Annotated in this window: 52 protein-coding genes, 2 tRNA genes and 1 riboswitch (2 of these 55 running past the window's edge); of the genes, 20 read left to right on the top strand and 34 right to left on the bottom strand. The window is 61.6% G+C overall.

Annotated elements, in window-relative coordinates; genetic code table 11:
* The 16 genes from AACW87_RS07595 to moaA form a co-directional block, all read right to left on the bottom strand.
* Positions 1–414, bottom strand: partial view of an alpha/beta fold hydrolase gene (locus AACW87_RS07595; RefSeq protein ID WP_181003641.1) — the 5' portion only. The gene continues 366 nt to the left of window position 1, outside the view; 414 of the gene's 780 nt are visible here — the first part of the coding sequence; it begins with the start codon at positions 412–414; its stop codon lies off the left edge, out of view.
* Between the two features lie 128 nt (positions 415–542).
* Positions 543–1,643 carry a molybdenum ABC transporter ATP-binding protein gene (modC, locus tag AACW87_RS07590; RefSeq protein WP_241324626.1) on the bottom strand — a complete coding sequence of 367 codons (1,101 nt, stop codon included), beginning with the start codon at positions 1,641–1,643 and terminating at the stop codon, positions 543–545.
* Positions 1,640–2,320, bottom strand: coding sequence for a molybdate ABC transporter permease subunit (gene modB, locus AACW87_RS07585; RefSeq protein ID WP_043138440.1), 681 nt, complete (start codon positions 2,318–2,320; stop codon positions 1,640–1,642). The genes modC and modB overlap by 4 nt, the downstream gene beginning before the upstream one ends.
* Before the next feature lie 220 nt (positions 2,321–2,540).
* Positions 2,541–3,269: a molybdate ABC transporter substrate-binding protein gene (modA, locus tag AACW87_RS07580; protein ID WP_241324625.1), complete on the bottom strand. Its 729-nt coding sequence runs from the start codon at positions 3,267–3,269 to the stop codon at positions 2,541–2,543.
* Positions 3,270–3,357: 88 nt separating this feature from the next.
* Positions 3,358–3,837, bottom strand: coding sequence for a molybdopterin synthase catalytic subunit MoaE (gene moaE, locus AACW87_RS07575; RefSeq protein WP_098984468.1), 480 nt, complete (start codon positions 3,835–3,837; stop codon positions 3,358–3,360).
* 101 nt (positions 3,838–3,938) lie between these two features.
* Positions 3,939–4,184, bottom strand: a complete 246-nt coding sequence (gene moaD, locus AACW87_RS07570; protein ID WP_241324624.1) for a molybdopterin synthase sulfur carrier subunit — start codon at positions 4,182–4,184, stop codon at positions 3,939–3,941.
* The gene (gene moaC, locus AACW87_RS07565; protein ID WP_241324623.1) at positions 4,181–4,675 is read right to left on the bottom strand and encodes a cyclic pyranopterin monophosphate synthase MoaC; all 495 of its coding nucleotides are present in this window, start codon (positions 4,673–4,675) and stop codon (positions 4,181–4,183) included. The genes moaD and moaC overlap by 4 nt, the downstream gene beginning before the upstream one ends.
* A gap of 49 nt (positions 4,676–4,724) precedes the next feature.
* A complete protein-coding gene (moaB, locus tag AACW87_RS07560; protein WP_241324622.1) occupies positions 4,725–5,231 on the bottom strand; it encodes a molybdenum cofactor biosynthesis protein B in 507 nt (168 codons plus the stop codon).
* A 262-nt stretch (positions 5,232–5,493) separates the two neighbouring features.
* On the bottom strand, positions 5,494–6,084 hold the full coding sequence (locus tag AACW87_RS07555) for a cytochrome c3 family protein (protein ID WP_043138459.1): 591 nt from the start codon (positions 6,082–6,084) through the stop codon (positions 5,494–5,496).
* An 11-nt stretch (positions 6,085–6,095) separates the two neighbouring features.
* Entirely contained in the window at positions 6,096–6,554 is a 459-nt protein-coding gene (locus AACW87_RS07550) for a nitrate reductase cytochrome c-type subunit (RefSeq protein WP_043138461.1), read from the bottom strand.
* Complete coding sequence (gene napH / locus AACW87_RS07545; protein ID WP_241324621.1) at positions 6,554–7,429, bottom strand: quinol dehydrogenase ferredoxin subunit NapH; 876 nt, start codon at positions 7,427–7,429, stop codon at positions 6,554–6,556. Before napH ends, AACW87_RS07550 begins: the two co-directional genes overlap by 1 nt.
* Positions 7,426–8,160, bottom strand: a complete 735-nt coding sequence (napG, locus tag AACW87_RS07540; protein ID WP_241324620.1) for a ferredoxin-type protein NapG — start codon at positions 8,158–8,160, stop codon at positions 7,426–7,428. Before napG ends, napH begins: the two co-directional genes overlap by 4 nt.
* Positions 8,161–8,176: 16 nt before the next feature.
* A complete protein-coding gene (napA, locus tag AACW87_RS07535) occupies positions 8,177–10,666 on the bottom strand; it encodes a nitrate reductase catalytic subunit NapA (RefSeq protein WP_241324619.1) in 2,490 nt (829 codons plus the stop codon).
* A 129-nt stretch (positions 10,667–10,795) separates the two neighbouring features.
* Positions 10,796–11,059, bottom strand: coding sequence for a chaperone NapD (locus tag AACW87_RS07530; RefSeq protein ID WP_043138469.1), 264 nt, complete (start codon positions 11,057–11,059; stop codon positions 10,796–10,798).
* A gap of 29 nt (positions 11,060–11,088) precedes the next feature.
* The gene (gene napF, locus AACW87_RS07525; protein ID WP_043557196.1) at positions 11,089–11,598 is read right to left on the bottom strand and encodes a ferredoxin-type protein NapF; all 510 of its coding nucleotides are present in this window, start codon (positions 11,596–11,598) and stop codon (positions 11,089–11,091) included.
* 252 nt (positions 11,599–11,850) lie between these two features.
* Positions 11,851–12,846: a GTP 3',8-cyclase MoaA gene (gene moaA / locus AACW87_RS07520; protein ID WP_241324618.1), complete on the bottom strand. Its 996-nt coding sequence runs from the start codon at positions 12,844–12,846 to the stop codon at positions 11,851–11,853.
* Positions 12,834–12,973, bottom strand: a riboswitch (molybdenum cofactor riboswitch). It overlaps the preceding gene by 13 nt.
* Positions 12,974–13,052: 79 nt before the next feature.
* On the opposite strand from moaA, the gene narQ reads away from it, so the two are divergent.
* From narQ to AACW87_RS07505, 3 genes are all read left to right on the top strand, one after another.
* Positions 13,053–14,765 carry a nitrate/nitrite two-component system sensor histidine kinase NarQ gene (narQ, locus tag AACW87_RS07515; protein ID WP_043138475.1) on the top strand — a complete coding sequence of 571 codons (1,713 nt, stop codon included), beginning with the start codon at positions 13,053–13,055 and terminating at the stop codon, positions 14,763–14,765.
* Positions 14,765–15,403 carry a two-component system response regulator NarL gene (gene narL / locus AACW87_RS07510; protein WP_011705476.1) on the top strand — a complete coding sequence of 213 codons (639 nt, stop codon included), beginning with the start codon at positions 14,765–14,767 and terminating at the stop codon, positions 15,401–15,403. Before narQ ends, narL begins: the two co-directional genes overlap by 1 nt.
* Before the next feature lie 597 nt (positions 15,404–16,000).
* A complete protein-coding gene (locus AACW87_RS07505) occupies positions 16,001–16,576 on the top strand; it encodes an LON peptidase substrate-binding domain-containing protein (protein ID WP_042872396.1) in 576 nt (191 codons plus the stop codon).
* 228 nt (positions 16,577–16,804) lie between these two features.
* On the opposite strand, the gene AACW87_RS07500 is transcribed toward AACW87_RS07505, so the two are convergent.
* Together AACW87_RS07500 and AACW87_RS07495 are read right to left on the bottom strand one after the other, a co-directional pair.
* A complete protein-coding gene (locus AACW87_RS07500) occupies positions 16,805–18,901 on the bottom strand; it encodes a hybrid sensor histidine kinase/response regulator (RefSeq protein ID WP_043138478.1) in 2,097 nt (698 codons plus the stop codon).
* Positions 18,902–18,921: 20 nt separating this feature from the next.
* On the bottom strand, positions 18,922–20,106 hold the full coding sequence (locus AACW87_RS07495) for an FIST signal transduction protein (protein ID WP_241324617.1): 1,185 nt from the start codon (positions 20,104–20,106) through the stop codon (positions 18,922–18,924).
* Between the two features lie 113 nt (positions 20,107–20,219).
* Between AACW87_RS07495 and AACW87_RS07490 the strand changes: the two genes are divergently transcribed.
* A complete protein-coding gene (locus AACW87_RS07490; RefSeq protein WP_043138482.1) occupies positions 20,220–21,131 on the top strand; it encodes a gluconeogenesis factor YvcK family protein in 912 nt (303 codons plus the stop codon).
* Positions 21,132–21,182: 51 nt separating this feature from the next.
* Here the strand turns inward: AACW87_RS07490 and AACW87_RS07485 are convergent, their stop codons facing one another.
* The 3 genes from AACW87_RS07485 to lpcA all read right to left on the bottom strand — a co-directional run bounded on the left by AACW87_RS07485 (position 21,183) and on the right by lpcA (position 23,352).
* The gene (locus AACW87_RS07485; RefSeq protein ID WP_043138484.1) at positions 21,183–21,518 is read right to left on the bottom strand and encodes an Hpt domain-containing protein; all 336 of its coding nucleotides are present in this window, start codon (positions 21,516–21,518) and stop codon (positions 21,183–21,185) included.
* Positions 21,519–21,839: 321 nt separating this feature from the next.
* The gene (locus AACW87_RS07480) at positions 21,840–22,622 is read right to left on the bottom strand and encodes a class II glutamine amidotransferase (RefSeq protein WP_042872409.1); all 783 of its coding nucleotides are present in this window, start codon (positions 22,620–22,622) and stop codon (positions 21,840–21,842) included.
* Positions 22,623–22,773: 151 nt separating this feature from the next.
* A complete protein-coding gene (gene lpcA / locus AACW87_RS07475) occupies positions 22,774–23,352 on the bottom strand; it encodes a D-sedoheptulose 7-phosphate isomerase (RefSeq protein ID WP_042872411.1) in 579 nt (192 codons plus the stop codon).
* A 246-nt stretch (positions 23,353–23,598) separates the two neighbouring features.
* Between lpcA and fadE the strand changes: the two genes are divergently transcribed.
* Together fadE and AACW87_RS07465 are read left to right on the top strand one after the other, a co-directional pair.
* Positions 23,599–26,055 carry an acyl-CoA dehydrogenase FadE gene (fadE, locus tag AACW87_RS07470; protein WP_241324616.1) on the top strand — a complete coding sequence of 819 codons (2,457 nt, stop codon included), beginning with the start codon at positions 23,599–23,601 and terminating at the stop codon, positions 26,053–26,055.
* Between the two features lie 165 nt (positions 26,056–26,220).
* Positions 26,221–27,738 carry an HD domain-containing phosphohydrolase gene (locus AACW87_RS07465; protein ID WP_241324615.1) on the top strand — a complete coding sequence of 506 codons (1,518 nt, stop codon included), beginning with the start codon at positions 26,221–26,223 and terminating at the stop codon, positions 27,736–27,738.
* 81 nt (positions 27,739–27,819) lie between these two features.
* Here the strand turns inward: AACW87_RS07465 and AACW87_RS07460 are convergent, their stop codons facing one another.
* Together AACW87_RS07460 and dnaQ are read right to left on the bottom strand one after the other, a co-directional pair.
* A complete protein-coding gene (locus AACW87_RS07460) occupies positions 27,820–29,076 on the bottom strand; it encodes a TIGR03503 family protein (protein ID WP_043138491.1) in 1,257 nt (418 codons plus the stop codon).
* Positions 29,073–29,807 (bottom strand): DNA polymerase III subunit epsilon, encoded by a 735-nt coding sequence (dnaQ, locus tag AACW87_RS07455; protein ID WP_042034628.1) that lies wholly within the window; start codon positions 29,805–29,807, stop codon positions 29,073–29,075. Before dnaQ ends, AACW87_RS07460 begins: the two co-directional genes overlap by 4 nt.
* Positions 29,808–29,882: 75 nt before the next feature.
* Between dnaQ and rnhA the strand changes: the two genes are divergently transcribed.
* The gene (gene rnhA, locus AACW87_RS07450; protein ID WP_042872419.1) at positions 29,883–30,347 is read left to right on the top strand and encodes a ribonuclease HI; all 465 of its coding nucleotides are present in this window, start codon (positions 29,883–29,885) and stop codon (positions 30,345–30,347) included.
* A 69-nt stretch (positions 30,348–30,416) separates the two neighbouring features.
* On the opposite strand, the gene AACW87_RS07445 is transcribed toward rnhA, so the two are convergent.
* Positions 30,417–31,139 carry a class I SAM-dependent methyltransferase gene (locus AACW87_RS07445; protein WP_043138495.1) on the bottom strand — a complete coding sequence of 241 codons (723 nt, stop codon included), beginning with the start codon at positions 31,137–31,139 and terminating at the stop codon, positions 30,417–30,419.
* Positions 31,140–31,210: 71 nt separating this feature from the next.
* On the opposite strand from AACW87_RS07445, the gene gloB reads away from it, so the two are divergent.
* Together gloB and AACW87_RS07435 are read left to right on the top strand one after the other, a co-directional pair.
* Positions 31,211–31,975, top strand: a complete 765-nt coding sequence (gene gloB, locus AACW87_RS07440) for a hydroxyacylglutathione hydrolase (RefSeq protein ID WP_241324614.1) — start codon at positions 31,211–31,213, stop codon at positions 31,973–31,975.
* Between the two features lie 69 nt (positions 31,976–32,044).
* Entirely contained in the window at positions 32,045–33,592 is a 1,548-nt protein-coding gene (locus AACW87_RS07435; protein WP_103471912.1) for a lytic transglycosylase, read from the top strand.
* Positions 33,593–33,676: 84 nt separating this feature from the next.
* Here the strand turns inward: AACW87_RS07435 and AACW87_RS07430 are convergent, their stop codons facing one another.
* Positions 33,677–34,522 (bottom strand): endonuclease/exonuclease/phosphatase family protein, encoded by an 846-nt coding sequence (locus AACW87_RS07430; RefSeq protein ID WP_042872428.1) that lies wholly within the window; start codon positions 34,520–34,522, stop codon positions 33,677–33,679.
* Positions 34,523–34,633: 111 nt separating this feature from the next.
* Between AACW87_RS07430 and AACW87_RS07425 the strand changes: the two genes are divergently transcribed.
* Complete coding sequence (locus AACW87_RS07425; protein ID WP_042872430.1) at positions 34,634–34,858, top strand: hypothetical protein; 225 nt, start codon at positions 34,634–34,636, stop codon at positions 34,856–34,858.
* 6 nt (positions 34,859–34,864) lie between these two features.
* Here AACW87_RS07425 and yciA read toward each other — a convergent pair whose 3' ends face one another.
* The 5 genes from yciA to AACW87_RS07400 form a co-directional block, all read right to left on the bottom strand.
* Complete coding sequence (gene yciA, locus AACW87_RS07420; protein ID WP_241324613.1) at positions 34,865–35,263, bottom strand: acyl-CoA thioester hydrolase YciA; 399 nt, start codon at positions 35,261–35,263, stop codon at positions 34,865–34,867.
* Positions 35,264–35,401: 138 nt separating this feature from the next.
* A complete protein-coding gene (locus AACW87_RS07415) occupies positions 35,402–36,214 on the bottom strand; it encodes an NAD-dependent epimerase/dehydratase family protein (RefSeq protein WP_241324612.1) in 813 nt (270 codons plus the stop codon).
* A 260-nt stretch (positions 36,215–36,474) separates the two neighbouring features.
* Positions 36,475–37,473, bottom strand: coding sequence for a LacI family DNA-binding transcriptional regulator (locus AACW87_RS07410; protein ID WP_241324611.1), 999 nt, complete (start codon positions 37,471–37,473; stop codon positions 36,475–36,477).
* Between the two features lie 179 nt (positions 37,474–37,652).
* Positions 37,653–39,569 carry a transglycosylase SLT domain-containing protein gene (locus AACW87_RS07405; protein WP_241324610.1) on the bottom strand — a complete coding sequence of 639 codons (1,917 nt, stop codon included), beginning with the start codon at positions 39,567–39,569 and terminating at the stop codon, positions 37,653–37,655.
* A gap of 84 nt (positions 39,570–39,653) precedes the next feature.
* Positions 39,654–42,170 carry a putative bifunctional diguanylate cyclase/phosphodiesterase gene (locus tag AACW87_RS07400; RefSeq protein WP_043138511.1) on the bottom strand — a complete coding sequence of 839 codons (2,517 nt, stop codon included), beginning with the start codon at positions 42,168–42,170 and terminating at the stop codon, positions 39,654–39,656.
* 371 nt (positions 42,171–42,541) lie between these two features.
* Between AACW87_RS07400 and hpf the strand changes: the two genes are divergently transcribed.
* The gene (gene hpf / locus AACW87_RS07395) at positions 42,542–42,883 is read left to right on the top strand and encodes a ribosome hibernation-promoting factor, HPF/YfiA family (protein ID WP_043138515.1); all 342 of its coding nucleotides are present in this window, start codon (positions 42,542–42,544) and stop codon (positions 42,881–42,883) included.
* Positions 42,884–42,985: 102 nt separating this feature from the next.
* Here hpf and AACW87_RS07390 read toward each other — a convergent pair whose 3' ends face one another.
* Positions 42,986–43,495, bottom strand: a complete 510-nt coding sequence (locus tag AACW87_RS07390) for a VC2046/SO_2500 family protein (RefSeq protein WP_241324609.1) — start codon at positions 43,493–43,495, stop codon at positions 42,986–42,988.
* Positions 43,496–43,620: 125 nt separating this feature from the next.
* Between AACW87_RS07390 and AACW87_RS07385 the strand changes: the two genes are divergently transcribed.
* Both AACW87_RS07385 and AACW87_RS07380 read left to right on the top strand, forming a co-directional pair.
* A tRNA-Tyr gene (locus AACW87_RS07385) sits at positions 43,621–43,705 on the top strand.
* Between the two features lie 52 nt (positions 43,706–43,757).
* Positions 43,758–43,842: transfer RNA gene (locus AACW87_RS07380), tRNA-Tyr, on the top strand.
* Between the two features lie 127 nt (positions 43,843–43,969).
* On the opposite strand, the gene tamB is transcribed toward AACW87_RS07380, so the two are convergent.
* Together tamB and tamA are read right to left on the bottom strand one after the other, a co-directional pair.
* Positions 43,970–47,755 (bottom strand): autotransporter assembly complex protein TamB, encoded by a 3,786-nt coding sequence (gene tamB / locus AACW87_RS07375; RefSeq protein WP_241324608.1) that lies wholly within the window; start codon positions 47,753–47,755, stop codon positions 43,970–43,972.
* Positions 47,756–47,831: 76 nt separating this feature from the next.
* Complete coding sequence (tamA, locus tag AACW87_RS07370) at positions 47,832–49,607, bottom strand: autotransporter assembly complex protein TamA (RefSeq protein WP_098984485.1); 1,776 nt, start codon at positions 49,605–49,607, stop codon at positions 47,832–47,834.
* Between the two features lie 592 nt (positions 49,608–50,199).
* Here tamA and AACW87_RS07365 point away from each other — a divergent pair.
* On the top strand, positions 50,200–50,574 hold the full coding sequence (locus tag AACW87_RS07365; protein ID WP_241324607.1) for a hypothetical protein: 375 nt from the start codon (positions 50,200–50,202) through the stop codon (positions 50,572–50,574).
* Positions 50,575–50,656: 82 nt separating this feature from the next.
* The gene (locus tag AACW87_RS07360) at positions 50,657–50,935 is read left to right on the top strand and encodes a peptidylprolyl isomerase (RefSeq protein WP_043138524.1); all 279 of its coding nucleotides are present in this window, start codon (positions 50,657–50,659) and stop codon (positions 50,933–50,935) included.
* Positions 50,936–50,939: 4 nt separating this feature from the next.
* On the opposite strand, the gene AACW87_RS07355 is transcribed toward AACW87_RS07360, so the two are convergent.
* Positions 50,940–51,497 carry a peptide-methionine (S)-S-oxide reductase gene (locus AACW87_RS07355; RefSeq protein ID WP_241324606.1) on the bottom strand — a complete coding sequence of 186 codons (558 nt, stop codon included), beginning with the start codon at positions 51,495–51,497 and terminating at the stop codon, positions 50,940–50,942.
* Between the two features lie 51 nt (positions 51,498–51,548).
* Between AACW87_RS07355 and AACW87_RS07350 the strand changes: the two genes are divergently transcribed.
* The 5 genes in view from AACW87_RS07350 to AACW87_RS07330 are tightly spaced (at most 22 nt apart) and all read left to right on the top strand, a layout consistent with a single transcriptional unit that may run on beyond the window.
* Entirely contained in the window at positions 51,549–52,223 is a 675-nt protein-coding gene (locus AACW87_RS07350; protein ID WP_241324605.1) for a DUF1499 domain-containing protein, read from the top strand.
* 10 nt (positions 52,224–52,233) lie between these two features.
* Complete coding sequence (locus AACW87_RS07345) at positions 52,234–52,827, top strand: carboxymuconolactone decarboxylase family protein (RefSeq protein WP_103471919.1); 594 nt, start codon at positions 52,234–52,236, stop codon at positions 52,825–52,827.
* On the top strand, positions 52,827–55,010 hold the full coding sequence (locus tag AACW87_RS07340; RefSeq protein ID WP_241324604.1) for an FAD-dependent oxidoreductase: 2,184 nt from the start codon (positions 52,827–52,829) through the stop codon (positions 55,008–55,010). Before AACW87_RS07345 ends, AACW87_RS07340 begins: the two co-directional genes overlap by 1 nt.
* Positions 55,011–55,032: 22 nt before the next feature.
* Positions 55,033–56,223, top strand: a complete 1,191-nt coding sequence (locus tag AACW87_RS07335) for an ABC transporter substrate-binding protein (RefSeq protein WP_241324603.1) — start codon at positions 55,033–55,035, stop codon at positions 56,221–56,223.
* Positions 56,223–56,494, top strand: the 5' portion of a protein-coding gene (locus tag AACW87_RS07330) for an ABC transporter permease (protein ID WP_241324602.1). 1,414 nt of this gene lie beyond the right edge of the window; only the first 272 of its 1,686 coding nucleotides appear in the window; it begins with the start codon at positions 56,223–56,225; the stop codon falls past the right edge of the window. Before AACW87_RS07335 ends, AACW87_RS07330 begins: the two co-directional genes overlap by 1 nt.

Raw genomic sequence — 56,494 nt, 5'->3', positions numbered from 1 at the left:
CCACTTGAGGCGCTGGGCGTAACGCTCCTGCTCCTTCGGCGTCTCCAGCAGAAACTCGCTAACACCGTTGACCAGCACCAGACCTCGTACCTTGTGAGGAAGTTGCAGGGCCAGCTCCAGTGCCACCATGGCCCCCAGAGAGAGACCCACGACCCAGGCGGGCTCTGGTTGCTCGTCGAGCCAGCGCACCACGTCGGCAGCCAGAGTGACCACGTCGAACGGTCCCTCCTGCATGCTCTGACCATGGCCGCGCAGGTCGAGCGCCACCACCCGATAGTGTTCGGAGAAGCGCTCTATCTGTGCCTGCCAGTCGAGACTGGATGAGCCCAGCCCGTGCAGCAGCAACAGCAAGGGGCCCTCCCCCGCACTGCGCAGGGCAAGACCGTTGGATTTCATCACCTGATTGCGACGCATCAGCTCATTGCCTCTCGACTCATCGCCTGAACCATGCCTTGTTTATCCCGATAGTCATCCGCCAGCGTGCGGCCATCCCCAGCACCCACCGGGCATGCCGCACCATAATGTACCAGAACGACGCCGACTCAGCCTTCGCTGACCAGACTGACCGCCTTGATATAGGCGTATATCTGCTGCTCCGGCACCAGCGCCAGCCGGGTGGCGGAACGGCTGGTGATCCGAGCCAGCAGTATCTGCTCCCCCAGCGCCAACTGCAACAGAGTCTGGCCGGGGCGCACCTCGCGTACCGCCAGCAAGCGAGTGACGAGGCAGTTGGAGAGGCTGGAGTGCTCTATGGGGGCGGTGGCGATCACCACGTCCCGCCCCGCCACCTTGATCTGCAAGGGGCCGCGCTCGTCCGGCACATGATTCATGGTGACCCGCAGGCGCTGCTCGCCGAGCTGCAGGGTCGCCATCTGCTCGTCGTCATCGTAGTGGGCCAGGGTGGCATCCAGCATCACACCGGCATCGTCGCGACTGGCGAGCGAGAGATCGGTGCGGGCGAAGATCTCGCTCGGCCGCCCCTGCGCCTCCACCCAGCCACCCTCCAGCAACACCAGCTGATCACACAAGAGGCTCACCTCCTCCATGGCGTGGCTGACGAAGATCATGGGGATGCCGCTCTCCTGCTGCAACCCCTTGAGCACGTGGGCCTGATGGATGCGGCTACGCCGATCCAGCGCCGAAAAGGGTTCATCCAGCAGCAGCAGATCAGGCTCCGCCAGCAGGGCCCGCCCCAGTGCCACCCGCTGGCGCTGGCCGCCGGAGAGACCATGAGCCGGCTGCGCCAGCAACTCGGCAAAGCCGAGTCGCGCCGCCAGCGCCTCTGGCTGCCAGCGCCCTCGCCCCTTGCGGGCCGCCAGCTGCAGATTGCCCAGCACGCTCAGATGGGGGAAGAGCCGCGAATCCTGAAACACCAGTCCGATGCGACGCGCTTCGGGCAGCAGATCGGCCAGTTCACGCCCTCGCCACCACAGGCGATCGCCGCTCTGGCGATCCAGCCCGGCCATGATGCGCAACAGTGTGCTCTTGCCGCAGCCGGAGGGGCCGAACAGGCCGAGAATACCCCCCGGCTCGAGGGTCAGTTCACAGTCGAGGGTAAAGGCGCCAAACTCGCGCCTGGCATTAAGTTGCAAGGACTGGCGGTGCAGGGCGTGGCCCTGCGGAATATTGGCTGGCGGGTTCATCCGAACAGCCTCCGTTGCCGGCGCTGCAATACGCCATAGACCAGCACCAGCATCACCAGCGAGAAGCCCATCAGGCCGCCCGCCAGAATATGGGCGTTTTGGTAATCCATCGCCTCCACATGATCAAACAGGGCAATGGAGAGCACCTGGGTCTCCCCCGGGATGTTGCCGCCGATCATCAGCACAACGCCAAACTCCCCCAGGGTGTGGGCAAAGCCGAGCGCCGCCGCCATCACGAAGCTGGGCAGCGTCATCGGCAAAATGATGTGAAAGAAGCGCTCCAGCGGCCCGAGCCCCAGGGTGGCAGCGGCTTCCAGCTCCTTGTTGCCCATGTTGACGAAGGCGGAGGTGAGCGGCTGCACCACGAAGGGGAGCGAGTAGAGGATGGAGGCCAGCAGCAGACCGAGAAAGCTGAAGGCAAGCGGTGCACCGAAGGTGTCACGCCACCAGGCACCTAGGCCGTATGAGGGTGAGAAGGCGAGCAGCAGATAGAAACCGAGTACCGTGGGGGGCAGCACCAGAGGCAGGGCCACCAGCGCCTCCACCAAGGGCCGCAGCTTGTTCTGGCTGCGGGACAGCCACCAGGCCAGCGGCGGCGACAGCAGCAATAGGATGCCGGTAGTGCTGGCCGCCAGCTTCAGGGTGAGCCAGATGGCCTGCAGATCCCCTTCACTCATCGAACTCACTCCCAACGCCAAGTTCAGCACCAGACACCGCGAATGAGCAGATCCCCCGATAGACCTGATCCTGAGTCAGGCAGGTCATCGCCAGCAGATCCCTTTTATTCATCGCCAAGCTCCCGGTTGGGATCAGCCAACGACATGGTGTGCATCCTCATGACAAAGCGTGATCGACCCCAAGGCCGACCACTCATGGTTGCGCATCAGGCTCATGCCCTTATTGGGGCAGGGCATAGCCTGCAGCCTTGATCTGCGCCTGACCCGGTCCCTTGAGCCAGGCGACCAGCGCCTCGACGGCGGCGCCCTTCTTCAGCACCAGCCCCTGCTGTTCGATGGCCGGATACAGCGTGTTCGGCACAGCCCAGGCTTCGCCTGTTTTGCCCGCCTCCACCAGGTTGGCCCAGGCGACGAAGCCCAGCTCGGCGTTGCCGCTATCGACGAACTGCCAGGTCTGGCCTATGTTGGCGCCGGTCAGCAGACGGTACTGTTTGGGATCGATCTTGAGGCTCTCCAGGGTCGCCATGGCGGCGGCACCATAGGGAGCGGTACGGGCATTGGCGATGGCGAGGTTGCCTTTCCAGCTGCGCAGGCTCGCCTCGTCGGGGGCCGGACCGCCCTTCTTCCACAAGCCCAGCTGGCCGATGGCATAGGTGAAACGATCGCTGCCCTTGCCCTCTTTCTCCAGCTTCTCGGGGGTGGCCACATCGGCGGAGAGGAAGAGGTCGAACGGCGCGCCGTGACTGATCTGGGTGTAGAGCACACCGGTGGCGGCAGAGCTGATGATGACGCTGTGGCCGGTCTTGGCGGTGAACTCCTTGCCGATGCGCTCTATGGTGCCCTTGAAGTTGGCGGCCACGGCCACCTTCACCTCGTCGGCTTGTACGGCAATGGGGTTCAGCGCAGCGGCACAGACACCTGCAATGACAACAGATAACAACGGTTTCATTCCCTTCCTCCTGATGTGGGCCTGGTCTCACCAGGCCCGAAAACAGGGGCAAGGTTCCCGTTGAACCTGAGCCCCTACGATGAACAGGTCAAATCTTCCAGCGGGCGGCGGCAGCGCTGTCGCTCTCCTTGGCCTCGACCCAGCGTTGAATCCCCTCGGCGGTCAGCTCTTTTTTCCAGAACGGTGCCCGGGTTTTCAGAAAATCCATGATGAAGTGACAGGCATCAAACGCGGCATCGCGGTGGGCACTGCTCACCGCCACCAGCACTATCTGATCGCCGAGCAGCAACTCGCCGATGCGGTGAATGAGGGTGCACTCCTGCAGCGACCAGCGGCGGCGTGCCTCCTGCACTATGTCGGCCAGCGCCTTCTCGGTCATGCCGGGATAGTGCTCGAGGGCCAGCCCCTTCACCTCCTCCCCCTGATTGAAGTCGCGCACCTTGCCGACGAAGGTGACGATGGCGCCACTGTCGGCGCGGGTGGCGAGACGGGCATACTCATCGGCCAGTGAGAAGTCTTCCCGCTGCACCAGGATGCGATCTACGGGCGTCGTGGTTGCTTGAGACATGGCTCAGCCTCCGGTCGTTACTGAAGGGAGAGGGAAGAAGGCCACTTCGTCGCCACCGCACAGCTCAGCGGTGCGATCCACTGTCGTTATCTCGCTCATCCTCAGCCTCCGGTCACGGGGGGGAAGAAGGCCACTTCATCACCATCATTGATGGGGGTATCGAGGGGCACCAGGGTCTGGTTGACCGCCACCAGCAGCTTGCCCGCCTCCAGCGCCAGTGCCCACTTGTCACCGCGCTCACACAGGGCCGCCTGCAGTTGCTCGGCGGTAGCATAGTCGCAGGGCAGGCTCAATTCGTCACAGGCCACCAGCTCTCTTACTTGCGCAAAAAACAGTACCTTGATCATGCCTGCTCTCCTACATTCGCGCCCAGCTGAAAGTGGCCGGACTTGCCGCCCTTTTTCTCCACCAGTCGTACCTGTTCGATCACCATATCCTTTTGCACCGCCTTGCACATGTCGTAAATGGTCAGCGCCGACACCGAGGCCGCGGTCAGCGCCTCCATCTCCACCCCTGTCTTGCCGGAGAGCTTGCAGAGGGTGCGAATATGGACCCTATTGTGCGCCGGCAGAGGTTCTATCTCTACCTCCACCCGGGTAAGGGCCAGGGGGTGGCAGAGGGGGATGAGATCCGCCGTTTTCTTGGCCGCCATGATGCCGGCGATGCGGGCGGTGGCGAACACGTCCCCCTTGTGGTGCTGACCGCTCAGGATCAGCGCCAGGGTTTCCGGTGCCATGGCGACGAAAGCCTCGGCGCGGGCCTCACGTTCGGTGACCTGCTTGTCGGTCACGTCCACCATGTGGGCTTCGCCGCTTTGGTTGAGATGGGTCAGGTTCATCAGGTTCCCCTTGAAGGCTGAAAGAGTGCTGGGATCCCTGGCTCATAGCTCAGAGATGGGTCACGAAGTTGCAGGGCTGGGTGCGGGCATCGAGCTGATCCCGGATGAGCTGCTCCCAGCCCAGCTGGCAGGCGCCGGGAGAACCTGGCAGACAGCAGACCAGGGTGCGGTTGGCGAGCCCGGCCAGGGCACGGCTCTGCATGGCAGAGCCTTCGATCTCGGCAAACGAGAGCTGACGGAACAGCTCGCCAAAGCCCTTGACGGTGCGGTCGAACAAGACGCCGACCGCCTCCGGCACCCAGTTCTGATCGGTGAAACCCGTGCCGCCATTGATCAGCACCACCTGGATGTCCTCATCGGCGATCCACTGGCTGACCCGGGAGCGAACTTGATAGAGGTTGTCGGCGAGCAGAGCCCGATCGGCCAGCTGGTGACCGGCGTCGGTCACGGCCGAGACCAGATAGTCGCCCGAGCTGTCATTGGCGCTGGTACGACTGTCGGAGACCGTCAACACGGCGATCTTGAGGGGAATGAATGCGGTCATGTTCTGTCCCATGGGCAGCTCCTGATAACAAAGGGCCGTGAGCAAAGAGAAGAAGAGAGTAGCCAGGATCCTGGTGTGCAGCGCTTGATCCGGGAGGGATCCATACCTGCGCAGGCATGACCCTTACCACATGATCACTCGCTGCGACTCACGGCGGCCCGATTCTACCAAAACTCGTGCCAGAGGGGGGATTTAAAGGGCACACAAATGCCGTTTTGGCGCGGTTGGCTGCAATATGAACAGGCCGGGCAAGCCCGGCCTGGATCTGGCTGTCTTAGAAGCCCTTCACCCCTGTCATGTCAGGCAGCTGGTGAGCTATGCCCTTGTGACAGTCGATGCAAGTGCTCTCGCCACTGGCCAGACTGGTGGAGTGCATCTGGGCCCCACGCTTGCCTTGCAGGGAGAAGTCCATGTACTCGAAGTTGTGGCAGTTGCGACACTCCCTCGAATCCGTGTCCTTCATGCGCTTCCACTCCCGCTCGGCCATCTCGCGGCGGTGGCTCTCGAACTTCTCGCGGGTATCCACCTTGCCGGTCAGCATGCCCCACAGCTCCTTGGACGCCTGCACCTTGCGAATGATCTTGTAGGTCCATTCGTGGGGCACGTGGCAATCCGGGCAGCTGGCGCGCACGCCGGAACGGTTGGCGTAGTGGATGGTGTCGCGGTACTCCACGAACACGTTGTCCTTCATCTCGTGACAACCGGTACAAAACTTCTCGGTGTTGGAGGCTTCCATGGCGGTGTTGAAACCGCCCCAGAAGATGACCCCGCCAAAGAAGCCCATCATCAGCAACACCCAGAGGGCGGCCTTGGAGGGAGACTTGAAGGTGGTCCACAGTCGTTGCACAAAACCAGGTAATTTCATCTATGGGTTCCTCAGTTCAGCGCTTCAACCGGTTTAAACGTATTTTCCACCAGCGGCTTGGCATCCGTTTGTGGCACGTGGCACTGCAGGCAGAAGTAGCGACGGGGCGAGACCTCCCCTAAGGTCATGCCGTCACGGGTCTCGAAGTGAGTCGGGCTAATCTTGGGGGCCTTCATCTTGCTGGCATTCTTGAAGCTGTGACAGGCCAGGCACTTGTTGACCTTGTTGTCCACTTCATAGTTGCGGGTGTCGTGGGGGATCAGCGGTGGCTGATGCATGTACTGGCGATCGTAGAGGTCGCCATCCTTGCGAAAGTTCTTCATGGGGGCGGCTTCGGCCTCGGTCCCGAGATCCGTGGTGCCCCGTTCAGACTTGATGCCACCGGTCTCCGTCGTGATTTCGGGATTCTGTGCTGCCATCAAGGACCCCGCCACCAGGCAGGCCAGCATTGCTCCAATCAGCTTTTTCATTATCTGTTCTCCGACGTTTTATCAGCCTTGACGGCAAAACCTACAGTGATTTCAAAAACTTGCTCCGCGCAGACATCAATGCAACGGCCGCAGTTGGTACACTCTTGAGCCACAATCAAGGGCCCGTGACCACGCTTGGCACCGTGAACGGGGCCGCGCAGAATGGGGCGCTCGGGGCAGACCGCATAACAATCCATGCAGTTGCTGCACCGCTCACGCCCCCTGGCAGAAATCTTGATGAACCCGACCCGGTTGACCAGGGCATAGAAGGCCCCCACAGGGCAGAGATGACCACACCAGCCCCGCTCCACCACAAACAGGTCGAACAGGAAGAGCACCGCCAGCAAGGCCCACCCAGTCCCCATGCCAAACAGCAGACCGCGCAGGGCGAGCGAGACCGGATTGACCAGCTCCCACACCAGCACGCCCGCGATGGCCGGGGCCACCAGCACCATGGCCAGCAGCCAGTAACGCGTATTGCGGTTGAACTGACCGCTGCCCTTGAGGCCAAGCCGGGCCCTGACCCAGGCGGCGGCATCCGTGATGAGGTTGACCGGACAGACCCAGGAGCAGAACACCCGCCCCCCGACCAGCCAGTACCCCAGCAGCACCAGGGCCGCCCCCAGCCAGAGGGTGGTGATGGGCCAATGGCCCGCCGCCACCGACTGCAGCAGGGTGAGGGGATCCGTGAGCGGGACCGTCTCCAGCAAGAGTGAGCTGGAGAGGTTGCCCTTGAGGATCCAGACGCCCGCCAGCGGCCCCAGCAGAAACAGCCCCAGCACGCAGCACTGGGTCAGTCGCCGCAGCAGCAGGAAGCGATGTGACCGCCACCAGCCGAGCCGCGCACGAGCCTCGGCCCCCGGATAACGACTCATAGCCCCTCCGGTTTGCGGGTAGGCAGGCTGAGCCGCTCACCGATGAGCGACTTGCCCGCCTTGCGCTTCTCTTCCCAGCCGAGCCGGTAGTGATGGCCCAACTCCCCCTTGGCGAGCTGACGGGGTACCACCTTGATGGCAGACTCCTCCAGCACACAGGCGTGCTCGCACTTGCCGCAGCCGGTACAGATGTCGCTGTGCACTGTGGGCAGAAACATGGCGTGCTTGCCGGTGCGCTGATTGTGCTGCAGCTCCAGAGTGATCGCCTTGTCAATCAAGGGGCAGACCCGGTAGCAGACATCGCAGCGCAGCCCCAGATAATTGAGGCAGGTCTCGTGATCGATGAGCACTGCCACCCCCATCCGAGCCTGATCGATGTCGGTCATCCCCTGATCCAGCGCCCCGCTCGGGCAGGCCACCACGCAGGGGATGTCGTCACACATCTCGCACGGCACGGCCCGCGCATCAAAATAGGGGGTGCCGGTGGTCACGGGTTCAAACAGCCGGGCAAGCTTGAGAGTGTCGTAGGGGCAGGCCTCGACGCAGAGCCCGCAGCGCACGCAGGCGCTGAGGAACTCGGCCTCGTCGAGGGCGGCTGGCGGGCGCAGCGCCTGGGCAGGCACGGCTTGCACCTGCTGGCGCGCCATGCCGCCGAGCCCCACACCAAGCAGGCCCACACCGCAGGCCCCCTTGGCCATGTCGGCCAGAAACTGGCGCCGACTACGACTCATCTCGCGCTCCCCCGCCTTATGCCTTGACGACCTTGACGGCGCACTTCTTGTAATCCGTCTCTTTGGAGAGCGGATCCGTCGCGTCCAGGGTCAGCTTGTTGACCAGCTGGCTCGCGTCGAAGAAGGGCATGAACACCAGGCCTTTGGGCGGACGGTTGCGGCCGCGGGTCTCGACCCGGGTCTTCACCTCGCCACGACGGGAGGAGACGATCACCTCTTCGCCACGACGCACGCCACGGGCCTTGGCATCTTCCGGGTGCATGAAGAGCACCGCATCCGGGAAGGCGCGATAGAGCTCGGGCACGCGACGGGTCATGGTGCCTGTGTGCCAGTGTTCCAGCACGCGGCCGGTAGAGAGCCACATGTCATACTCTTTATCCGGCGCCTCGGCGGCCGGCTCGTAGGGCAGCGCGAAGATCACCGCCTTGCCATCGGGCTTGCCGTAGAAACGCACCCCCTCGCCCGCCTTCACATAGGGGTCGAACCCTTCACGGTAGCGCCACAGGGTCTCCTTGCCATCCACCACTGGCCAGCGCAGACCGCGCGCCTCGTGATACTGATCGAAGGGGGCCAGATCGTGACCATGACCGCGGCCGAAGCTGGCGTACTCTTCGAACAGCCCCTTCTGGACGTAGAAACCGAAGTGTTCAGCCTCGTCGTTGAGCACACCCTTGCTCTGCTCTTTCGGGAACTGATCGACCTGACCGTTCTTGTAGAGCACCTCATACAGGGTCTTGCCCTTCACTTCCGGCATCTTGGCGATAAGCTCGGCCGGCCACACCTCTTCCACCGTGAAGCGCTTGGCGAACTCCATCAGCTGCCACAAGTCGGACTTGGCCCCTTCCGGCGGCTTGACCTGCTGGTGCCAGAACTGGGTGCGGCGCTCGGCGTTGCCATAGGCCCCCTCTTTCTCCACCCACATGGCGGTGGGCAGGATGAGATCCGCAGCCTGGGCGGTCACGGTCGGGTAAGGGTCGGACACCACGATGAAGTTGGCCGGGTTGCGGTAACCGGGCAGCCCCTCCTCGTTCATGTTCGGGCCGGCCTGCATGTTGTTGTTGCACATCACCCAATAGGCGTTGAGCTTGCCGTCTTTGAGCATGCGGCTCTGAAGCACGGCGTGATAACCCACCTTGTCCGGGATGGTGCCTTCCGGCAGCTTCCAGATCTTCTCGGCGATGGCGCGGTGCTTGGGCTCGGTCACCACCATGTCGGCGGGCAGACGATGAGCGAAGGTGCCCACTTCCCGGGCGGTGCCACAGGCGGACGGTTGGCCGGTCAGGGAGAAGGGACCGCTGCCCGGGGTGGAGATCTTGCCGGTCAGCAGGTGAATGTTGTAGCAGAGGTTGTTGGCCCAGACGCCACGAGTGTGCTGGTTGAAACCCATGGTCCAGTAAGAGACCACCTTCTTGCTCGGATCGGCATAGAGCTGCGCCAGTTTTTCCAGCTTGTCCTTGGAGACGCCGGAGAGCTTGGAAACCGAATCCACGTCGTAATCTGCCACGAATTTCGCGAAGTCATCGAAGCTCATGGGGGTGGAGTCGCCGCTGTCCGGGTTCTTCGCCTGCTGCTGCAGCGGGTTGGTCGGACGCAGGCCGTAGCCGATGTCGGTGACGCCCAGGCGGAACTGGGTGTGCTTGTTGACGAACTCCCAGTTCACCTTGTCGTTCTGGATGATGTAGTTGGCGACGTAGTTCAGGATCGCCAAGTCAGTCTGCGGCGTGAACACCATGCCGTTGTCGGCGAGCTCGAAGCTGCGATGCTCGAAGGTGGAGAGCACATGCACCTGCACGTCCGGATTGGAGAGGCGGCGATCGGACATCCGTGACCAGAGGATGGGGTGCATCTCGGCCATGTTGGAGCCCCACAACACGAAGGCATCGGCCTGCTCTATGTCGTCGTAGCAGCCCATGGGTTCATCCATGCCGAAGGTGCGCATGAAACCGACCACGGCCGAGGCCATGCAGTGACGGGCGTTGGGATCTAGGTTGTTGGAGCGGAAACCGGCCTTCATCAACTTGGAGGCGGCGTAGCCTTCCCACACTGTCCACTGGCCGGAGCCGAACATGCCGACGGCGGTCGGGCCCTTCTCTTTGAGGGTGGCCTTGAACTTCTCGGCCATGATGTCGAACGCCTGATCCCAGCTGATGGGGGCGAAGTCACCGTTTTTGTCGAACTTGCCGTTGGTCATGCGCAGCATCGGCTGGGTCAGCCGGTCCTGGCCGTACATGATCTTCGACAGGAAGTAACCCTTGATGCAGTTGAGGCCACGGTTGACCGGGGCATCGGGATCGCCTTGGGTCGCAACGACGCGGCCACCCTGAGAGCCCACCAGCACGGAGCAACCGGTACCGCAGAAACGGCACGGCGCCTTGTCCCAGGTGATGGCGGTCTTGTCGGTACTGGTGATCAGGTTCGCCGCCAGGGTGGGGGCACTGACACCGGCCACGGCGGCGGCTGCCGCCACCGCATTGGCCTTCATAAAGTCGCGTCGACTCAGCTTCATGGCATATCCTCACATTGCTTAATCACATCAATGACAGCCATAGTGACGAGCCGCGCTGGCTCAGCTTCATGGCGCTTTATTGCTTTTATCGGGCATCGCGAACCTCGCGGCCCCGCCCTCACGGCGTTTCTATTCCTTGCATTCGACATCGAGCTCATCGAACTGATGGTAGATCAGGGCGGCGGACAACACGCCCGGCATGGCATTTATCGCATCTATGGCATCCATGATGGGGCGCTGGCTTGGCCCTTCCAGGGTCACCACCAGCTTGCCGATCTCACTGACGGCGTGGACCTCGGCCCCCTCAAGGGATGCTATCTGTTCTGCGAGCTGGTGACGCAGGGAGGGCTGGGTCAGCACCACCAGGCTCGATACATGGAACTCTTGGTTCATTGTGGCTCCTGCTTCACACACATCCTGACTCATGTTGGATCCTCGGATTTGGGTGCGCCGACCCGGATGCTGCCCACCGGACAGTCCATCACGCAGGCGCCACAGCCGGTACACGAGGCGGCATCTATGCTGGGGGTCGGTACCCGGCCCAGCACGGGAGAAAAGCGGATCGCGCGGGTTTCGCAGCTATCCTGGCAACGCTGGCAGAAGACCTGGGTACTGGCCAGACAGCTGGCTTCAATATGGGCTATGTATCGCCAGGGCGCCTCCGTCATGGGACGAAATACCGGCGCCTTGCAGGCCGTGACACAATCACCGCAGAAGGTGCACTCGCCACGCAGGAAATCCACCGCAGGATAACCACCGTCACCCTTGATAAGGATCTGCTCCGGGCAGGCCGCCAGGCAATCGCCACAGCGGGTGCAATCGGCCACGAACTCGGGCCAGGAGACTGACCAGGGCAACTGAACCTGAGGGTCGCTCGATGTCAGGCGACCTCGAAACAGACCACGACGCGACAGGTTGACCCCATCCGGCATATCGACTCCTTTCTGGTGGTTGATAGCGCACGAGCGAGTCCCATGACAGGCATTTTCAATACCTATTATAAGAGTGGGTGTATATTGCGGCCCTGACAAGGTCAGGGATATACCACTAGGGAGATAAACAGGGGGGATTCTTGCGCTGGATCAAACCCTTGGCGTCAAGAGAGAGAAGGGGGGCCGGTGAAAATACCCCCATTTGAGGATTGCTTATTAATCGATGGCTATTTTTTCAAGCCCACCTGAGGGTTAGCCGCCGATGGAGGCCAGATGCGGGGTCATGCCGGCATTGCCCTCGTGCAAGCGGTGAGATGCAGCCTTGCCGGTGAGGGCGGCACGAATGCGCTGTTGCAGTGCATCCTGCTGGTTGTCTGCCGCCAGCAGGTCACGCAGCTCCACCCCGTTATCACCGAACAGACACAGGTGCAGCTTGCCCACGGAGGAAACCCGCAGCCGGTTGCAACCGGCACAGAAATCCTTGCTGTAGGGCATGATGAGCCCCACGCCCCCCATTGACTCAGGATGCATGAACACCTGGGCCGGACCATCGTCCGCACCACGCAACTGCTGGACCCAGCCACTCTCGAGCAGCCGCTGCTTGATGAGGTCACCGCTGGCGTGATGGTTCTGAAACAGGGTATCCATCTCGCCGGTCTGCATCAGCTCGATGAAACGCAGCTCGATGGGCTTGTGCCTGATCCAGGCCAGAAACACATCCAGTTGATGGTCATTGAGCCCCTTGAGCAGCACCGCATTGATCTTCACCGATTTGAAGCCGGCGGCCAGCGCCGCTTCGATCCCGTCCATCACCTCCGCCAGTTTGTTCTCACCGGTGATCTGGTGAAACTGACGGGGATCCAGACTGTCGACGCTGACGTTGAGGGCGGTGAGGCCCGCATCGAACCACTCCTGGGCGCGCTCTTTCAAGCGGTAGCCATTGGTGGTCATGGCCACCTTCTCTATGCCAGGGGTATTGGCCACCGTCTCTATGATGGCGGTGAAGTCCCGGCGCAGGGAGGGCTCGCCTCCGGTCAGGCGCACCTTGCGGGTGCCCATGGCGGCGAAGCCCGAGACAATGCGGCGGATCTCGTCCAGCGAGAGAAACGACTTGCGCCCCTCTTTGTTCCCGTCCGGAGGACGATAGCCGTCGGGCAAACAGTAGGTACAACGAAAATTGCACACATCGGTAACCGACAGGCGCAAATAATAAAAACGACGGGAAAAACCATCTTGCAGTGGCGACATAAACACCTTTCCAAATACGGGAGGCCAGGGCATTTCTTTCCTGACCCTTACAGCTCGAACATCGGCTGACGGCGGTTTTCCCTTATCGCAAGGACTTAGGCAAAACAGCTCGGAGTTCATCTAGTTTTTCGATGCTAGCACAAGTTGGAGTACACTCCCATGCTACTTTGTGGGGTTATTGTCTGATGCGAAGGAAGACGATCAGCATGGGAAAGTGGTTCAAAGTGCATTCGGTCAGCAGCGCCATCGGGCGCTCCATGGTGCTCATTCTGTTCATGGCGAGCCTGATCGCCGTGGTGGCCATGGTGACCCTGTTCTACTCGGTGCCCGATGCCAAGGCGATCAACCTCTCGGGTTCGCTGCGAATGCAGGCCTACCGCATGGCCTACGAGATAGAGCAGGGCCAACCCGTGCTGGGACGACTCGATCAGTTTGAACAGACGCTGCATGCGGCCGAGTTGCAGGAGACCCAGCGCTGGATCACCCCTGCCTCCCTGCGCCGCACCTATGGCGAGGTGTTGCTGCAATGGCAGGTGATGCGCGAGCACATCGAGAATGCCACCCCCAGACGCTACACAGACAACACTGAGCAGTTTGTGGCGGCCATCGACGACTTCGTCAACCAGATGCAGTACCACGTGGAGTTCAAGGTGCGCATGCTGGCGCTGGCGGAGGGGCTGGGACTGCTCTCCATCATCACCATCGCCTGGTTTACCGTGCGGTTTACCCGCCAGCAGGTGGTGGCACCACTCAACCAGCTGGTCTATTGTGCCCGCCAGATCCAGCGCCAGGAGTTCGATCTCACCCTGCCCCCCCATTGCGAGAACGAGCTGGGGGAGTTGTCGGGTGCCTTCGTCACCATGGCCGACGAGCTGGGCAAGCTTTATCGGGAGCTGGAGAGCAAGGTGGAAGAGAAGACCGCCAAGCTGCAGCAGGCCAACGACACCCTCTCCTTCCTCTACAGCACAGCCCAGAAGCTGCATGCGGCGCCGCTGAGCCGGCGCACCCTGCTCAAGCTGCTGGAGCGGGCCGCGGCCCATCAGCACATAGACCACATACGGCTGACCCGCTTCGAACACAACGCCATGCCGGACTACATCACGGGGCGCAAGGGCTGGCCCGGCGATCTCGACTCAGTGGTGAGCTTTCATCTGCAGATGGATGAGCAGGAGTACGGCCGGCTTGACGTGATCAGCAGCCACCCCATAGACGAGCGGCTGATGAAGAACTTCTCCATGCTGCTGGCCCAGGTGCTGCACAAGGATCAGACCCTGCTGCAACATCAGCGGCTGTTGCTGATGGAAGAGAGAGCCGTCATCGCCCGCGAGCTGCACGACTCGCTGGCCCAGGCGCTCTCCTATCTCAAGATCCAGTCCACCCTGCTCAAACGCGCCTTCGCCAAGGGGGAATCCGCCAAGACAGAGGCCGCCATGCAACAGATCGACGAGGGGCTCAGCAGCGCCTATACCCAGTTGCGCGAGCTGCTCGGCACCTTCCGCCTCAGCATAGGTGACGCCAATCTGGGGGAAGCCATCAAGGTGATGCTGGAACAGCTCAAGCCACAGACCCAGGCCGAGATCGGGCTCCATTACGGTCTGGCCGATACGGATCTGGAGGCGGGCCAGCATATCCATATCCTGCAGCTGATCCGTGAGGCAGTGCTCAACGCCATCAAACATGCCAACGCGCAAGTGATTGATGTTAGCTGTGAGACCCTCGCCAATGGTAACATTCAGGTTCAGATTTCAGATGACGGTGTTGGAATAGGGATCGCAAGCTCGGCGGTCAATCACTATGGCCTTAGCATCATGAATGAGCGTGCCAGCAAGTTACATGGTCTGCTGACCATCAGCGAGCAGCCGCCCAGAGGCACCTGCGTACATCTGACCTTTCCCACCAGCCTAACAAGAGATGCCTGATGGACGAGATGAAATATAGTGTTCTGGTCGTGGATGACCATCCCCTCATGCGCAAAGGGATTGTGCAATTGCTGGCCCTGGAAGAGAACATAGAGGTGGTCGGTGAAGCGTCCAACGGCACCGACGCCGTCGCCATGGCCAAAGAGTCCGAACCGGATCTGATCCTGCTCGACCTCAACATGAAAGGCCTCTCAGGTCTGGATACCCTCAAGGCGCTGCGCACCGAAGAGGTCACCTCCCGGGTGGTGATCCTGACCGTCTCGGATGCCCGCCAGGATGTGGTCGCCCTGCTCAAGGCCGGCGCCGATGGTTATCTGCTCAAGGATACCGAGCCAGAGATGCTGCTCGCCCAGCTGGCGGACGTGATGACCGGCAAGCAGATCCTGAGCGAGCCGCTGCGCCCCTACCTCGAGAACATCTACGAGCTGGATCATCTGCAGCAGAAGCTGGAGAGCCTGACCCGTCGCGAGATGCAGATCCTGCGCGAGATTGCCAAGGGCCTCTCCAACAAACAGGTCGCCTCCGTGCTCCATATTTCCGAGGGCACGGTCAAGGTACACGTGAAGAGTCTGCTGAAGAAACTCGAGGCCCAGAGCCGCGTCGAAGCGGCCGTCATGTACCTGGAGCAGCGTAACTAACGCGCTGGCAGAGGTGGATGAACGCATTCAACAGAGCACTTTGTTGCGCTCTATGCACATGCCTTGATCAGCTTGAGAGGAAAAACCAAAGCCCCGCATCGTCGGGGCTTTCCTTATCTACGCAAAACCCGGCCGATCCCCTTTGCCCCCACAACAAGCGAGATGCGCGACCACACACTCCCGCTTGTGTGGAAGCGGAATTCACCCGCCGATTCACCGCATCCGTCACTGCGGCGCACTTCTATCTTCTCGCTTCTCGAACCGGGCTCCCCTGCCTGCTCGCACCTTGTACTCAGGCCAGCGACGCGGCTTGCACGCCGCCGCAACGGCCATGCGCATTTTGCACTTGGCTCTTTGCAAGATGCGATGCGCTTCAATTCAGGACGCAAAGAGAGCGGGGGGCGAGTACTCAGGATCCGGCCGTATTCAGCTGACTACGGGCTCACCTTGGAAAAAAAGATAAAAATATAAATATCTGATTATTAATAAATTTCAGACTCAATTTGGAGACTAACCCCCCCATTCCGGGGCCTTTTTCATCCTCTGGCACAGTCGCTGCATTGTCCTATTCAGCAACTACTCAATGGAGGACGGAACATGAAACTTCAACCCTTGGCATTGTTCCCCTTGCCTTCCCACATACTGCCTGGTGGCAAGCTTCCGCTGCGTTTGTTTGAACCGCGCCACCTGCAGATGCTCAAAGAGTCATTCATCAATGACCAGGGTTTCGGCATAGTGATGGAAGAGGCGACCACCACGGGCAAGTCCGGGCGCATACTGCCGGTCGGCACCCGGGTGAAGGTGACCGATTTCTACACCCTGAATGACGGCCTGCTCGGCGTCACTGTGCTCGGCATGGAACGTTTCTGCATCCATGAGATGGAAACGGACGAGATGGGATTGCGCCGGGCCAAGGTCGAAGCGCTGCCCAACTGGCCGAGCGCCCATTCAGACTTCAGTGACAAACCGCTGGTCACCCGGCTGCGGGAAGTGTTCGAGCAGTATCCGGAGCTCGATGAGCTCTACCCGGACAAACAGTTTGACGATGCAGCCTGGCTCTGCCAACGCTGGCTCGAAATTCTGCCCATGCCCATCTACGAAAAACAGATGTTGATTGCCAAACAAAATAGCGAAGCGGCCCGTCAATTCTTGCGCCGACTGATCGCACAGTGAGTCAAAGAGAACATTGCAAAATGCGAATATTCCCACAATGAAAATAAGAATTTCGCATTTTGCAAACGGCGGTGATCGATAAAAAGCAATAACAGAGCCGCAAGCCGCATAAACAGGTTCTGAAAAGTTGGCACGACTTTTTCATATAGAATCGTACAACCCGATTTATCCCGTGCTCTCTTCAGTATTTGCTGAAGAATTGGTCAACCACCCAGGTTGACCATTTTTTTACCTGCGATCCGGCAACACTGGGCTGATATGGCGCTGCAGGCACTCTCTCAGTCGCATCAGGCTGATGGGCTTGGCCAGAAAATCATCCATTCCCTGGGCCAGACAACGGGCCCTGTCTTCGGCCATGGCATTGGCCGTCAAGGCCACTATGGGCACCTTGCAGCCCAGTTCTCGCAAGCGGCGAGTCGCCTCCAGCCCATCCATCTGCGGCATCCGCATGTCCATCAGGATGAGATCCGGCTGCTGCTCCGCCACCTGGGCCAGCGCCTCCAGGCCATTGGCCGCGAGCCGCACCCGGCTCACCAGTTTTTGCAGCATGAGGGACACCACCAGCTGGTTGACCGGGCTGTCTTCCACCACCAGCACATCCAGATCCTGAATGGGCAATTGATCCGGCTCGGGCCGGCTGCTGCACTCACACGGCAGCGCCATGCCGGGCAGCTCGAACCAGAAGCAGCTGCCCTGGCCGGGCGCGCTCTGCAGGCGGATCTCCCCGCCCATCAGCTCCACCAGCCGTTTGCTGATGGCCAGCCCCAGTCCGGTCCCGGAGAAACGGCGGGTCGCCGAGCTGTCGACTTGGGAGAAGGGCTCGAACAGGAGCGCCTGATCCTCGGCCGAGATGCCGATCCCGGTATCGGTCACCGACACCCGCAGCCGTTGCTCGTGCCAGTCCAGTTGCAGCAAGACGCTGCCCTGGCTGGTGAACTTCACCGCGTTGCCGAGCAGGTTGCTGATCACCTGTGACAGCCGCACAGGATCCCCCTGCAACTGGGGCGGAACCGCCTCATCCACCCGCCAGCGCAGGGCTATGCCCTTGCTCCTGGCGCGCTCTTGCAGCGGTTCGATCAGAGATTGGCACAGCTGGGTGGGGAGCAGGGTCTCGCAGTGAAATTCCAGGGTATGAGATTCGATTTTCGAGAAATCGAGCACATCGTCGATGATGGTCTGCAGCAGACGGGCCGAGTGGGTGGCATGTCCGAGCAGGGTCTGCTGCTGAGGCTCGAGCTGGGCATGTTGCAACAGATCCAGCATGCCCAGCACCGCATTCATGGGGGAGCGGATCTCGTGGGTCATCATGGCCAGGAACTGCGACTTGGCACGGTTGGCCGCCTCGGCCTCATCCCGTGCCCGGGCCAGCTCCTGCTCGCGGCGGATCTGGTTGCCCACATCCCGCGCCGTGCCCCGATAGCCGATGAAGACACCGGCGGCGTCAAAGCAGGGCTCGGCGTTGATCTCCATCCAGCAGGGGCCCCTGGCCAGGCTGACCTGGGCCCGCACCGCCCGCACCGGCAGATGCAGCTCGATGAGACGACGGTACTTGCCCCACTCGGGATCCCGCCGATCATAGACGTAATCGTAGAGGCTCTGACCGGGTGGATGCGCTTTCACATCCCCCTGATAGCCGGGCGCCGACACATAGCTGAGCCTGTGTTCCGTGTCCGTCTCCCAGAACCAGTCGGAGGCCATGCCGGCGAAGCTGCGAAAACGCTGCTCGCTGGTCTGCAGCGCCAGCGTCTTGAGCTCGACCTGCTCCTGCAAGCGGGCCCGATAGGCGATGTTGACCAGCGCCTGGGAGATGAGCGGACGGCAGCGTTGCATCGCCGCCTTGCTCTTGAGATCGAAGGTGCCCATCACGGCATGACGGCAGATGAGGACGCCGGAGAAACCGGGGGCGCGCAACCCCGTCATCATGACGCTGGCCCAGCCGGCCACATCGGCCAGTGGCGCCAGCTCGGGCAACTGGGTCGGGTCATAGATGACCAGGGTCTCCCCCTCGATGGCGCGAGAGAAGAGCGGGGTCAGCTGCCAGCGGCGCCCCACCTCGCCATCCTGGGTACTGAGGTGGGTGATGCCACCACCAGCTTCCCAGGCCACCACATCCGCATGTTCGAAACCGATGAAGGGCTTGAGCGCCTGGATGAGGCTGTCCAGCACCTGCTCCAGGGTCTGGGCATCGGCCAGCGTCGCGACCCCGCACAGCAGGGTCTGCGACTCCTGGCGGTACTTGGCCTCGCGTTCCCGACAACGCACCAGCTCCACCAGCGTGGTCTGCAGCTTGTCACCCAGGGCTTCCAATTCCGTATTACCTATCATCTTGTTTCCAGCGCCATATATCAGCTGTCGAGGAAGATCACGCTCGATACCATCAGGTTGCCGTGTGCCAGCTCACCGTGGGGCAGACGCCCCTGCTCACCGAAAGTGAACGGGGTAATGAAGGGGATCTCCCCCAGCCGGGTGTGAAATTGATCGACGAATTGGCATAAGCTATCACCAAGAGCCAAGCGACAACCAGCACAAAAGATCACTAGGGCCCCGAACGGCTGCATCTCGGCGGTCATGCCGTACTCGGGTTCGATGCGGGTCGCATTCAGACTGCGCTGCAGCAAGCCTTCCTGACTGCTGTACATCAACAGCAGCCGCTCGCCGAGCCGGGTATCGGTGAAGAGGCGCAATCCGCCACCTTCTGTCACCGCCTCGGGATGAGATAGCTTGTAGTAGGGCATGTCGTCCAGGGTGCCCACCTGGCGGGCCAGCGGCGAGAGGGTGGTATCCCGCAGTATGGGCCCCACAGGCCAGGCAGTGGTTCGTCCGGTCCAGCGAGCGTAGACCTCGGCGGCGGGCTCATGATCTATGGTGAGGATCTCGCGCCCCGCCAGGGCGGTAATGGTGCCGCGGTGCTCGGTCGGGACATAGCCAGAATGAAACTGGAACGCCAGCTGGCAATCGGGATAGAGCACCGCCAGCACCACGCCCTCGCGGGCACAGCCCTCATCCCAGCACAGCTGCCAATCGCCGCTGACACTGTTGTCGGCCGCCGAGCCTCCCACGACAGGGACGGTCGTTCCCAGCTCGGCTTCGATGCTGGCCAGCATCGCCTCCTCCTGACCCGGGCTGGCGTGCAACAGTATGAGCTGAGGCAGCTCGCCGGGACGCCCGCCATCGGCGATGGCGGCGCGCAACAGCTGGCGAATATCCACCTCATCCCCCGCCTGCCCCGCCACCCCATAGGCTCCCTTGTCATCGTAGAGGGCGGCCACCGCCAGCCCTATCCCCTGACGGGCGTGGTGGCCAACCTGGGTCATGACGCCGCCGCAGGAGCTGCACCCTATCAACCGGGTCGTCGGAAACTGCTGCTTGAGGTGATTGCGCAGTTCCTCGGCATCATGAGCTTGGGTAAAATAGACCAATAACAGCGAAGGGGAATGGGGCGATTGAGCGAGCAGCCGCTTACTGACCTGCCGGGCAGCCAGCAGGGAGGTCTCTTCAAGAGAGTGAGCCGTCAGAAAGTTCAACACCATCTCCTAGTTGTTCATGATGCTGGGGGTAAGCAAAAATCATACCTTTATCAAACAATTATCTGATTTCATCGGCTAGAATGGCCCTCAATTGAGCCCAACCACAGGACGGCTGCATGTGGCAGAAAAACATCAATGACTTTGACCGGGTCGTCGCCATCGGTGGCGGCCACGGCATGGGCCGCGTGCTCTCTTCACTCTCGTTTCTCGGCCAGCGGCTGACCGGCATAGTCGCCACAACGGACGATGGCGGATCCACTGGACGCCTGCGCAAGAGCCAGGAGTGTATCGCCTGGGGAGATCTGCGCAACTGCCTCAATCAGCTGGTGACGGATCCAAGTATCGGCAGTCTGTTGTTTGAATATCGCTTCGCCGGCCGCGGTGAGCTGGCGGGTCACAACCTCGGCAACCTGATGCTGCTGGCGCTCGACAACCTCTGCGTACGCCCTCTTGATGCTATCAAGCTCATCAGTGACATGCTGAAAATAGAGTCACAATTGTTACCCATGTCAGAATTTCCCACCGACCTGTGCGCCCACACCGTCTGTGGCAAGCAGATCCTGGGAGAGGTCTCCATCGATCAGCTCGATACGCCACCGCTCTCCCTGAGTCTGAGCCCGGAAGTACCAGCGACTCGCGAGGCGGTGCAGGCGCTGGCTCAGGCCGACATGATTATACTCGGGCCCGGCAGCTTCCTCACCTCCATCATGCCGCCCCTGCTGCTGGCCGAGGTGGCGCAAGCCATCAATGAGAGCGATGCCATGCTGGTGTTCATCTGCAATCTGGTAGCCGAGAATGGCCCCGCCAGTCAGCTGAGTCTGATCAACCAATGGCGCTGGCTGGAGTCACGGGTCGGTACGGGTCGTGTCGATGCCATTCTGGCGCCCACAGGGGAGTATCCGGCCGAGTTGGCCAGTCGCCTGATCCAGGCCGAGCTGGGTGAAGCCGAGCTCCCCCATCGCCACGACAGACTGAAACTCAAGCTGGCGCTGGATCGGGTGATCCAGCAACTGGTCAATCAACGCTGATGGCAGCTACGCGCAGCGGTGAACCGGCTGGTTCCCCGCTGTGCAGCAAGCTCAGTGGTAGTTGGCAAGGTGAGAGAGCACCTGGGGCAGGGATTGCTCCAGCTGGGTCAGCAGCCGGGCGACGTCATCGGCATCTTCATGCTTGCAGGCCAGCTCCAATGCCACCACCTGCTGGTAGCTGAGCTGGGCGCCGTAGCTGCCGCAGGAGGATTTCATGCTGTGGGCAAGCCGCGCCAGCGCAGGCCAGTCCCGCCGTTCATAGAGCGGTCGCAGCTGGGCGAGCTGCTCCCCCACTTCCTCGATAAACACCGAGATCACCACCGGCATCATCTCCTGGCCTATGTCTTCCGCCAGCTGTCGCAGCACCTTCTGATCCAACCATTCCATCCCTCAGTCCTCATTTGGCGGTATTCAAACAGAACATACTATAGATGCCCGGCGCGACAGCGTCATCCCTCACCCACCTTCTGCTTGTCGACCGGCGAACGGCCGCAAAACGAAAAGTGTGATCCGGTTCTAGTAATGTGGCGATAGGCAGGTCGGATTGAAACATAAATGTTGCCAACAAATTAACATTTAAATAACAATGGAGGCCGTGAGAATGATGCGACTCAGCAACACCTCTCTCATCCCTTTTGCCTGTATGGCTGCTGCGAAGAACCAGGGTAGGATTCTACCCTGGTATTTTTTTATATTTAAATCAGATGATTACCGATCCTGACTGCCGCATACGCGCTCACCTAGCCGAAACAGGCTGAACTCGCCGGGCGCCATCCTGACCCAATCTTCATTGCCGGTCAGCGGACGGGTCGCGATCAGGGTCACCACGTCATCCGGGGTCGTCTCACTCTGGAAATCGATGGCCACATCTTCATCCAGCAGCCTGGCCTCGCCAAATGGCGCCCGCCGGGTAAGCCAGTGCAGGTTGTTGCTGCAATAGGTCATCACAAATTCCCCATCCGACAGCAGCATGTTGAATACCCCGAGTCCGCGCAACTCGTCGCACAGGGTGGCCAGATGGCGAAACATGGCAGGGAAGTTGGCGGGACGCTTGGGATATTTCTGCTCCAGCCGGTTGAGCAGCCAGCAAAATGCGTGCTCGCTGTCGGTGTCCCCCACCGGGCGGTGCCGCCCGGTGGCGAGTCGCTTGTAACCGGTCAGCTGGCCATTGTGGGCGAAGGTCCAGTAGCGGCCCCACAGTTCACGGGTGAACGGATGGGTATTTTCCAGCGACACGCAGCCGCGGTTCGCCTGCCGGATATGACTGACCACGGCGCGGCTCTTGATGGGCAACGCCTGTACCAGCTTGGCTATCGGTGACTGGGCACTGGGCTCGGGATCCTTGAAGGTGCGAAACCCCCTCCCCTCATAGAAGGTGATCCCCCAACCATCCTTGTGTGGCCCCGTCTTGCCGCCGCGCAGCATCAGACCGGTAAAGCTGAAGCAGATGTCGGTCGGCACATTGGCACTCATGCCGAGCAGTTCGCACATAAGCAGCGGACTCCTTAATTACTGGGCCATCTTTTTCAATCAGCGGGACCAGCCTGATGCGAAGCACCCCTGCCGATCCCGCCGCTTATCGGACAGGCACAACCGGGACATGGCCTGGCGAGGCTCGCACATCCCGGCTGAACATGCAGCCTTACTTGGCCATCTCTTTTTCGACCAGCTGGATCAGGATATGGATCACCTTGATGTGCACTTCCTGAATGCGGTCGGCATAGCCAAAGTGCGGCACCCGGATTTCGACGTCGGCCAGACCCGCCATCTTGCCACCATCCTTGCCGGTCAGCGCGATCACCTTCATGCCTTTGGCATGGGCGGCTTCGATGGCCTTGAGGATGTTGCCTGAGTTGCCGCTGGTGGAAATACCGAGCAGCACGTCACCACGACGGCCGACCGCTTCCACATAACGGGAGAACACATAGTCGTAGCCAAAGTCGTTGGAGACGCAGGAGAGGTGGCTGGGATCCGAGATGGCGATGCCGGCATAACCGGGACGGTTCTCGCGATAGCGGCCGGTCAGCTCTTCGGCAAAATGCATGGCATCGCAGTGGGAGCCCCCGTTGCCACAGGAGAGCACCTTGCCTTCCTGCTTGAAGGAGTCGGCGAGCAGCCTAGCGGCGGCTTCAATGTTTTTCAGATTCTGCTCATCTGCCAGGAACGCCTGGAGCACGCCGGCAGCTTCGGTCAATTCATTGCGGATCAGTTCTTGGTACATGATGTCTCTTCCAAAATATGGGCGATGTCATTGTCGCACAAGCCAATCCCGGAGTCGCCCCCCCGCCCGTCAAGATGCCGCCTGCAGGACGTTATGCCGATCACAGAGCCAAGGTAACAAGCTTGTAAACAGCTTGATAAGTTTGTGCGTATGAATTACAACAGGGGCCATATCCAACAGGTCAGACCTCTGGATCAGCTAACCCACTTCTCACCCAACTTCGGCAACTCATGCAAGGAGCGAAAAATGACGACGACCCTCACTCTGCTCGGGGTGATCCTGGTGATCGGCGCCATGGCTTATCGCCGGGCGTCTCTGTTCACATCCACGCTTGCCACGGCCGCCGCCCTGGTCGCCGGCACATTCTATGGCCATGTCCCCCTGCTGGTGTGGGCACTGTTCGCCGTGATTGCCATCCCCCTCAATCTGGTGGATTTTCGCCGCAATCAGCTGACCAAGCCGCTGTTCAAGCTCTACAAGTCCATCATGCCGGAGATGTCCCGCACCGAGAAGGAAGCCATCGAAGCGGGCACCACCTGGTGGGAAGCCGATCTGTTTGCCGGCAACCCGAACTGGAAGAAGCTGCACGCCATCCCTGTCAGCGTGCTGTCAGCCGAAGAGCAAGCCTTCATGGACGGTCCGGTTGAAGAAGTGTGCCGCATGGTCAACGACTGGGAAGTGACCCACGAGCGGGCCGATCTCTCCCCCGAGGTGTGGCAATACCTGAAGGACAACAAGTTCTTCGCCATGATCATCAAGAAGAAATACGGTGGTCTGGAATTCTCCGCCTATGCCCAGTCCTGCGTACTGCAAAAACTGTGTGGCGCCAGCGCCGTGCTGGCTTCCACCGTGGGCGTGCCCAACTCGCTCGGCCCGGGTGAGCTGCTGCAGCACTACGGCACCGATGAGCAGAAAGACCACTACCTGCCCCGTCTGGCAATCGGCAAGGAGATCCCCTGCTTCGCGCTGACCAGCCCGGAAGCGGGTTCAGACGCAGGCTCCATCCCCGATTTCGGTATCATCTGCAAGGGTGAATGGGAAGGGGAAGAGGTGCTCGGAATGCGGCTGACCTGGAACAAGCGCTACATCACGCTCGCACCCATCGCCACCGTACTGGGCCTGGCCTTCAAGCTGCGCGACCCGGATCACCTGCTGGGTGAAGACGAGGAGCTGGGGATCACCTGTGCACTGATCCCGACCCACATCAAGGGGGTCGAGATCGGTCGCCGCCACTTCCCGCTCAACGTGCCGTTCCAGAATGGCCCGACCCGTGGCGACAATGTGTTCGTGCCGCTCGATTTCATCATAGGTGGCCCGGCCATGGCCGGTCAGGGCTGGCGCATGCTGGTCGAATGCCTCTCGGTTGGCCGCGGCATCACGCTGCCCTCCAACAGCACGGGCGGCGTCAAGATGCTGGCCCTGGCGACCGGCGCCTACAGCCGCATCCGTCGCCAGTTCAAGCTGCCCATCGGCAAGATGGAAGGCATTGAAGAGCCGCTGGCCCGTCTCGGTGGCAACGCCTACATCATGGGCGCCGCCGCCAACCTGACGGTGACCGGCATCGACCTGGGGGAAAAACCCTCGGTCATCTCCGCCATCGTCAAATACCACCTCACCGACCGGGCCCAGAAGTGCATCATAGATGCCATGGACATCCACGGCGGCAAGGCCATCTGCATGGGCCCCAACAACTATCTGGCCCGTGGCTATCAGGGTGCGCCCATCGCCGTCACGGTAGAGGGTGCCAACATCCTGACCCGCAGCATGATCATCTACGGTCAGGGCGCCATTCGCTGCCACCCTTATGTGTTGCCGGAGATGCTGGCCGCCAGCCACCCTGACAAGGATCAGGCGCTGAAGGATTTTGACAAGGCGATGTTCAGTCACGTCGGTTTTGCCATCAGCAATCTGGTGCGCAGCTTCTGGCTGGGCCTGACCGGTGCCCGCCTTGCGCCCGCACCGTTCAAGGATCAGACCAAGGGCTACTACCAGCAACTCTCCCGCCTCTCTGCCAACCTGGCCTTCCTGTCAGACATGGCGATGGGCACCCTGGGCGGCGAGCTCAAGCGCAAGGAGCGGGTCTCCGCCCGCCTGGGCGATGTGCTGAGTCAGCTCTATCTGGCTTCGAGTGCCCTCAAGCGTTATCAGGATGAGGGTCGTCAGCAGGCGGATCTGCCGCTGCTGCACTGGGCGCTACAGGATGCCATGTTCAAGGCGCAAGAGGCGATCGACGAGCTGCTGCGCAACTTCCCGAACCGCTGGATTGGCTTGGCCCTGCGCGTCATAGTGCTGCCCCTTGGCCGTGACATGAAGCGCCCGAGCGACAAGCTGGACAGCCAGGTTGCCCGTCTGCTGCAGACGCCGAGCGAGACCCGCAGCCGTCTGGCCATGGGCCAGTATCTGACCCGCGAAGAGGGCAACCCCTTCGGTCTGCTGGAACAGGCTCTCGATGACGTGCTCTCTGCCGAACCGCTGTTTGAGAAAGTATGCAAGGCTGACGGTATCAAGCGTCCGTTTATGCAGCTGAACAAGGTGGCGGATGCAGGTCTGGCACTGGGAGTGCTCAACCAGACCGAGGCTGACTTGCTGCGCCGTGCCGAAGAGAGCCGCCTGAGCACCATCAACGTCGATGATTTTGACCCCATCGATCTGGTTGCCAACAAGGCCCTGTTCGAGCCATCGGCCTATCACAGAGCAGCCTGACCCACAGGAAAATAGTCAAACGCCTCCCATGTGGAGGCGTTTTTTATGGGCCTGGATCACGATGACAACAAAGAGATTTCACAGATCAAATTTTATTTCCCAATAAGTTTCCTATCCTTAGTGAAGCAGTTAATGTAAGCACAGGATCCCAAACAGGATTGCATGATGGATGACCAAATCCTGATTATTGACGATGACGATCTGCCCCTTCTCGATAACCAGCAGGCTGGATGGAAGGTGATGATTGTGGACGATGAACCCGAAGTGCATCGCATCACCAAGATCACCCTGAGCAAGTTTGAATTCGATAACAAACCCATTGAATTTTTGCATGCTTATTCAGCCGCGCAGGCCAAGGAGTTGCTCGCCAAGACCCCGGATGTAGCCTTGTTGCTGCTCGACGTCGTCATGGAAGTCGATCACGCCGGTCTCGATGTGGTCAAGTTCGTGCGCGAGGATCTGCAGAACAAGATGGTGCGCATAGTGCTGCGGACCGGACAACCGGGTCAGGCGCCGGAAGATGATGTGGTCACCAACTACGACATCAACGATTACAAGGACAAGACAGAGCTCACCTCCCAGAAGCTGCGGACCCTGCTGCGGGCCAGCCTGCGTTCATACCGCGATATTCGTACCCTGGAGAGCAATCGCCAGGGGCTGGAGAAGGTCATCGAGGCCTCCAAGGGGATCTTCGAGAAACGGGCGCTGCGCCAGTTTGTCGAAGGAGCTCAGGAGCAGCTCGGTGCCCTGCTCAATCTGGAAGAGTCCCAGATCTATGATGTAAAGCAGTTTGCCTACGAGGTGCGGGATCAGATCCTGGAGCCCCTGCTGCCTGGCCATCCGTCCGTGCGGCTGGTCGATGCCCCCCTGATCTTGCGCCAGGCCATGGCCAATCGCGCCAACGTCTATGACGGCAACCAGATGGTGCTCTACTGCCAGAATCCCCGTCATCACCTGCTGTTTCATATCGAGACGACCCGCCATCTCAGCCAGATGGACACGGGCCTGCTGAGCCTGTTTACCGAAAACATCATAGTGGCGCTGGAAAATATCCGGCTCAACGAGGTCATCGCCGACAACCAGCGCGAGATCATCTACCGCATCGGTGAGCTGGTGGAGACCCGCTCCAAAGAGTCTGGCCTGCACGTCAAGCGGGTCGCCCTCTACACAGAGCTGTTCTGCCAGTTGCTCGGCATGAGCGAAGAGCAGAGCGAGCTCATCAAGCGCGCCTCTCCCCTGCATGACATCGGCAAGGTGGGGATCCCGGATGCCATCCTCCACAAGCCGGGCAAGCTGACCCCGGAAGAGTGGGAGATCATGAAGACCCACGCCCAGCTGGGGCAGGACATGCTCTCCGGCAGCGATCTGGCGCTGTTCCAGATAGGCGCCACCATAGCCGGCAACCACCATGAGAAATGGAATGGCAGCGGCTATCCCCGCGGCCTCAAGGGCGATTCAATACCGCTCGAAGGGCGAGTGGTGGCGCTGGCCGACGTGTTCGATGCCCTGGGCTCGGATCGCTGCTACAAGAAGGCGTGGCCATTGGACAAGGTACTGGCGCTGATTGAAGAGGAGAAGGGACAGCACTTCGATCCCCAGCTGGTGGAGCTGATGCTGGCCAATCTGGACAAATTCCTCGAGATCCGCGATCAGCACAAGGATATCTACGTCGGGGATCACTGATCCTCCCTCACCCCGACTGGCCAACCGCTACACATGAAAAAGCCGCCTCAACAGGGCGGCTTTTTCATTCAAGGCAAACTCTTACTGCTCAGGCAGGTTCAAGTCCAGTTTGGCCTCGGATTTGGCCCCCTCATTCTCTGCCTTCTGCGCAGCCATCGCCTTTTGCAATGCCCGGCGTTTTTGCAGCAGGATGAACCCAACCCCGCCGAGCAGAGTCACCAGGATACCGACACCGCCCAGCAACCAGAACAGCCAGCCGCTGCTCTCTTTCTCCTCAAATTTCACCTGATCGGGTACGGCTGCCGAAGCAGCGGACGCGGCCGAAGGGGGCGGCGCCAGCACGGGGAAGATGTTGAATGACTTGACCGGCAGAGTGACCTGGATCTCGCGGCCCAGGCGGGTGGTCCCGAACAGGGTGGCGGTCACGTCATACTGGCCCACCTCCTTGATGACGGAGAGATCGACCTCCACCCTGGGCTCGGTCGCCACCGCGCTGAACGCCATGCTGGCCCCTACGGTATTGGTTGCCTTGCCCTTGATGATCACGGAGGCGGGATCCAGCTCATCGCCGTCAATCAGGAAGGAGAGCCGGGCACCGTACTCTTTCGACGGCGCCGCCAGGGTATAACCGACCGGTAGCGGGTAGATCAGCACATCCTGATAGCGGGCGCGCGAGAAGACCTGATTGCCGGTGCTGTAGAGCGCTCTGTATTTGCCGGCCGGGACATCCAGTACCGCCTTGGCGGTCATGATGCCATCACCCGGCACCTCGTCGAGCCCCTTGCCATCATCGCGATAGTGGCCGAGCACCTCATCCAGAATGGGCTCGCCCTGCTGCTTGGCATCGTTGAAGCGCTGCAGCTTCACCGTCATGCCGAGATCCGTGAGGTAGTAACCCTCCTTGGGCGGGGCATCGTCGATCAGCAACCAGGACTTGAGCTTGACGATTTCTCCCTGATAGAGCTGGGTCGGCAGCAGATCGGTTTCCAGCTTGATGTTCGACAGGATGCGCACCCTGTTTTCAGGATCCACCTCGCCGATGGCCTGCCAGGGACCCGGCATGGGGTCACGGATGGTGATGAGATCCTGATCCTTGAGCGCCAGCCAGCCCACCTCGGGCGGCGTCACCTTGCCGACATACAACTTGCTGCCATCGGGCCGCACCAGGATCACCGAAGGGGTGCCCGGCTTGCGCGTCACTATGAAGGTGATCTCCTTCACCCCGTAATCGATGCGAAAGCGATTATCGAGCAGGGGAATGTCGGAGGGGGCAAACACCTCGTTGGCCCCGGCCGTCAGCGAGGTCAGCAGCAGCAGGCCGCTCCATAGCTTGCTCATTGCCGCCACAGGCAGGCTCCTCCTTTCTTCTGGACCAGATCCAGCCTCGCCTCATGCACGGCTTCGATGTCGGCGCCGGCACGCACGACCTTGAGTGGCGGACGGTTGCTCTCCAGTCGACGGATGCTGGTGTCCTGATTGCGCTCGTTCTCCTGGCTTTCGGTGGCCAGGTTCAGCTTGGTCTGGCCACCCGTCATCAGCAGGTAAACGTCGGCCAGGATCTCCGCATCGAGCAAAGCCCCGTGCAAGGTCCGGTGGGAGTTGTCTATGCCGTAGCGATCGCACAGCACATCCAGGTTGTTGCGTTTGCCCGGGAAGAGATCCCGCGCCATCGCCAGGGTATCTGTGATGCTGCAGATATCCTTGGTCTTGAAGTTGAGTCCGAGCTTGCCGAACTCGTAGTCCATGAAGCTCACGTCAAAGGGCGCGTTGTGGGCGATAAGCTCGGCGCCACGGATGAACTCGATGAAGTCGTTGGCGATCTGGCTGAACGGGGGCTTGTCGACCAGGAAGGCATCCGTGATGCCGTGCACCTGGATGGCCTCGGGATCCACCAGCCGATCCGGCTTGATATAGACGTGGTAGTGATTGCCGGTCAGCTTGCGGTTGATCACCTCCACACAGCCGATCTCTATGATGCGGTGTCCCAGATAGATGGGGCCACCGGCGGTATTCATACCTGTGGTTTCAGTATCCAGAATGATCTGGCGATTCAGTTGGGGTGTGTTCATGATCCAATCTATGTCAAACTTCGGCCTTACCCGCTAGTTTACCCCAAGACTCATGCTAAAAAAGATCGATTGCTCATGTTAAAACACATTGATTTATACACGGATGGTTCCTGCCTAGGCAATCCTGGCCCGGGTGGCTATGGTGCCGTCCTGGTCTATGGCGATCACCGCAAGGAGATTTCCGGTGGTTTTCGGCTGACCACCAATAACCGGATGGAGCTGATGGCCGCCATCATGGGGCTGCGCACCCTCAATGCGGCCTGCCAAGTACGGCTCACCACCGACAGCCAGTATGTGCGCCAGGGGATCACCCAGTGGATCATCGGCTGGAAGAAGAAGGGATGGATGACCTCAAACCGTCAGCCGGTCAAGAACGTCGATCTCTGGAAGGAGCTGGATGCGGAAGTGGCCCGCCATCAGATCGAGTGGCTCTGGGTCAAGGGACACTCGGGTCACCCCGAGAATGAACGCTGCGATGAGCTGGCGCGCGATGCCGCCAGTGGCAAGCAGCTCGCCGAAGACACCGGCTATCAACCCTGATCCCACCTGTCAAAGGGTGACGAGCGTCTTTGACCAGAGCGGTCGCGAGTTGTTCGTCTTGGATATGGGTTACCAGCCCTGACGCGCCATGCCCGGTGCCGCTATCGACTCAGGCAAACGCCAGCGACGGCGCACCGGGATGAGTGGAAAACGCCGCTTGCGCGCGGCTATCACATAGACAGATGCAAAGGGTCTGAAGTAATCCCGCCCCACACTCTCCCGCCACCAGCCGATCCGGCTCTGCTTGCTCATGAACGAATAGCCGAAGCGCTCATCAAACATCACCTCGCAACCGAGCAGTTGCAACCAGTCGGTGACCCGCGCCGGGGTGAACATGCGAGCCGACCAGGGCAGATGTTGACGCAGGAAAGGCAGACAATGACCGATACCGACCAGACTAAGCGGGTTATAGCCGCTGACGATGAGCCAGCCATCGTCGGTCAGCACACGTTCGGCTTCACGCAGCACCTGGTGGGGGTCGGGCGAGAAATCGAGACAATGGGCGAGCAGACAGGCATCCACGCTGCCAGTTCGCACCGGCAAGGCCAGTGGATCGCCCTGGATATCCAGCAGCCGACCACTGGTCGCCACCCCTATCTGGTGGCGGATGGAAGAGCAGCCACAGGAGAGCTCGGCGCTCAGGGCGCCGACTTTAAGCAGATGATAACCAAACAGATGTGGGCACCAGCTGTCGAGCCGCTCCTGGATCTCGGCCGCCACCCAGTCCCCCATGGGTAACGCCGACCAGCTGGTCGGGATCTCGATTTGTTGTTCGGTACGTGCCAACTGCATAATAGGGCTCAACTTGGGGTTCGAACGCCATCCAGTTATATAAGATACCCTCCATAAAGAGAAGCAGACTCATGTATCCAGTGATCACAGTTCCAGCCTTTAACGACAACTACATCTGGTTGATCCGACACGAAAATCACTGTCTGGTAGTCGACCCTGGCGATGCGGCCCCCGTGCTGGAGCGGCTGGCGGTGCTGGAGCTGCAACTCGACGCCATCCTGCTGACTCACCACCACCAGGATCATGTGGGCGGCGTCACCGCCCTGCTCACTCACTTCCCCCATGCAAGACTCTATGGCCCCAAACATGATCCCATGCCCGATCACCACGGTCAGTGGCTCGATGACGGGGATCAGATCAACTGGCATGGCCTGAGCCTGGATGTTATCCACGTACCAGGCCATACCCGTGGTCACATCGCCTACCACGGCCATGGCATGCTGTTCTGTGGTGATACCCTCTTCTCCGCCGGTTGCGGTCGCCTGTTCGAAGGGACCCCGGCCCAGATGCATGACTCGCTGCAACGGCTCGCCGCCCTGCCCGACGACACTCTCATCTATTGTGCCCATGAGTACACCCTCTCCAACCTGCGTTTCGCCTACGCGGTCGAGCCCGACAACAGGGCGATCCAGCAGCGGATCGGGCTGATCAGCAAACTGCGCCAGCAGGGCCTGCCGAGTCTCCCCTCCCGGCTGGGTGATGAGCGTGAGTTCAACGTTTTTCTGCGCTGCGAACAGGATTCCGTGAAATTTTCTGCTGAGAAACACGCCTTAAAATGCTTGGAAAATCCAGAGGATACCTTCGCCGTGCTACGCAGCTGGAAGGACGTTTTTTGAACAAACCTTGATCAGGGGGCCATTGCCCCTTATGATGCCAGCTGTTTTTCAAGAGATGACCTGAGCGAGATGAAGGTACGAACGGCCTTATTGGCGGCGCTGTTTCTCAGCGGCTGCCAAAACCTGAGCCATCAGGATGACCGGGCGCTAACGGCAATCGAGCCGATCAAGTCCCCCCAAGTCAACAAAAAAGCGTATAAAAAACATTCTGCGCGCTTCCTGTTTGGTGACGAACAGATAGACGAACTGGATGACACCGAGAACCTGTGGGTGCGTATCAGCGATGATATGCAGTTTGATCCGCAGGAGAACGACCGTGTCCGCCAGCAGCGCGATTGGTTACTACGCAATGATAAGCATCTGGCGACCATTGCCAGCCGGGCTGAGCCCTACCTGTATCTGATGGTAGAGGAAATCGAACGGCGTGAGCTGCCAATGGAGCTTATTACCATCCCCATGATCGAGAGCATGTTCGATCCCCACGCCCGCTCCCGCAGCAATGCGGTCGGTCTGTGGCAATTCGTCCCTGCGACCGGCAAGAACTTCGGCCTGCGCCACGACAGCTGGTATGACGGCCGCCGCGATGTATTGGCTTCCACCAATGCCGCGCTGGATTATCTGGAGTACCTGAACCGCTTCTTTGATGGTGACTGGCTGCAAACGCTGGCCGCCTACAATGCCGGTGAAGGGCGCGTGCGCAATGCCATAGTCCGCAATCAGAAGGCCGGTCGTCCAACCGACTACTGGTCCCTCGATCTGCCCCGTGAGACCCGGATGTATGTGCCCAAGATCCTGGCCATGGCTGACATGATCCGCAACGCGGACAAATACAATGTCACCCTGCCGGTACTGGCCAACAAACCGCAGCTGCGGGTGGTCAACACCGGGGGCCAGATCGATTTGAACGTGGCCGCCCAGCTGGCGGGTCTGCGCCCGGCCCAGTTGAAAGAGGTCAATCCGGCCCTGAGCCGCTGGTCGACCTCGCCTCAGGGCCCCTATCGCCTGCTGGTACCGGTCGAATATGCCGATACCCTGGAACTGGCCCTGGCCGATCTGCCCCAGAGCGAGCGCATCCGCACCCGCTCCTATCAGGTCACCAGTGGCGATACCCTCTCCCGCATCGCCCAGAATCACGGGGTGAGCGTGCAACAGCTCAAGCTGGCCAACAACCTGAGTGGCAACAACCTGCGCCGTGGCCAGACCCTGATGATCCCGACCGGTGGCAGCAAACAGGTCACCAGTCAGGCAGCCCAGAGCAAGTCGCAGCAGATTGCCAGTCGCAGCGGCAGCAAGATCCAGTACAAGGTGCGTTCCGGTGACAATCTCTGGAGCATCAGCCAGGCACACGGGGTGACCCATGATCAGCTGGCCAAGTGGAACGGTCTTAACGCCAGGTCGGCCCTGAAACCCGGCATGAAGCTGGTGGTCTGGCCCAAGCAGGGCAAGAGCAGCAACAAGTCCATGGTCTATCAGGTTCGTCGGGGGGATTCCCTCTCCTCCATCGCCGCCCGCTTCCAGGTCGCCGTGATGGATGTGATGCGCTGGAATCAGCTCGGCAAGAGCGACTACCTCAAGCCGGGTCAGGAACTGACCCTGTTCGTGAAGAACAACAGCTGAGCCGCCGTCACTTCATAAAAAAACACCCCGCCAAGTGCGGGGTGTTTTTTTATCGATGCCGACTGCTGGTGCAGCCGCGGGCCATCAGGGAGTGATGGCCTGGGCCGCGAAACGCGCCATGATGGGATTGTGATCCGAGGCATCGGTCGCCGGGCTGCTCACTTCCACCAGGTCCAGATTGCGGTAGTAGAGGTGATCCAGCGGACGGCCAAACGCGGTACGGCGCAGATCCGGCACCGGAATGGCTTCCTGCAGCCCCAGCTCGCCCACCAGCTTGTTCAGCCAGAATTCGCGCTTGTCGCTCCAGGTGTTGAAATCCCCCGCCAGAATGACAGGGCCCTGATGGCGATGGATGAGGGCGGTCAGATCATTGAGCTGCTCGCGGAAGGTAGCCATGCCCAGTTCGAAGTTGACCGCATGCAGGTTCACCACCAGTACACCGTCAGGATCGCCCTGCAAGGGGTACAGGCTGACCAGACCGGACTTGGGAATGCGTAGCAGAGGCTCTGGCGAACGAACGCCGCAGACGAAGGCCTGTGGCGTTTTGGCGACCGTCATGACGCCAAACGAGACGCCACCCTGGGTGAACGCCTGCAACTGTTGCCACTGGAACTCACCGGCCTTGAGCCACGCCAGCATGTCCGGGCGGGTCGCCGACTCCTGCAGCAGCACCAGATCCTGGGATTTTGCATACTCGTCCAGCCCCTCGCGCCAGTTTTTACGCTGACCCTTGTAGAGGTTCCAGACGGTGATGCCAAACTCGCGGGGCAAGGCGGTGGACGCCAGCGCTACCAGCGGCGGCTTCTGGCAATTGACGCCGGGAATGATGCCCTGCGCCGTCACCAGATGATCCTGATCCGGCACCTCGAAACAGCCGACCAACCCCAACGTCAGCAGCGACGTTCCCAGAATGCGATAACTATTTTTCATTGGCTAACAACCACCTGCCTCTGCATTGTGTCATGACCATCACAAATGTCATCGCAGCCGACTAGGCTAATGATTCGTGTCCGGCCCGGCGCATCCAGAAGGAATTCAACGATGGCGAGACAGCACCAGTACCGCGTGACATTCTATGATCAACAAGGAAATTGTCATCAAGTGGAGCTTTCCACCGTCTATCAGATCAGACGGGATCCCCAGTGCGATCTCTGCCTGTTCGACACTGAGCAGTGTGTCGGCTCGGAAGAGATGCTGGAACGCATGATACGGCAAAAAACCGGCTTTGAGCAGGAAATATCCATCATCAACGCCCGGCTGATCTGAGCCGGATCAGACTGGAACCGGGCGGGATTTGCCCTGATCGTCGATGGCGACGTAGGTGAAAATCCCCTCGGTCACGCAGTAACGCTGGGCTTCGTTTGCACGCAGCACCGGCTTGACCCAGACCTCCAGTTTAAGGCGCATGGAGCTGCGCCCAATCTTCAGGCAACACCCGTAGCAGCACACCACATCGCCTACCTTGACCGGGCTGTGAAAGGTCATGCCCTCGACGGAAACGGTACAAATACGTCCTTTTGCCAGCTCCTTGGCCATGATGCCCCCACCTATATCCATCTGGGACATGATCCAGCCCCCGAAGATGTCGCCATTGGGGTTGGTATCGGCTGGCATTGCCAGGGTTCTCAGCAACAGCTCCCCATCGGGGTGACGTCTTGTATCTACCATCATTACCGCTCTCTCTATCATGGATGGCGGCATGATAGGGGGCGAGCCCCGCCTTGGCAAACCTCAATTGCCCGCCGTGCCAAGCCATTGGAGTCGCCTGTGCCCCACCGCCATGCCACCCCATAGAACCGGGCGGTATGCTCAGTTACCCTGTGCGGCCAGCTCGGCAAACCAGTGGGCCGGATCGGGCCAGCGATAGGCAAAACCGAGTTGCTCACAGATGCGCTGACCCTCGACCGGGGCAAAGATCCCGGCAGGCTCGATGAAGACGGGTACCGGCAAGCCGAGCTGGCGGGCCGCAAAGGGATAGAACTGCTCGCGGCGCGGATGGACCGGCGCACTCAGGTTGTAGGCATCGCCATCCTTGCCTTGTGCCAGTATCAGCTGGCAGGCGGCCACCACGTCATCCAGATGCACCAGGTTCACCGCCTGACCACCGCCCTCCAGAGTCTTGCCCGCCAGGAAACGCCCTGGATGGCGTTCCGGACCGTACAGGCCGGCGGGACGCAGCACCATGGCACACTCAAAACCTGTGGCCAGCACCGCCTGCTCGGCGGCCAGCATCCGCATCCCGCGAGCGTGGGCAGGAGCCGGCTGTTCATCCTCCCCCTGCCCTGGCGCCCATACCGAGGTGGCGCTCACGAACAATACCCGCTGCACACCCGCAGCCTTTGCCAGCTGGCACAGGCGGGCGATGGCCGCCGGGTAATCCTCCGTCTTGCTCGGCGGCACGCAGATCACCAGCTCGCGGCAGTGCAACGGCAAGGCGTCCAGCTGGGCCGACAGCTGCAGCGGCCAGGCAGCTACCCCTTCGGCCGTCAGGCGTGCGGCCTTCTCGGCCGAGCTGACCGTCACCACCACGGCCTTGCCTTGCGTCTGCAATGCCCTCGCCAGCGGCAGCCCCAGCCAACCCGCCCCCACTATCCCCGTCTGCTGTTTACATTCTGTTGTCATTGGCAAAAATCCTGGCAAAAAAAAACGGCCATCCATGATGACCGTCGAAAGTAACGAAGGAAATAGCTGGATTGACCAGTTACCTCCCACAGCGGGAAAATCGGGAGCGCAGGCTCCTAATTCGTGGGGCCTATGCTAGTGGCAGGCAGGCCAAAAAGCTTTGAAGCGGATCACAGTTGAAAAGGATTTCTGAAAACGCTTTCAATTTTTTGGCTGCGCATCGACGAAGAATTGGCCCATTCAGGGCCAATTCTGTCTCGTCAGGCGACGGATTCCCGTCTGACCAGCTCGGCTTCGAACTTGAGCGCCAGCCCGTCGACCGGCTTGTGATCCAGCAGGCGCAGGGCCAGCTCGGCCGCCCGTCCCCCCATCTCCTCGATGGGATAGCGCACAGTGGTGAGCTTGGGATAGATGTAGCGGGCATAGGGTATGTCATCGAAACCCACCACAGAGATCTGCTGCGGTATCTTGTAGCCGCGCTCCAGCAGGCAGGAGATGGCCCCCGCCACCATGGCATCGTTGAAACCGAGCACGGCGGTAAATTCGACGCCCCGCTCCAGCAGCTCACCCATGGCCACATAACCGCCATTCTCATCGGCGAAGGCACGACCAATCAAGGCCGGATCCAGCTCGATGCCCGCCCGTTGCAAGGCGTGAAGGTAACCCGCCATCCGCTGCTGGCCGTCGACGAACTCTTCATCATCCGAGGTCACGAAGGCGATCTTGCGGTGACCCGCATCCAGCAGATGCTGGCAGGCGGTGGTGATGCCGGCCTGGTTGTCCAGCCAGACACAACGATCCTCGGCGCCCGGCACCTGGCGGTTGATGAAGACGATGGGGGTATTGCCGGCCACCAGCTCGCTCAACTCCTCGTCGGGCAGCGCCTTGCTGTGCAGGATCAGCGCATCGCACTGACGCTGCAGCAGCGCCTGGATGGCGTGACGCTCGCGCACCGCATCGTGGTTGCCGGACATGACGATGGTGAACTTGTCCGCCTTGTCGACCATAGTCTCGATGCCCCGCATCATCTGGGCAAAGAAGGGGCCGCCACACAGGTCCCCCACCAGAACGCCGATGCAGTTGGAGCGCTTGCTGACCAGTGCCTGGGCAAAACTGTTGGGACGAAAATTCAGTTCCTTCATGGCCGCCAATACGGCCTCACGCTTTTCTGGTGCCACCTGAGCCGTGTTGTTGATCACCCGCGACACAGTTGAAATGGACACATTAGCCAACCGAGAAACGTCTTTAATCGTTGCCACTATCAATTCCTTTGTTGGGGAAGCCTGTCTGTGTTGATCGAGCGATTATATCGAACCTGTCAGACCAAGACGTGGCGCCCGATCACCTGACAGGTTTCCTTTTGTAACAAAACCTTATGGGATAATAACCATTTTGGGGAAGGAAAGGGAATCTGGCAGCCGCCGGGGCGGCTGCCGTCTCAATAAGCGTGACTCAGCTCGCGATCGGACATGAAACGCAGCGGCTGCTGCAGCTTGTGCTGATAGATGAGATCGAACGACAACACGTTCTGCACATAGTTGCGCGTCTCCTTGTAGGGGATGCTCTCGACCCAGACATCCATCGGCTTGTCCGCACTCTGATCGCGCCAGCGTTTGACCCGGCCAGGCCCGGCATTGTAGGCCGCGGCGGCCAGGATGCGGTTGCCGTCATACACATCCAGCAGCCGCTTGAGATAGGCGCTGCCGAGGCGGATGTTCATGGCGGGATCGAACAACTGCTGCTCGTTGCGATAGGGCACCCCCAGCTTGCTGGCGGTCTCCCTGGCGGTGGCCGGCATCAGTTGCATCAGACCGCGCGCCCCGACCGGCGATTGCGCCAGCGGATAGAGGGCGCTCTCCTGGCGGGAGATGGCGTAGAGCAGGCTGGTGTTCATGGTCCGCTCCTGCGCCATCTGGGAGAAGGTACGCTTGAGCGGCAGCGGGAAGCGCAGGTCGAGCGCATCCCAGGCCTCGGCCCGGATGCTGGCCAGGATCGCCAGCTCATGCCAGCCCTGATTGAGGGCTATGTGGCCAAACTCGATGCGCTGGGCCACGGGGTTGCGATCCATGTTGTGGATCCACTCAGAGCGCGCCGCCGTGATCTCGTTCATGTCGAGCAGTTCACGCACCCGCAGCAGGAAGGGCCAACGGGCGCTGGCGGTGCGCCACTCCGGCACCCGCTTCACCGCACTCTGGTTCTTCATTCGATAGGGCACGCCGCTGCGCTGCGCCGCCATGAAGCCGTAGAAGCCGCGCAAGTTGGCGGTTTCCAGATAGAGATCCCGCGCCGGTTTTTTCTGACCCTGCACCTCCAGCGAGCGGGCCAGCCAGTAACGCCAGCGATCCTCCTTCTGCAGGGCGATGGGCATGCGCTTGACCCAGCCGGAGAGCCCGCGCCAGTCCTGCTCCCAGATGGCGAGCCGGGCCCGCAGCTCCAGCAGATCCGGATCGACCAGCCGCACCACTGTGGCATCCACCCAGCCGCGCTGGGCAGTGGCACGATCCAGCAGCAGACGGCGAGCCACGGCTCGCTCCACCGGTTTGAGCTCTGTGGGGGTCAGCCCGAAGCGCGTACGCATCGCGGGCAATTGGCTCAGCACGGATTCGGGCTGCTGATTGGCATAACGGGCCAGGCCCAGCAGCAACAGTCGCTTTGAGGGAGCGGCGGTGGAAAAATAGGCCGGGTTCATCGCCTTGGCGGGCTGCTCGAACAGGGCGACCATCTGATCGCCATAAGGCTGCATGCCGCTGCCAAGCTGGGCGCCGAGATGGCGGATCAGATTCGGGTTCTCCGCTTCAAACGCCAAGGTCATGCGGGTCCAGATTTTCTCCTGGGTGCGCAAACCGGCCTGCTGCCAGAGCTGGAACAAGGGGGTGCAGGCATCGGGACGAGACTGGCCACTGAGCCAGAGCTTGCCCGCCTCCTGCAAGGCCTGCGTCTGCTGCCCCGTGTAGTAGCGCGCCTGATAGTGCATGCAGAGCAGATCGGTGGAACTCGGCTTGGCCGGGTAGAAGCGCAGGAACTGGGACCACTGCTGGCTCTGGGCCAGATAGGTGAGGTAGCTGCGCTCCAGCCGGTTGGATTGCGGCGTGTCGCCGTGCTGTCGGATGAAGCGGGTCACGTCGTCATACTCTGCCGCCCCGGGCCGGAAGGCCAGCTGGTAGTAATCCAGATAGGGCAGCAGCGGATAATGGGTCAAACGGGCACGAATTTGCTGGAAACGGGCCTGATCGTCGGCACGAACCGCATCATAGGCCTGTCGATAGAGAGACTGCTCCGTGGTTTGCGCCGCGACTTGCGCCAGCAGCCCTGGCACGCACAGCGCCGATAAAATGATTCCCTGCACGGCTTTCACGAAAGACTTCTCCCTTGAGAGGCAATGCCACCGCCCGCTGGCGGTGGTCTTGTATCCCCTCATTCTACCCGTTAACGCCCAGGGCTACAGCTCGCTCACCACACTATTTTTCGCGCCTGAAACGGCGCCATCAGGGCGGGCAAGACGTTTGACATAACGCTCCAGATAGGGGACGGGCAGCGGCTTGGAGGCCAGATAGCCCTGATAGAAATGGCAGCCCTGTGCCTGCAGAAACTCCAGCTGCTGGCGTGACTCCACCCCTTCCGCCGTCACGTTGAATCCCATATGACGCGCCATGGCGATCACGGCCTCGACGATGGCCATGTTGTCGCCATCCTTGGGAATGTCCTGGATGAAGGAGCGATCTATCTTGAGCTCATCGGCCGGCAGCCGCTTGAGGTAGCTCAGGGAGGAGTAACCGGCGCCGAAATCATCGATGGCGAAACTGATGCCGAGCACCTTGAGCTCGCTCATCTTGCTGATGGTGTCTTCCGCATGGCCGAGCACCACGGATTCGGTGATCTCCAGATTCAGGCAGGCGGGATCCATGCCGGTGGCGGCCAGCACGTCGTGAATGCGCTCGACAAAATCGGTGGCATGGAACTGCTTGGCACTGACATTGACCGACAGCTGAGGGATATGGATGCCGTTCTCTTCCCACAGCACATATTGGGCGCACGCCTCGTGCAGCACCCAGTTGCCGATGTCGACGATGAGATCCGTCTCCTCGGCGATGGGAATGAACTCGGCGGGCGAGACCAGTGCCCGCCCCGGCGGTTGCCAGCGGATCAGCGCCTCGACGCCTATGATGTCCCCCCCCTCCACCATGTGCTGAGGCTGGTAGTAGAGGGTCAGCTCCTGCTGGCTCAAGGCATTGCGCAGTTCGTTGTGAATGAGCAGCCGACGATCCGCCTGCTGCTGCATGGAGGCATCGAAGAAGCGCCGGGTCTTGCGACCCGCCGATTTGGCCTGATACATAGCGGTATCCGCCTGCTTGAGCAGATCGTCCACCCCCTGCTCACGGCCGGGGAAGAGGGTAATGCCGACGCTGGCGCCTATGTGCAGCACCTGCCCACCATGGGTGTAGGGGGCGGCGATCTCGCTGATGAGCCGCTCGGCGATAAGGTCGGCCTGCATCTCCGCCTGGGGCGGGCTGGCCGACAGGGAAGGCAGCAGCAGCACGAATTCGTCGCCACCCAGCCTCGCCAGGCAATCCCCCTGGCGCACCAGCCGTTTGAGACGAGTGGCCACCTCCTTGAGCAGCCAGTCGCCGGTGGCGTGACCCAGGGAGTCGTTGATGGTCTTGAAGTGATCCAGATCGATGAACAGCAGGGCCCCGATCAGGTTGTCGCGGCTCGCCTCGCTGAACGCCTGCGCCAGGGTCTCGTGCAGCTGGCGGCGATTGGGCAGGCCGGTCAGCTCGTCGTAGTAGGCGAGATCCTGGATGCGGCGCTCGGCCTCCTTGCGCTCGGAGATGTCTTCGAAACAGATGACGAAGTGGCTGATCACCCCCTTGTCATCCTGCACGGGCGTGACGATTTCCCACTGGGGATAGATGTGACCATCGACATGCAGGCGCAGAGTCTCTCCCTGCCAGCGGCTCAGGGTATTGAGCTCATAGCCCAGCCCTCCCAGCCCTGACCAGAGATCATTGCCAAGATGCAGGCCTATCACCCGCTGGCTGTCAAAGCCGGTGATCTGGCTGAAGGCATGGTTGACCCGCAATATCTTGAAGTCGGGATCCGTGATGATGATGCCTTCATGGGTTTCGAAGGCCACCGCTGAGAGCCGCAGCTGGGCATCGCTCTGCAACCGCTCCAGCTCGGCCACCATGCGCACGGAGAAAATAGTCAGCACTGAGCCCAGGTTGGGGATCTCTATCTCGCTGGAGAAGAGCAGCGCCAGATGACCCAGGATCTGACCGTGTCGGTCGAACAGCGGCTGGGCGTAATAACGCTGCCCCGCTTTCAACTGCGGATTGAGCTGGCAATCGGCCTCGATGGTGACCACGCAAGCCTCACCACGCCGATAGACCTGCTGGCAGGGCATACCGGCGAGTTCGTACTCCTTGAGGTCGATCCCGTGACAGGCCAATACCTTGAGGCGATCGCTGCTGGTGCGCTCCGCCAGCCAGACCGCATCCGCGACCAGAATATGGGCGAGCTGGTTGATCAGGGTATCGAAAAAGTCGAGCCCGGTTCTGGCGGAGAGCGCCTGGGCCAGCTGGGCCAGCAGGGGATCTTGCAACAGGGGCAGTTGCTGGGACAGCTCGGCGGGCAGCGGCGTGCTGCGGGTGGTATCGAGCGGGGCCAGCCAGCCACAGCATACCTGCTGGGCAGAGACGTACTGGCCGCTCCAGAGCACATGGCGCACCTCGCCATTCTCATCCATCAGGTGCCCGATGAACTGTGCTGGCTGGCGTGAGTGGTAGAGTCTGGAGAGAAAATCAGAGAAGCCGGGTTCATCGTCCACGGCCAGCTGACCGGCCCAGGGGTGTGGCCCCTCCCCTTGCCATAGCTGGTAAGAGGCATGATCGGACAGGCTCCACTGCTCATGTTGCCGATCATAAAACCACATCATCTGAGTGGCCTGCTGTTTCATCTACTACTCCAACACCACGACAACCACGTTCACTACCCTGACAACTTGATAGAGCCCACAACCCCCTCTCGCACTAAGGGCATAGGGCGATACGTGAGGAGTGCGAAAGAGGCGAGACTATGCGGTGAAAACCGGACATGAGGTCGACATGCGGCGCTGCCAAGAGGGGACAGAAACGATCCAAGTTTCCCCATACTGCCTGCCAGTTTCATGGAGCTCAAGCGCTTTTTGGCGCAGAACGGGAAAAGATCACAATTTATAAGTCGCGTGATAGTAAAGGATTCATTTCGTGACTCAGATCACATTTCAATATTCCGCCATGAGTAATCTGAAGGTGAAGACACAAGCAAGACGACCCGAAGGGGGCCAATATGAAAATCGAAATTACCAGCAAAATCATCGACATCACCCCGGCTATCCGCGAGCGCATTGAATCCCGCTTTGAAAAGCTCGAACGTCTTCAGGTGCCTCTTATCACACCCCATGTGATTGTCTCCAAAGAGCGTCTGATGTTTATCGTTGAAGCCAGTGCTGGCATCCCCAACGGCAAACTGTTTGCCCAGGCAGAACACGAGGATATGTACGCCGCCATCACCGAACTGGGGCAAAAGCTGGAACGTCAGCTCAACCGCCACATCGAGAAGCCCATGGCCCGTCGTGCGGCCGCCAGTGCCAAGGACGTCGTACCCCAAGCGGATGAAGCCGACGCATAATCTGCCACACATCACACGAATCAAATGCCAAGGCGGGATCTTCCCGCCTTTTTGCATCCTGACGTTGCCGCGAGCCGGTACTCCCCCCCTCCTTGCCCCGTCTCAGCTTAACCAGTGCAGGCGGGCATCCACCCCCTGTTGCAGCGCATCCAGTATGGGCAGCATGAGCAGCGGATCGTCGCGCCTCGGTTGATCAGCCAGCTTGCGTTGCCAGCGCTCGCGACCCAGGGGCGAGAGGTTGTCATACACGGCGGGCTCCAGCGCAGGCTGCGGGCCCAGCAAGGGCGGCGAGCGCAGCGCCAGCCAGAGCCTGACATCCACCATGGAGCCCCCCTGCTGCAGCCGCTCGTTGAGCCGCACGCCCTCCCCGTCGTTCTCACCCCCTTGCAGGGGGGCCACCGCCGGCAGCGCAAAGCGGCTGCGCCAGTCCTGGGGATCCGCTCTGGACACGGCCGCCGGATCGAACCAGGGCTGCTCCTCCACAGCGTCGGTCAGCAGGGCCAGGTGCAGACGAAAGTCGGCCCTGTCGCCGTGCTGAAGATCCCGGTTGAGACGTTGCCCCAGTTGGGCCTCGTCAACCAACAGCTGATCACGTATCGCGCTGGGTAGCATGAGATAACTCTTGGAAATGGTGGTTTCATCGCTTATCGGCCGCAAATCGGATCCTGTGAGCAGGAAAAATCCCGCCAAGGGGTTCACAACAGCGGAAGATCTGTTAGTATGCGCCTCGCACTTGTGGAGGGGTTCCCGAGCGGCCAAAGGGATCAGACTGTAAATCTGACGGCTCTGCCTTCGAAGGTTCGAATCCTTCTCCCTCCACCATTTCAAGTGCAATCACGGCGCGAGTCGTGGATAAAAATTGGTAATACCCCGTGGAGGGGTTCCCGAGCGGCCAAAGGGATCAGACTGTAAATCTGACGGCTCTGCCTTCGAAGGTTCGAATCCTTCTCCCTCCACCACCCTTCAGAAAACCCGGCCTGCGCCGGGTTTTCGCATTTCTGGCCAGGCGCGACCGGCCCGAGCCGCATTCAACAGCTCACATAAAAAAACGGGAGGCCTGGGCCTCCCGTTTTGCATCAACCGGCCCTACAGGGTGAAGCGATAGAAGATGTCCACCGCCTGGGCCACCCCGCTCATGGCCTGCAGGTAGAGTCTGGGCATCAGCTCGTAGCGCAGCTTGAACTCGGCGATGGGGCTGAACACCCCCACCCCGTACTGGAACTGCAAGCCGGGCAGCAGATAGGCCGACAGGGTCACCTGGGTGTTGTCACCGCTGCCGGCGGTATCGAGCGCCACATCGCTCATGCCGAGAGATTCCCCCAGGCTGGAAACCACGCCGTTGGCCTGGCTGACGGCACCGGCCACCAGCAGACCGTTGAAACCGCCATCCTCGCCACTGGTCTGCAGCCCCTTGCCGCGCAGCAGATAGGAGAGCTGCTCTGACTGGGCCATCTGCGGCTCCGAGTAGACGGTGATCTTGGGCTTGCTCGCCGGCCCGGTCACCCGCACCCCGACCGTCACCTTGTCCTCTATGGTATCGGGATCCCGATACGCCTCTATGTTGAGGAAGGGCTGATCGAGGGGGCCGGAGAAGAGGATGCGGCCATCCTTGATGATGAGGTTCTGGCCATAGGCCTTGAAGCGGCCATCGTTGAGCACCAGCTGGCCGTTGCCCGCCAGCGGCCGGGACGGCTCCTGGCGGATGTTGATGCCCCCCCCCACCTTGGTCTTGAGGCCCATGGCCTCCAGCCGCACGTCGTCGCCGAGCCGGATCGCCAGCTTGATCGCCATCGGCAACGGCGCCGTCTTCGGCAGCGGCGGCAGATCGTCATAGACCACGGTCACGTCATCGGAGACGGCCACCGCACTCTCGGGCAGGCTCTTGACCAGGATCCGCGCCCAGGGAATGTCGACCTGACCCGTGATCAGGGTCTCCTCTCCCAGCGAGATGGCGATGTCGGGGGAGACCCGCACCCGTCCCATGCCAGGATACTGGGCTTCCAGCTCCTTGCCCTGAATGGTGAGGCTGCCGCTGACCGGCATCCTGGCCCAGCTCAGCCAGCCCCCCAGCGCCAGCGGGCCCTTGCCCACCAGCATGGTGCCGTCGAGCTCGGCCCGGTTGCCCTCGATCTTGAGCCGGGTCACCAGCTTGGAGAGGGTCACCATGTCGGAATGGGTCTGCACCTCCCCATCCAGCAGGTTGAGCTGACCAAACAGCAGGGGGGCGGCCAGGGTGCCATCGAAGCGGGCATCGGCGGAGATGATCCCCTGCAGAGAGCGCACCTCGGGGATGAGCGGGGCGAAGGTGGTCAGCTTGAGGTCGTCAAATTTGAGCTGACCCGACAGCTGGCCACGGCCGGACGGATCCTTGATCAGCAGATCGGTATCGATAGTGCCTATCTGTTTGGAGACGAAGTCGAGCCGGATCGCCGCCTGCTGACGCTCGAAATCGACCCCGAGCTCGAGGCGCTGGTAGTCGGTCTTGAGCTCATCGGCGACCAGGGTGCCCGGCGTGGTACGCACTGTGGCGTGCAGGGTCGGCTGGTTGCCGCGCCAGCTGGCCCGGCCATCGGCGGAGAGCACCGCCAGCCAGCGGAAGTTGTCCGGCAGCCAGGGGCGCAAGCGCTTGAGATCGAAGCCGCTCAGGGCAAATTCGAGGCTGCCCTGCTGGGCCGACACCTGGCTGCCCTTGACGCAGAGGCTGGCCCCCTGGGATCCCAGGCAGAGATCCCCCATGGTCAGCCGCTGACGCGGCAGATCGAGGTCGAGCGCCCAGGGGGCGGTCAGCTCCCAACGGCGCAGCGGCGTCTTCAACTTGAGTTCCGACAGGGCGCCGCGCCAGCGATCCCCGCGCAGGCCACCGCTCAGCTTGAGGTTGGCGGCCACAGGATCGCCCTTCATGGTCAGCGACAAGACATGCTGATTGAGGTCACCGCTCAGGTTCAGGGCCAGCTGGCTGAGCGCGTTGGCCCCCTGTGCCAGACTCGCTACCGTCAGCGCCAGCTCGCCGGCCGGTTTGTCGCCGACCAGGGCATTGCCCTTGATGGCGATCCCTTTCAGATCCGTGCCCGCATAGTAGAGCCGGCTGGCGGCCAGATCTGTGGTGACCCGCGGTGCCTGCTGATTGCCGGTGAGGCGCACCTGTCCCTTGATGTCCCCCTTCAGGCCGGGGTAGAGCCCGGCCAGGTTGGGGGCATCGATATCCGCATCCAGCTTCCACACCTGCTGGCTCAGGCTGCCCTTGGCCTGCAACTGGTTGGGGCCGCTTTGCAGCGCCAGCGCGGGGATGGTCCACTCCATCTTGTCGTTGCCGCTCGCGCTGCCCTTGATGGCCAGCGGATACTGGTTGAGCTTGCCGTCCACCTTCAGCTCGGGCAGTTGCAGCTGCCAATGGCCGGCTTCATCGAGCTCGAAACGACTGGCAATCTTGCCCGCCAGCGCCCCCTTGAGCTCGGGCACCAGCTCGGCCGGGTTGATCCCCTTGAATTCTGTGGTGCCCTGCCAGCGTACCCCCTGGTCCCAGACCAGCTTGCCATCGAGTTTGAACTCCCCTTTCAGGGCGTTGAGCAGCAGGTTTATCTGGTTCAGTTGTGCCAGATCCCCCTTGCCCGTCAGCGCCAGCTTGAAGGGGGGCACGTCCGTGCCCTTGCCGGCGGTATTCAAGGCAAACTGATAGCCGGAGAGTTTGCCCTTGGCAGTCAGGCTGCCCTTGTCCAGCTGATAGCTGGGCTCATCTTGAGTCGGCTTGTGCAGCGGCCAGCCGAGGCGCTTCCACTCCAGCCCCAGGTCAAACGGCAAGTCAGGATTGAGGGCGGCCAATGACCCCTTGAGGTTGGCGGCCACAGGCCCCTTGGCCTGCAACGCCAGCGCCAGCTTGCCTACCGAGCCACCCAGGGTCAGGGTCGCCTGCTGCCCTTTGAGTTCGCCATCCAGCAGCCCCTTGCGGGCCTTGGCATCCAGGGTCAACTCGAGCGGATAGTCTTTGGTCAGCCGGACATGGCCCTTGAGCGCCAGATCCGCCATGGCATGGCGCAGGGAGAGCTCGCGCACCTCGATGCGCTCCTCTTTGGCACTGGCCGACAGCCGCAGGGTGTCGAGCCCTTCGATCAGCTCCCCTTGCTGATAGCGAAACGCCGTGGCCTGCAATCCTTCCAGCTGGATGGGGAAAGGCAGCCGGATGGCGGGCAGCTCGATGGGTGCCGCCTTGGTTGCCTTCTGCGCCTTGCTCTCATCCGCCGGCTTCGCCTTGGCGGTGACAGGCGCCTTGGCCGCAGCCTTGTCTTTAGAGGTTGCCTTGCCGGCAGCCGGTTTGGCGGCATCGGCAGCCGGCGTCTCGGCCAGAGTGACGTTCAGGCCGTCCAGCACGGGCCCGCGCACTATGAGCCCCTTGCGACTGAGGGTGGCGCCTATGTCGAGGGACTTGAGAGTCACGCCCACACCGGGCACCGCCAGATCGAGATCCGCCACCTTGAGGCTGTCGACCTGGATCCTGAGGGGCAGCGGATGCCAGACGAAGGGCTCCGACGGCTCTTCCGGCACCGGCTCGGACTCGGCGACCTTGACCACGGGGTGGGTGACCGTCAGGGATTTGATCCAGAGCTTGCCCTGCAACAACTTGCCCAGATCCCAGTCCAGCACGGCGCGATCGACAGTGACATCCACCAGCTCGTCCTGCCAGCCGACCCCTTCCAGGGTCCAGCCATAACCGAGTTGGCCCGCCACCAGCTCCCCCTTGAGGGAGGGCAGCGCCGCTCTGGCCTGCAGCCACAGCCACTTGTTGCCCTGATGGGTGAAGCCCAGCAGGCTGACACCGATGAGCAGCAGGAAGACGAGCCCCATCAGCCAGAGAAAAATGCGTTTTACCCAGATCACAGCGCAGACCCCCGCGAAACATGCAGCCGCAGCGGCCAGGAAAGAGAACAGAGAAAATCAGTGCGTTCAAACCGGATCATAATTCAGGCCCCAGCGCGAAATGGAGCCGCAGCGGCTTGTCTTCCTCGGAAATGCCCACCGCCAGATCGAGCCTGACCTGACCTATGGGGGTGACCCAGCGCACGCCGACACCCGTGCCTATCTTCCAGGCCTCGCTGTAGTCGACCGTGGCCGTCCCGCCATCCACGAACAGGGCGCCGAGCCACTTGTCGCTGAAGCGGTAGTTGTATTCGGCACTGGCGACGCTCACGTAACGGCCCCCCAGCAGCTTGCCGTCGCTGCCACGCGGCGATATGGTCTCGTAGCCATAGCCACGCACCGTCTGGTCACCACCTGTGAAGAAGCGCAGGGAAGGCGGCACCAGCGAGAAGCTGTCCCCTATGATGGCGCCCTGTTCGGCCCGCAGCAGGAAGCGGTGATCCTCACCCAGGGTGCGCAGCCACTTGCTGCGCCCCCACACCCGCACGAAGCTGATGTCGGAGCCCCAGTAAGGGTCGGAAAACTCCAGGGTCAGCTGCTGGCGATCGCCCCAGTCGGGCACCAGACCGCCACGCACCCGCAGCCGCGACCAGGAGACACCGGGGATCAACAGCAAGCTGTTCCCCTCGTCGGCACCCTGGGTATAGATCTCGTTCTCGAGCCGGATGAAGACATCTCTGTCCCAGCTCTCCGGCCGCCTCTTCCAGCGGTGCACGCTGACGGTGGTCAGGTCGGAGCGGGTATCGTTGCTGTCCTTGTATTGATAACCCGCCTGCAGCGAGTAGTAATCCCGCAGCGGGTTGCCCACCGGGATCTGGTAGTCAAAGCTCAGCTCGGCCTCGGGTTGCGAGACCTTGGCGGTGGCGTTGAGGCGATGGCCGTAGCGGTTGACCCAGGGCTTCTCCCAGGTGGCGCTCATGCGCGGGCCCACGTCGGTGGCAAAGCCGATACCCGTCTCTATCTCGTGGTCGACCCGGTTGGAGAGGGTCACCTGCACCGGCACCCGGTTACCCTCGGCCTGGCTGATCATGGGCTTGATATCCACCTGCTTGAACAGCTTGGTGGAGGAGACATCCTGCGACATCTCGGCCAGCCGGATCGCCAGATAGGGGTCGCCGCTCTTGATGTTGATGAGCGGCCGAATGAGGCGCAGCGCCTCCGGCGTGGCGTCGTAGTGGATCTCGCCAAAGTGATAGCGGGGGCCGGAGCGAAACAGTATGTAGATCTCGGCCGTGCCCTGATCCGGGAACACCTTGACCTGACTCTTGCTGATCTTGGCGTCGAAATAGCCGCGGGCCAGCCCCAGGCTGCCGAGATCCGCCTTGATTGATTCGTATTTGCCGTGGTTGAGGGGATCCCCCTCCTTCAGGGGCAGCTTGTCCAGCAGCTCGCTGTAGATCTCGTCGCTGCCCGCGTCCCCTTCCAGCAGTATGTCGAGGCGGGAGATGATGACAGGCTTGCCCGCGTCCACCTCGACCACCACCCTGGCGGGGGCTTTTTTGTCGCGGCTCAGGGTGATCTTGGGCTGGTAGTAGCCATAGACCTGCAGCGCTTTTTGCACGCTCTCGGTGATCTTGGCGCGGGCCGGCCGGTATTGGCGCTCCTGATAGACAGGCAGCGCATTGAGATAGGCTTCGACGTTATCCTTGGTCTCCCCTCTCAGACCCTTGATCTGATAGGTGAGTTTGGCCGCCATGGCCGGCGTGACGAACAGCAGCAGACAGAGGCTCAGGCCCAGCGCGCGGAGCCCACGACGGAAAACCCGTCCGGGCGATGAGATCCCTGCAGGCAGGGGCGGATTGCATCCTGTCAAACGTCAATTTCCCCGAAGAACATGATTAAAATAATGCAATATTTAGAATGAATATGAGGCTCACTCGATGGCAAGCGCGCCTCATCCTAGCATATCCCCGGCGCAACATCAGAGCGGAGCGACATCGAAATTCGCCCTATTATTGAAGCCTTTGCCGCTCGGCTTGCTCACTTTTCTCCCGCCTGCCCCACAGACTCATGCCATTGTGGGTAAAAAAGGGCCATTCCTCAGCCATCAGGCCATGACAGGCATCACAAACGGCGGTTCGTCTCGCCTCCCCCTTGCGCCAACCCCCCTCGCCGACGCGACATCAACTGTCGGCAACTGGTCAAGATGACGACGGCCGGCCCGCTACCTGCCCCCTGAGCACCTGCCTTCCTCTTCGATCCAAAGCTTATTTAGATGATAAAAATCAACTGGTTGAATCTGAACAATCAAAGCCTCGTTCGCCGCAATCGATTTATCCCGCTGCCCCCCGCCGCTCGTCTCGCCCACACTGGGTTCATCTACCAAAGAAAACGCATCGCCCGCACCGGCGTCATGAGTCCAGGGGCCCGTCGCCCCCGACGCTCTCAACCGAAGGAGACACAGCATGCATGCACGCAGCGAACAGATGGCTGACTACATTGCCGACCGACTCGAGTTCATCACCTTTCTCGCCTGTTGCAGCGCCCTGCTTGCCCTGCTGACCGGCATGAACGGCCAGCAGGCACTGGCCTTTACCGCCCTCAATCTGCCATTCGGGCTCGCCATACTGCTGGGCATGGCCATGCTGGCGCCTCTGCCGGCGCACTGGCGTCTGCCGGGCATCACCCTCTTGCTGGGGGGCTGCGCCCTGGCCACCCTGCAACTGGGGGGCGACTGGCTCAACCCCTTGGCCATCTGGAGCCTGCATGCCCTGCTGGGGCTGGAGATCCTGTGGCAATCGCGTCCAAGGGCCCGCCTCGGCGCCCGCGTCCGCAGTTAATCCCTGCATGACGGCTGACGCGCGGCGGGAATTGGAGTAATCTTGCGCCCCGATTTGCCCGCCGCCGAGGAGCGCCAACATCATGAAGAAAGCCTGTGCCCAGCACATCCTGGTCAAGACAGAGAAGCAGTGTCTGGAGATCAAGGAGAAACTTGCCAAGGGGGCCGACTTTGGTCAGATGGCCAAGCGTTTTTCCACCTGTGCCTCGTCCAAACGTTCGGGGGATCTGGGGGAGTTTTCGAAGGGCGACATGGTCAAGCCGTTTGACGATGCCGTGTTCAAGGGCGAACTGCTGACAGTACTCGGCCCGATACGCACCAAGTTCGGCTTTCACCTCATCAAGGTGCTCTACCGCAACTGATGGCTCAGGGCTCGGGTGTCAATGTCACCGGCCAGCCGCCGCAACGGCGGGTATAGAAGCCAAAGCGCCAGGGATGGCGCTGCGCCCAGTCCTCCATCTCGGGTGCCGGCGTGAAGCGGCTATCCGGCCAGAGCGATACCCGGCTCGCGCGGCCATGCAGCGCCTGCCAGCGCGTCAGGCTCACCTGGGCCAGGCGCCACTGATAGTCATCCCTGGGCAGCAGGGCCGGGACAAATTCCTGACCGCGATTGCAATATTGCCCGCCACCATCGTGCCCATCCACCAGCTGCCAGAAGACATTGAGCAGATCCCCATAACCCACCAGGGCCGGATCGTAATCGATGCGCACCGCCTGGCGCCGCGCCGACCCCTGTGCAGGCGCGGTCCCCTCGGGCAAGGGGATGACATAGCCGGGTTCGACCCGCGTCACCCCGGGCACGGCCTCATAGACGATCTCGGCGCGCCACATGTCCCCCGCCGCCAGCATTGCTGTATCTGCCCACAGCGAAGCGCTTGGGAAAAGCAGCAGGATTGAGATAAATTTACTAACGTTATCAGTCAATTAAGTTTATCCTTCTGGGTACTTGTCCATCATAACCAGTGGATCCCCGTTATGCCCAGTTATTTGTGGTGGCCCCTGCTGGCCTGGTTGCTGCCCCTCGCTGGCGCCCTCGGCAGCCGCCTTCACCTCTGGCCCTGGTGGCTGGGGTTCGCCCTCTGTCTGCTCGGTGCGCTGATATCGCTCCTGTTGCTGGTCCGCCTGCCCTGGAGCCGGCGCAAGGTCCCGAGCCTGTGGGGGATAACCCCGCTGCTGCTACCCCTGCTGTTTCTGGTGCAGGCACTGCGCATGCCGCCGCTCAACGACATCAGCACGGATCCCTATAACCCGCCGCCCCTGCGCTGGGCCGCCGAGCTGAGAACGGCGCAGGATCTGCCCATCAATGCGGCCCCCTTGAAAGCATTCGAGAGCAAACCCGGTCCTCTCTATACCAGCGCCTCCCCGATCGAGGTGATCACCGAGGCGAACGAGCTGATGGAGGAGCTGGGCTGGCAGGTGCGACCGAGCCAGGATGGCCTGGATGCGGTGGCCACCACCGGCTGGTTCGGTTTTCAGGATGACGTGGCGCTGCGAGTCTTTGCCGGCCCGAAAGAGACCCGCATCGACATGCGATCGGCCTCCCGCCAGGGGCGCAGCGATCTGGGCACCAACCGGGCGCGGATCGAGGACTTTCTGATCCGCCTCAACGAGCGGCTCGGTCAGGCCTACAAACCCCATTTGAAGCAATAGAAGGTAATCAATGCGCGTCGAGGTCAAGCCCGATCGGGAATATGCCTGGTTCATCCGCCCCTTTTTCTGGCTGCAGAAACGCAACTACGGCCAGGTGCTGATCCCGGGCAAATGCTGGGGCCGCTCGCCACGGCTGTTTGCCGCCGTCGCCACCCTCTACGGCGTCATCAACCGCAAGCGCTCGCCCATCGATCCCGTGCTGCGCTCCCTGGTGACGGTGCGGGTCTCCCAGCTCAACTGGTGCCGCTTCTGCGTCGACATCAACGCCATGACCCTCATCAAGCGGGCCGGCTCCAGCGCCAAGGTGGAGGCGCTGGCCCACTGGCGCAGCAGCCCGCTGTTCGATGAACGGGAAAAGGCGGTGCTCGACTACACAGAAGCCATGACAGGCCTGGATGGGGTGAGCGACGCGCAGGCTGCGCGCCTCAAGCCCTGGTTCGACGACGACGCCATGGTGGAGCTGACCGGCCTCATCGCCTTCCAGAACATGTCGGCCAAGTTCAATGCGGCCCTCGATATCGCCCCCCAGGGCTTCTGCCAGCTGCCGGTGCAACCCGAGCGTCCCGCCGCGGCCCCCGATCAGCAACCCGGCAAGGACGCCTGATGACACGGGCCCGCCTGCTGCTCCTGCTGGTGATGGGGTGCCTCATCGGCGCCTTCTTCGCATTCGATCTCGGCCGCTACCTGAACCTGGCCCAGCTGCAGGCCAACCAGGATGCCCTGGCACAACGGGTCGACACCCATTTTGTCACCGCCTGCCTGCTGTTCGTCGCCATCTATGTGGTGAGCACGGCTCTCTCCCTGCCCGGCGCCAGCCTGCTGACCCTGGGCGGCAGCGCAATATTCGGGATCGGCTGGGGGCTGCTGCTGGTCTCCTTTGCCAGCACCCTGGGCGCCACCCTGGCCTTTCTCAGCGCCCGCTTCCTGCTGCGCGACTGGGTCAGGGCCCGCTTTGGCGACAAGCTGGCCACCTTCCAGGCCGGGATGGAGAAGGACGGCGCCTTCTACCTGTTGAGCCTGCGCCTCATCCCCCTCTTCCCCTTCTTTCTGGTCAACCTGCTGATGGGGCTCACCCCCATCAGAGTCAGTACCTACTACTGGGTGAGCCAGCTCGGCATGCTGCCCGGCACCTTCGTCTACGTGCTGGCGGGCAGCGAACTTGCGACCCTCACCAGCACGGGCAATATCCTCTCTCCCGGCCTGATGGTGGCGCTGACCCTGCTGGGGCTGATGCCCTTCTTGATCAGGCGCGCCATGCAACAGCTTGCCCTGCGCCGCCTCCATGCCCCCTATCGAAAGCCTGCCCGTTATGACTACAACCTGCTGGTGATCGGGGCCGGCGCCGGCGGTCTGGTCACCAGCTATATCGCCGCGGCGGTGAAGGCCAGGGTGGCGCTGATCGAGAAACACAAGATGGGGGGTGATTGCCTCAACAGCGGCTGCGTCCCCTCCAAGGCGCTGATCCGAAGCGCCCGCTTTGCCGCCGAGCAGCGCAGGGCAAGCGAGCTGGGCTTCAGTCCGAGTCAGGCCCGCGCCGACTTTGCCGCCGTGATGGAACGGGTCGCCAGTGTGGTAAAGGACGTCGAGCCTCACGACTCGGTGGAACGCTATCGGGCGCTGGGGGTGGAGTGCATCGCCGGGGAAGCAACTCTGGTCTCCCCCTGGGAGCTGGAGGTGAACGGCCGGCGCCTTGCCAGCCGCCATATTGTGCTCGCCACCGGCGCCAGACCCTGGGTGCCGGATCTGCCAGGAGTGGCCGACGTGCCTTATCTCACCTCGGACACAGTCTGGCAGCTGCGCACCCCGCCGTGCCAGCTGCTGGTGCTTGGCGGCGGCCCCATCGGCTGCGAACTGGCCCAGAGCCTTGCCTTGCTCGGCGTGCCGGTAACCTTGGTGGAACTGGCCGATCAGCTGCTGCCGCGCGAAGAGCGGGAGGTGGCCGACGCGCTGCAATCCCAACTGACCCGTGATGGTGTCACAGTGCTCACCGGCTGGCGCGCCGAGCGGGTCGACTATCTGCCGCAGGCATCAGACCCGCAGCCGCAATCAGCGGAAACGCAAAACGCCCTGCCCATCCGGCTGCAACTGCGCCGGGGCGACGAGACGCAAATCATTGAAGGGGATCAGCTGCTGCTGGCGCTGGGCCGCGTTGCCAATGTGAGCGGCTTCGGGCTCGAAGAGCTGGGTGTGGAACTGGCGCCCCGTGGCACTGTGGCCGTCGATGGTTTTCTGGCCACCAACTACCCCAGTATTTTGGCGGTGGGGGACGTAGCCGGCCCCTACCAGTTCACCCATGTTGCCGCCCATCAGGCCTGGTATGCCGCCGTCAATGCCCTGTTCGGTCAGTTCAAGCGGTTCAAGGCGGACTACAGGGTGATCCCCGCGGCCACCTACACCACGCCGGAAATCGCCCGGGTCGGCCTCAACCAGAAAGAGGCTAAGGCGCAGGGCATCCCCTTCGAGGCGACCCGTTTCGAACTGGCCGAGCTGGATCGCGCCATCGCCGACGGGGAGCGCCACGGCTTTATCGAGGTGCTGACCGTGCCCGGCAAGGACCAGATCCTGGGTGCCACCATAGTGGGCACTCACGCCGGCGAGCGGATCGCCGAATTTGTGCTCGCCATGCGCCACCGGCTGGGGCTTGGCAAGATCCTCGCCACCATACACGCTTATCCCACCCTGATGGAGGGGAACAAGTACCTGGCCGGTGAGTGGAAGCGGGCCCACCAGCCCACCCGGGTGCTGGCCCTGCTGGCCCGTTATCATAGCTGGCGCCGCGGCGCCTGATCCTTTGCCCAAGGTAACTCACATGATCAAGACACTGCCCTTGCTCAAATCCCTGTTGTGCGCCCTGCCCCTGCTGGCAGGCGGCGTCCTCTTTGCCCATGCCAGTGCCAACGAGGCCAAGGATGCCCACTGGCAGCAAACCCTGGCCAAGGCGAAGGGGCAAACAGTCTACTTCAACGCCTGGGGCGGCAGCCCTGAGATCAACGCCTATCTGGTGTGGGCTGGCCAGGAGCTTGAGCGCCAGTATCAGGTCAAGCTGGTGCAGGTGAAGGTGGATGACATAGCCCAGAGCGTCAGCCAGCTGCTTGCCAACAAGCAGGCGGGCAAGGACACGGGCGGCCCCATCGATCTGCTCTGGGTCAACGGCGAGAACTTCAAGGCGCTCAAGGAGCAGGGGCTGCTGGGAGCCCCCTTTACCGGTGATCTGCCCAATATCGCGCAGGTAGACAAGACGCTGCCGGTGAGTGAGGACTTCACTGTGCCGGTCGAAGGACTGGAAGCGCCCTGGGGCATAGGCCAGCTCAACTTCATGGTCAATGGAGATCTGGTGGCCACCCCGCCCACCTCGGCGGCAACCCTGCTCACCTGGGTCAAGGAACATCCCGGTCGCTTCACCTATCCCAAGCCGCCCCAGTTTCATGGTTCCAGCTTCCTCAAGCAGATCCTGCTGGAGTTGACGGCCGATCCCGCCCCCCTCTATCGGGAGGCGACCGACGCCGACTTTGACCGGCTCACGGCGCCGCTCTGGGCCTGGCTCGATGAGCTGCATCCGGCGCTCTGGCGCAAGGGCAAGCTGTTCCCCGCCAGCGCCGCCGAGACCCGCCAGTTGCTCGATGATGGCGAGCTCGCCATGGCCATCAGCTTCAATCCCCAGGAAGCGCAGAGCGCGGTGCAAAACGGCATCCTGCCACCCAATGTGGTGGCGGTCGCCATGGAGAAGGGGGCGCTGACCAACAGCCACTTTCTCGCCATCCCCTTCAACGCCACGGCCCGGGCCGGCGCCAAGGTGGTGGCCAACTTCCTGCTGAGCCCGGTGGCCCAGGCCCGCAAGGCCGAGCCCGCCTTCTGGGGCGATCCCAGCGTGCTGCAAGCCAGCGCCCTGCCGGTCTCGGCCAAACAGGCGCCTGCGCTGCGCTTCAAGGCTAAGCCTGAGCCCCACCCCAGCTGGCAGCTCAGGCTCGAAGCGGCTTGGGCCGAGCGTTACGGTCACTGATGAGCCCGGTCGGTCACCTTGAGTCCCACTGGCGCCCCTTGTTTGGCGCCGGCTGCACCGCCCTGCTGGCCGCCCCCTTGCTGGCGGGGCTGGGGTTGTTGCTGGCCGAAGGGGTGGCCCCCCCGCACCTTCAACGGCTGCTGACCCAGCCCGGGCTCTGGCACTCGGCGACCCTGAGCCTCTGGATTGGCACCGCCTCGACCCTGGGCAGCCTGCTGCTGACCGCCCTGCTGCTGGCACACAGCGGCCTGCTGGGGGCAAAGAGCCGGGC

Origin of the sequence: Aeromonas sp. MR7, from assembly GCF_963899385.1 — a bacterium.
GTDB lineage: Bacteria > Pseudomonadota > Gammaproteobacteria > Enterobacterales > Aeromonadaceae > Aeromonas > Aeromonas bestiarum.
The sequence above is the reverse complement of the archived record's forward strand: the minus strand, read 5'-3'. Positions and strand labels throughout refer to the sequence as shown.

What these genes read in the sequence shown, in the direction of transcription:
- modC (WP_241324626.1), bottom strand. Translation starts at nt 1,643, where the DNA reads ATGAACCCGCCAGCCAATATTCCGCAGGGCCACGCCCTGCACCGCCAG.
- modB (WP_043138440.1), bottom strand. Translation starts at nt 2,320, where the DNA reads ATGAGTGAAGGGGATCTGCAGGCCATCTGGCTCACCCTGAAGCTGGCG.
- modA (WP_241324625.1), bottom strand. Translation starts at nt 3,269, where the DNA reads ATGAAACCGTTGTTATCTGTTGTCATTGCAGGTGTCTGTGCCGCTGCG.
- moaE (WP_098984468.1), bottom strand. Translation starts at nt 3,837, where the DNA reads ATGTCTCAAGCAACCACGACGCCCGTAGATCGCATCCTGGTGCAGCGG.
- moaD (WP_241324624.1), bottom strand. Translation starts at nt 4,184, where the DNA reads ATGATCAAGGTACTGTTTTTTGCGCAAGTAAGAGAGCTGGTGGCCTGT.
- moaC (WP_241324623.1), bottom strand. Translation starts at nt 4,675, where the DNA reads ATGAACCTGACCCATCTCAACCAAAGCGGCGAAGCCCACATGGTGGAC.
- moaB (WP_241324622.1), bottom strand. Translation starts at nt 5,231, where the DNA reads ATGGGACAGAACATGACCGCATTCATTCCCCTCAAGATCGCCGTGTTG.
- AACW87_RS07555 (WP_043138459.1), bottom strand. Translation starts at nt 6,084, where the DNA reads ATGAAATTACCTGGTTTTGTGCAACGACTGTGGACCACCTTCAAGTCT.
- AACW87_RS07550 (WP_043138461.1), bottom strand. Translation starts at nt 6,554, where the DNA reads ATGAAAAAGCTGATTGGAGCAATGCTGGCCTGCCTGGTGGCGGGGTCC.
- napH (WP_241324621.1), bottom strand. Translation starts at nt 7,429, where the DNA reads ATGAGTCGTTATCCGGGGGCCGAGGCTCGTGCGCGGCTCGGCTGGTGG.
- napG (WP_241324620.1), bottom strand. Translation starts at nt 8,160, where the DNA reads ATGAGTCGTAGTCGGCGCCAGTTTCTGGCCGACATGGCCAAGGGGGCC.
- napA (WP_241324619.1), bottom strand. Translation starts at nt 10,666, where the DNA reads ATGAAGCTGAGTCGACGCGACTTTATGAAGGCCAATGCGGTGGCGGCA.
- AACW87_RS07530 (WP_043138469.1), bottom strand. Translation starts at nt 11,059, where the DNA reads ATGAACCAAGAGTTCCATGTATCGAGCCTGGTGGTGCTGACCCAGCCC.
- napF (WP_043557196.1), bottom strand. Translation starts at nt 11,598, where the DNA reads ATGCCGGATGGGGTCAACCTGTCGCGTCGTGGTCTGTTTCGAGGTCGC.
- moaA (WP_241324618.1), bottom strand. Translation starts at nt 12,846, where the DNA reads ATGTCGCCACTGCAAGATGGTTTTTCCCGTCGTTTTTATTATTTGCGC.
- narQ (WP_043138475.1), top strand. Translation starts at nt 13,053, where the DNA reads ATGGGAAAGTGGTTCAAAGTGCATTCGGTCAGCAGCGCCATCGGGCGC.
- narL (WP_011705476.1), top strand. Translation starts at nt 14,765, where the DNA reads ATGGACGAGATGAAATATAGTGTTCTGGTCGTGGATGACCATCCCCTC.
- AACW87_RS07505 (WP_042872396.1), top strand. Translation starts at nt 16,001, where the DNA reads ATGAAACTTCAACCCTTGGCATTGTTCCCCTTGCCTTCCCACATACTG.
- AACW87_RS07500 (WP_043138478.1), bottom strand. Translation starts at nt 18,901, where the DNA reads ATGATAGGTAATACGGAATTGGAAGCCCTGGGTGACAAGCTGCAGACC.
- AACW87_RS07495 (WP_241324617.1), bottom strand. Translation starts at nt 20,106, where the DNA reads ATGGTGTTGAACTTTCTGACGGCTCACTCTCTTGAAGAGACCTCCCTG.
- AACW87_RS07490 (WP_043138482.1), top strand. Translation starts at nt 20,220, where the DNA reads ATGTGGCAGAAAAACATCAATGACTTTGACCGGGTCGTCGCCATCGGT.
- AACW87_RS07485 (WP_043138484.1), bottom strand. Translation starts at nt 21,518, where the DNA reads ATGGAATGGTTGGATCAGAAGGTGCTGCGACAGCTGGCGGAAGACATA.
- AACW87_RS07480 (WP_042872409.1), bottom strand. Translation starts at nt 22,622, where the DNA reads ATGTGCGAACTGCTCGGCATGAGTGCCAATGTGCCGACCGACATCTGC.
- lpcA (WP_042872411.1), bottom strand. Translation starts at nt 23,352, where the DNA reads ATGTACCAAGAACTGATCCGCAATGAATTGACCGAAGCTGCCGGCGTG.
- fadE (WP_241324616.1), top strand. Translation starts at nt 23,599, where the DNA reads ATGACGACGACCCTCACTCTGCTCGGGGTGATCCTGGTGATCGGCGCC.
- AACW87_RS07465 (WP_241324615.1), top strand. Translation starts at nt 26,221, where the DNA reads ATGGATGACCAAATCCTGATTATTGACGATGACGATCTGCCCCTTCTC.
- AACW87_RS07460 (WP_043138491.1), bottom strand. Translation starts at nt 29,076, where the DNA reads ATGAGCAAGCTATGGAGCGGCCTGCTGCTGCTGACCTCGCTGACGGCC.
- dnaQ (WP_042034628.1), bottom strand. Translation starts at nt 29,807, where the DNA reads ATGAACACACCCCAACTGAATCGCCAGATCATTCTGGATACTGAAACC.
- rnhA (WP_042872419.1), top strand. Translation starts at nt 29,883, where the DNA reads ATGTTAAAACACATTGATTTATACACGGATGGTTCCTGCCTAGGCAAT.
- AACW87_RS07445 (WP_043138495.1), bottom strand. Translation starts at nt 31,139, where the DNA reads ATGCAGTTGGCACGTACCGAACAACAAATCGAGATCCCGACCAGCTGG.
- gloB (WP_241324614.1), top strand. Translation starts at nt 31,211, where the DNA reads ATGTATCCAGTGATCACAGTTCCAGCCTTTAACGACAACTACATCTGG.
- AACW87_RS07435 (WP_103471912.1), top strand. Translation starts at nt 32,045, where the DNA reads ATGAAGGTACGAACGGCCTTATTGGCGGCGCTGTTTCTCAGCGGCTGC.
- AACW87_RS07430 (WP_042872428.1), bottom strand. Translation starts at nt 34,522, where the DNA reads ATGAAAAATAGTTATCGCATTCTGGGAACGTCGCTGCTGACGTTGGGG.
- AACW87_RS07425 (WP_042872430.1), top strand. Translation starts at nt 34,634, where the DNA reads ATGGCGAGACAGCACCAGTACCGCGTGACATTCTATGATCAACAAGGA.
- yciA (WP_241324613.1), bottom strand. Translation starts at nt 35,263, where the DNA reads ATGATGGTAGATACAAGACGTCACCCCGATGGGGAGCTGTTGCTGAGA.
- AACW87_RS07415 (WP_241324612.1), bottom strand. Translation starts at nt 36,214, where the DNA reads ATGACAACAGAATGTAAACAGCAGACGGGGATAGTGGGGGCGGGTTGG.
- AACW87_RS07400 (WP_043138511.1), bottom strand. Translation starts at nt 42,170, where the DNA reads ATGAAACAGCAGGCCACTCAGATGATGTGGTTTTATGATCGGCAACAT.
- hpf (WP_043138515.1), top strand. Translation starts at nt 42,542, where the DNA reads ATGAAAATCGAAATTACCAGCAAAATCATCGACATCACCCCGGCTATC.
- AACW87_RS07390 (WP_241324609.1), bottom strand. Translation starts at nt 43,495, where the DNA reads ATGCTACCCAGCGCGATACGTGATCAGCTGTTGGTTGACGAGGCCCAA.
- AACW87_RS07365 (WP_241324607.1), top strand. Translation starts at nt 50,200, where the DNA reads ATGCATGCACGCAGCGAACAGATGGCTGACTACATTGCCGACCGACTC.
- AACW87_RS07360 (WP_043138524.1), top strand. Translation starts at nt 50,657, where the DNA reads ATGAAGAAAGCCTGTGCCCAGCACATCCTGGTCAAGACAGAGAAGCAG.
- AACW87_RS07350 (WP_241324605.1), top strand. Translation starts at nt 51,549, where the DNA reads ATGCCCAGTTATTTGTGGTGGCCCCTGCTGGCCTGGTTGCTGCCCCTC.
- AACW87_RS07345 (WP_103471919.1), top strand. Translation starts at nt 52,234, where the DNA reads ATGCGCGTCGAGGTCAAGCCCGATCGGGAATATGCCTGGTTCATCCGC.
- AACW87_RS07340 (WP_241324604.1), top strand. Translation starts at nt 52,827, where the DNA reads ATGACACGGGCCCGCCTGCTGCTCCTGCTGGTGATGGGGTGCCTCATC.
- AACW87_RS07335 (WP_241324603.1), top strand. Translation starts at nt 55,033, where the DNA reads ATGATCAAGACACTGCCCTTGCTCAAATCCCTGTTGTGCGCCCTGCCC.